51 protein-coding genes and 1 tRNA gene (1 of these 52 running past the window's edge) are annotated in these 55,553 nt (G+C 68.5%); 22 read left to right on the forward strand and 30 right to left on the reverse strand.

Annotated elements, in window-relative coordinates:
- Nucleotides 1-130: 130 nt before the first annotated feature.
- Nucleotides 131-511, reverse strand: a complete 381-nt coding sequence (locus tag DQ353_RS12735) for a hypothetical protein (RefSeq protein ID WP_113763125.1) — start codon at nt 509-511, stop codon at nt 131-133.
- 196 nt (nt 512-707) lie between these two features.
- On the opposite strand from DQ353_RS12735, the gene DQ353_RS12740 reads away from it, so the two are divergent.
- Entirely contained in the window at nt 708-2,003 is a 1,296-nt protein-coding gene (locus DQ353_RS12740) for a glycoside hydrolase family 3 N-terminal domain-containing protein (protein ID WP_113763126.1), read from the forward strand.
- 6 nt (nt 2,004-2,009) lie between these two features.
- Here DQ353_RS12740 and DQ353_RS12745 read toward each other — a convergent pair whose 3' ends face one another.
- The 5 genes from DQ353_RS12745 to DQ353_RS12765 all read right to left on the reverse strand — a co-directional run bounded on the left by DQ353_RS12745 (nt 2,010) and on the right by DQ353_RS12765 (nt 9,235).
- Nucleotides 2,010-2,924 carry a serine hydrolase domain-containing protein gene (locus DQ353_RS12745; RefSeq protein WP_181578379.1) on the reverse strand — a complete coding sequence of 305 codons (915 nt, stop codon included), beginning with the start codon at nt 2,922-2,924 and terminating at the stop codon, nt 2,010-2,012.
- Nucleotides 2,925-3,056: 132 nt separating this feature from the next.
- Entirely contained in the window at nt 3,057-6,344 is a 3,288-nt protein-coding gene (locus DQ353_RS12750; RefSeq protein ID WP_113763128.1) for a S8 family peptidase, read from the reverse strand.
- Between the two features lie 493 nt (nt 6,345-6,837).
- Nucleotides 6,838-7,662: a bifunctional hydroxymethylpyrimidine kinase/phosphomethylpyrimidine kinase gene (gene thiD, locus DQ353_RS12755; protein WP_113763129.1), complete on the reverse strand. Its 825-nt coding sequence runs from the start codon at nt 7,660-7,662 to the stop codon at nt 6,838-6,840.
- Nucleotides 7,663-7,747: 85 nt separating this feature from the next.
- The gene (locus DQ353_RS12760) at nt 7,748-8,404 is read right to left on the reverse strand and encodes a hypothetical protein (RefSeq protein ID WP_113763130.1); all 657 of its coding nucleotides are present in this window, start codon (nt 8,402-8,404) and stop codon (nt 7,748-7,750) included.
- 183 nt (nt 8,405-8,587) lie between these two features.
- The gene (locus DQ353_RS12765; RefSeq protein ID WP_181578380.1) at nt 8,588-9,235 is read right to left on the reverse strand and encodes a TetR/AcrR family transcriptional regulator; all 648 of its coding nucleotides are present in this window, start codon (nt 9,233-9,235) and stop codon (nt 8,588-8,590) included.
- A gap of 293 nt (nt 9,236-9,528) precedes the next feature.
- Here DQ353_RS12765 and DQ353_RS12770 point away from each other — a divergent pair, with 293 nt between their 5' ends.
- From DQ353_RS12770 to DQ353_RS12785, 5 genes are all read left to right on the forward strand, one after another.
- On the forward strand, nt 9,529-10,254 hold the full coding sequence (locus DQ353_RS12770; RefSeq protein ID WP_113763132.1) for a queuosine precursor transporter: 726 nt from the start codon (nt 9,529-9,531) through the stop codon (nt 10,252-10,254).
- Between the two features lie 161 nt (nt 10,255-10,415).
- Nucleotides 10,416-10,775, forward strand: a complete 360-nt coding sequence (locus DQ353_RS22315) for an ATP-binding cassette domain-containing protein (protein ID WP_286166802.1) — start codon at nt 10,416-10,418, stop codon at nt 10,773-10,775.
- A complete protein-coding gene (locus DQ353_RS22320) occupies nt 10,705-11,088 on the forward strand; it encodes an ABC transporter ATP-binding protein (RefSeq protein WP_286166803.1) in 384 nt (127 codons plus the stop codon). Before DQ353_RS22315 ends, DQ353_RS22320 begins: the two co-directional genes overlap by 71 nt.
- A gap of 612 nt (nt 11,089-11,700) precedes the next feature.
- Complete coding sequence (locus DQ353_RS12780) at nt 11,701-12,699, forward strand: hypothetical protein (RefSeq protein WP_113763133.1); 999 nt, start codon at nt 11,701-11,703, stop codon at nt 12,697-12,699.
- Between the two features lie 68 nt (nt 12,700-12,767).
- On the forward strand, nt 12,768-13,346 hold the full coding sequence (locus tag DQ353_RS12785) for a DUF4126 domain-containing protein (RefSeq protein ID WP_113763134.1): 579 nt from the start codon (nt 12,768-12,770) through the stop codon (nt 13,344-13,346).
- A gap of 28 nt (nt 13,347-13,374) precedes the next feature.
- On the opposite strand, the gene tgt is transcribed toward DQ353_RS12785, so the two are convergent.
- Nucleotides 13,375-14,676 (reverse strand): tRNA guanosine(34) transglycosylase Tgt, encoded by a 1,302-nt coding sequence (gene tgt, locus DQ353_RS12790; RefSeq protein ID WP_113763135.1) that lies wholly within the window; start codon nt 14,674-14,676, stop codon nt 13,375-13,377.
- 179 nt (nt 14,677-14,855) lie between these two features.
- On the opposite strand from tgt, the gene DQ353_RS12795 reads away from it, so the two are divergent.
- Both DQ353_RS12795 and DQ353_RS12800 read left to right on the forward strand, forming a co-directional pair.
- Complete coding sequence (locus DQ353_RS12795) at nt 14,856-15,926, forward strand: FUSC family protein (RefSeq protein ID WP_113763136.1); 1,071 nt, start codon at nt 14,856-14,858, stop codon at nt 15,924-15,926.
- A gap of 52 nt (nt 15,927-15,978) precedes the next feature.
- Nucleotides 15,979-16,599, forward strand: coding sequence for a maleylpyruvate isomerase family mycothiol-dependent enzyme (locus tag DQ353_RS12800; RefSeq protein WP_113763137.1), 621 nt, complete (start codon nt 15,979-15,981; stop codon nt 16,597-16,599).
- Nucleotides 16,600-16,615: 16 nt separating this feature from the next.
- On the opposite strand, the gene DQ353_RS12805 is transcribed toward DQ353_RS12800, so the two are convergent.
- Entirely contained in the window at nt 16,616-17,155 is a 540-nt protein-coding gene (locus DQ353_RS12805; protein ID WP_113763138.1) for an NUDIX hydrolase family protein, read from the reverse strand.
- Nucleotides 17,156-17,318: 163 nt separating this feature from the next.
- Here DQ353_RS12805 and DQ353_RS12810 point away from each other — a divergent pair, with 163 nt between their 5' ends.
- The gene (locus tag DQ353_RS12810; protein WP_113763207.1) at nt 17,319-18,758 is read left to right on the forward strand and encodes an MDR family MFS transporter; all 1,440 of its coding nucleotides are present in this window, start codon (nt 17,319-17,321) and stop codon (nt 18,756-18,758) included.
- Between the two features lie 27 nt (nt 18,759-18,785).
- On the opposite strand, the gene DQ353_RS12815 is transcribed toward DQ353_RS12810, so the two are convergent.
- Together DQ353_RS12815 and DQ353_RS12820 are read right to left on the reverse strand one after the other, a co-directional pair.
- The gene (locus tag DQ353_RS12815) at nt 18,786-19,406 is read right to left on the reverse strand and encodes a hypothetical protein (RefSeq protein ID WP_113763139.1); all 621 of its coding nucleotides are present in this window, start codon (nt 19,404-19,406) and stop codon (nt 18,786-18,788) included.
- Between the two features lie 124 nt (nt 19,407-19,530).
- Nucleotides 19,531-20,517 carry an AsnC family transcriptional regulator gene (locus DQ353_RS12820; RefSeq protein WP_113763140.1) on the reverse strand — a complete coding sequence of 329 codons (987 nt, stop codon included), beginning with the start codon at nt 20,515-20,517 and terminating at the stop codon, nt 19,531-19,533.
- Nucleotides 20,518-20,674: 157 nt separating this feature from the next.
- Here DQ353_RS12820 and DQ353_RS12825 point away from each other — a divergent pair, with 157 nt between their 5' ends.
- Complete coding sequence (locus tag DQ353_RS12825; RefSeq protein WP_113763141.1) at nt 20,675-21,910, forward strand: M20 metallopeptidase family protein; 1,236 nt, start codon at nt 20,675-20,677, stop codon at nt 21,908-21,910.
- 41 nt (nt 21,911-21,951) lie between these two features.
- Complete coding sequence (locus DQ353_RS12830) at nt 21,952-23,325, forward strand: MFS transporter (RefSeq protein ID WP_113763142.1); 1,374 nt, start codon at nt 21,952-21,954, stop codon at nt 23,323-23,325.
- A 383-nt stretch (nt 23,326-23,708) separates the two neighbouring features.
- Here the strand turns inward: DQ353_RS12830 and DQ353_RS12835 are convergent, their stop codons facing one another.
- The 3 genes from DQ353_RS12835 to DQ353_RS12845 form a co-directional block, all read right to left on the reverse strand.
- Nucleotides 23,709-24,818 (reverse strand): oxidoreductase, encoded by a 1,110-nt coding sequence (locus tag DQ353_RS12835; RefSeq protein WP_113763143.1) that lies wholly within the window; start codon nt 24,816-24,818, stop codon nt 23,709-23,711.
- 73 nt (nt 24,819-24,891) lie between these two features.
- A complete protein-coding gene (locus tag DQ353_RS12840) occupies nt 24,892-25,635 on the reverse strand; it encodes a hypothetical protein (protein ID WP_113763144.1) in 744 nt (247 codons plus the stop codon).
- The gene (locus DQ353_RS12845; RefSeq protein ID WP_113763145.1) at nt 25,635-25,793 is read right to left on the reverse strand and encodes a ribbon-helix-helix domain-containing protein; all 159 of its coding nucleotides are present in this window, start codon (nt 25,791-25,793) and stop codon (nt 25,635-25,637) included. Before DQ353_RS12845 ends, DQ353_RS12840 begins: the two co-directional genes overlap by 1 nt.
- A gap of 107 nt (nt 25,794-25,900) precedes the next feature.
- On the opposite strand from DQ353_RS12845, the gene DQ353_RS12850 reads away from it, so the two are divergent.
- On the forward strand, nt 25,901-26,473 hold the full coding sequence (locus tag DQ353_RS12850; protein ID WP_113763146.1) for a YdeI/OmpD-associated family protein: 573 nt from the start codon (nt 25,901-25,903) through the stop codon (nt 26,471-26,473).
- On the opposite strand, the gene DQ353_RS12855 is transcribed toward DQ353_RS12850, so the two are convergent.
- The gene (locus tag DQ353_RS12855) at nt 26,470-27,216 is read right to left on the reverse strand and encodes a glutamine amidotransferase (protein ID WP_113763147.1); all 747 of its coding nucleotides are present in this window, start codon (nt 27,214-27,216) and stop codon (nt 26,470-26,472) included. The genes DQ353_RS12850 and DQ353_RS12855 overlap by 4 nt on opposite strands.
- A 145-nt stretch (nt 27,217-27,361) precedes the next feature.
- Between DQ353_RS12855 and DQ353_RS12860 the strand changes: the two genes are divergently transcribed.
- Nucleotides 27,362-28,141: an SDR family NAD(P)-dependent oxidoreductase gene (locus DQ353_RS12860; protein WP_113763208.1), complete on the forward strand. Its 780-nt coding sequence runs from the start codon at nt 27,362-27,364 to the stop codon at nt 28,139-28,141.
- Between the two features lie 40 nt (nt 28,142-28,181).
- On the opposite strand, the gene DQ353_RS12865 is transcribed toward DQ353_RS12860, so the two are convergent.
- Nucleotides 28,182-28,958 (reverse strand): DUF1684 domain-containing protein, encoded by a 777-nt coding sequence (locus tag DQ353_RS12865; RefSeq protein WP_113763148.1) that lies wholly within the window; start codon nt 28,956-28,958, stop codon nt 28,182-28,184.
- Between the two features lie 86 nt (nt 28,959-29,044).
- Here DQ353_RS12865 and DQ353_RS12870 point away from each other — a divergent pair, with 86 nt between their 5' ends.
- Complete coding sequence (locus DQ353_RS12870; RefSeq protein ID WP_113763149.1) at nt 29,045-29,353, forward strand: hypothetical protein; 309 nt, start codon at nt 29,045-29,047, stop codon at nt 29,351-29,353.
- 16 nt (nt 29,354-29,369) lie between these two features.
- On the opposite strand, the gene DQ353_RS12875 is transcribed toward DQ353_RS12870, so the two are convergent.
- The 6 genes from DQ353_RS12875 to DQ353_RS12900 form a co-directional block, all read right to left on the reverse strand.
- Nucleotides 29,370-31,184: a TspO-related membrane protein gene (locus DQ353_RS12875; RefSeq protein WP_113763150.1), complete on the reverse strand. Its 1,815-nt coding sequence runs from the start codon at nt 31,182-31,184 to the stop codon at nt 29,370-29,372.
- Nucleotides 31,185-31,361: 177 nt separating this feature from the next.
- Nucleotides 31,362-32,435 (reverse strand): pseudouridine synthase, encoded by a 1,074-nt coding sequence (locus DQ353_RS12880; RefSeq protein ID WP_286166810.1) that lies wholly within the window; start codon nt 32,433-32,435, stop codon nt 31,362-31,364.
- A 64-nt stretch (nt 32,436-32,499) separates the two neighbouring features.
- Nucleotides 32,500-33,333, reverse strand: a complete 834-nt coding sequence (locus DQ353_RS12885) for a DNA-formamidopyrimidine glycosylase family protein (protein WP_181578381.1) — start codon at nt 33,331-33,333, stop codon at nt 32,500-32,502.
- Nucleotides 33,334-33,446: 113 nt separating this feature from the next.
- Nucleotides 33,447-38,321, reverse strand: coding sequence for an ATP-dependent helicase (locus DQ353_RS12890; protein WP_113763153.1), 4,875 nt, complete (start codon nt 38,319-38,321; stop codon nt 33,447-33,449).
- 55 nt (nt 38,322-38,376) lie between these two features.
- Entirely contained in the window at nt 38,377-38,853 is a 477-nt protein-coding gene (locus DQ353_RS12895; protein ID WP_113763154.1) for a hypothetical protein, read from the reverse strand.
- Nucleotides 38,846-39,304, reverse strand: a complete 459-nt coding sequence (locus DQ353_RS12900; protein WP_181578382.1) for a 23S rRNA (pseudouridine(1915)-N(3))-methyltransferase RlmH — start codon at nt 39,302-39,304, stop codon at nt 38,846-38,848. The genes DQ353_RS12895 and DQ353_RS12900 overlap by 8 nt, the downstream gene beginning before the upstream one ends.
- Before the next feature lie 56 nt (nt 39,305-39,360).
- On the opposite strand from DQ353_RS12900, the gene DQ353_RS12905 reads away from it, so the two are divergent.
- Complete coding sequence (locus DQ353_RS12905) at nt 39,361-40,065, forward strand: phosphatase PAP2 family protein (RefSeq protein WP_113763155.1); 705 nt, start codon at nt 39,361-39,363, stop codon at nt 40,063-40,065.
- A 91-nt stretch (nt 40,066-40,156) separates the two neighbouring features.
- Nucleotides 40,157-40,930, forward strand: a complete 774-nt coding sequence (locus tag DQ353_RS12910; RefSeq protein ID WP_113763156.1) for an SDR family oxidoreductase — start codon at nt 40,157-40,159, stop codon at nt 40,928-40,930.
- A gap of 135 nt (nt 40,931-41,065) precedes the next feature.
- On the opposite strand, the gene DQ353_RS22325 is transcribed toward DQ353_RS12910, so the two are convergent.
- The 3 genes from DQ353_RS22325 to DQ353_RS12920 all read right to left on the reverse strand — a co-directional run bounded on the left by DQ353_RS22325 (nt 41,066) and on the right by DQ353_RS12920 (nt 41,889).
- Entirely contained in the window at nt 41,066-41,323 is a 258-nt protein-coding gene (locus DQ353_RS22325) for a hypothetical protein (RefSeq protein ID WP_286166804.1), read from the reverse strand.
- Nucleotides 41,324-41,403: 80 nt separating this feature from the next.
- Entirely contained in the window at nt 41,404-41,748 is a 345-nt protein-coding gene (locus tag DQ353_RS22330) for a hypothetical protein (protein ID WP_286166805.1), read from the reverse strand.
- A gap of 50 nt (nt 41,749-41,798) precedes the next feature.
- Nucleotides 41,799-41,889: transfer RNA gene (locus tag DQ353_RS12920), tRNA-Ser, on the reverse strand.
- A gap of 70 nt (nt 41,890-41,959) precedes the next feature.
- Here DQ353_RS12920 and DQ353_RS12925 point away from each other — a divergent pair.
- Nucleotides 41,960-43,198, forward strand: a complete 1,239-nt coding sequence (locus tag DQ353_RS12925) for a DNA glycosylase AlkZ-like family protein (RefSeq protein WP_113763157.1) — start codon at nt 41,960-41,962, stop codon at nt 43,196-43,198.
- Between the two features lie 16 nt (nt 43,199-43,214).
- Here DQ353_RS12925 and tadA read toward each other — a convergent pair whose 3' ends face one another.
- A complete protein-coding gene (tadA, locus tag DQ353_RS12930; RefSeq protein ID WP_113763158.1) occupies nt 43,215-43,697 on the reverse strand; it encodes a tRNA adenosine(34) deaminase TadA in 483 nt (160 codons plus the stop codon).
- A gap of 133 nt (nt 43,698-43,830) precedes the next feature.
- On the opposite strand from tadA, the gene upp reads away from it, so the two are divergent.
- Nucleotides 43,831-44,469: a uracil phosphoribosyltransferase gene (upp, locus tag DQ353_RS12935; protein ID WP_113763159.1), complete on the forward strand. Its 639-nt coding sequence runs from the start codon at nt 43,831-43,833 to the stop codon at nt 44,467-44,469.
- A gap of 81 nt (nt 44,470-44,550) precedes the next feature.
- Here the strand turns inward: upp and DQ353_RS12940 are convergent, their stop codons facing one another.
- Complete coding sequence (locus DQ353_RS12940) at nt 44,551-46,203, reverse strand: sensor histidine kinase (protein ID WP_113763160.1); 1,653 nt, start codon at nt 46,201-46,203, stop codon at nt 44,551-44,553.
- Nucleotides 46,200-46,940, reverse strand: coding sequence for a response regulator transcription factor (locus tag DQ353_RS12945; protein WP_113763161.1), 741 nt, complete (start codon nt 46,938-46,940; stop codon nt 46,200-46,202). Before DQ353_RS12945 ends, DQ353_RS12940 begins: the two co-directional genes overlap by 4 nt.
- 588 nt (nt 46,941-47,528) lie before the next feature.
- On the opposite strand from DQ353_RS12945, the gene DQ353_RS12950 reads away from it, so the two are divergent.
- From DQ353_RS12950 to DQ353_RS12965, 4 genes are all read left to right on the forward strand, one after another.
- On the forward strand, nt 47,529-48,326 hold the full coding sequence (locus DQ353_RS12950; RefSeq protein ID WP_113763162.1) for a winged helix-turn-helix domain-containing protein: 798 nt from the start codon (nt 47,529-47,531) through the stop codon (nt 48,324-48,326).
- A gap of 104 nt (nt 48,327-48,430) precedes the next feature.
- The gene (locus DQ353_RS12955; protein WP_113763163.1) at nt 48,431-48,952 is read left to right on the forward strand and encodes a SixA phosphatase family protein; all 522 of its coding nucleotides are present in this window, start codon (nt 48,431-48,433) and stop codon (nt 48,950-48,952) included.
- 237 nt (nt 48,953-49,189) lie between these two features.
- Nucleotides 49,190-50,344: a DUF1611 domain-containing protein gene (locus tag DQ353_RS12960; RefSeq protein ID WP_113763164.1), complete on the forward strand. Its 1,155-nt coding sequence runs from the start codon at nt 49,190-49,192 to the stop codon at nt 50,342-50,344.
- Nucleotides 50,341-52,056: an ABC transporter transmembrane domain-containing protein gene (locus tag DQ353_RS12965; protein ID WP_113763165.1), complete on the forward strand. Its 1,716-nt coding sequence runs from the start codon at nt 50,341-50,343 to the stop codon at nt 52,054-52,056. The genes DQ353_RS12960 and DQ353_RS12965 overlap by 4 nt, the downstream gene beginning before the upstream one ends.
- A 19-nt stretch (nt 52,057-52,075) precedes the next feature.
- Here the strand turns inward: DQ353_RS12965 and DQ353_RS12970 are convergent, their stop codons facing one another.
- The 3 genes in view from DQ353_RS12970 to DQ353_RS12980 are tightly spaced (each overlapping or abutting the next) and all read right to left on the reverse strand, a layout consistent with a single transcriptional unit that may run on beyond the window.
- A complete protein-coding gene (locus DQ353_RS12970; protein WP_113763166.1) occupies nt 52,076-52,684 on the reverse strand; it encodes a TetR/AcrR family transcriptional regulator in 609 nt (202 codons plus the stop codon).
- On the reverse strand, nt 52,681-54,999 hold the full coding sequence (locus DQ353_RS12975; protein ID WP_113763167.1) for a YhgE/Pip domain-containing protein: 2,319 nt from the start codon (nt 54,997-54,999) through the stop codon (nt 52,681-52,683). The genes DQ353_RS12970 and DQ353_RS12975 overlap by 4 nt, the downstream gene beginning before the upstream one ends.
- Nucleotides 54,996-55,553: the 3' portion of an ABC transporter ATP-binding protein gene (locus DQ353_RS12980; RefSeq protein ID WP_113763168.1), read on the reverse strand. Its footprint extends 342 nt past the window's final position; the window shows 558 of its 900 coding nt (coding positions 343-900); its start codon lies beyond the right edge, outside the window; the stop codon is at nt 54,996-54,998. The genes DQ353_RS12975 and DQ353_RS12980 overlap by 4 nt, the downstream gene beginning before the upstream one ends.

A 55,553-nucleotide genomic window follows, 5' to 3' on the forward strand; every position in this document is an offset into this window, starting at 1 on the left:
GCGCCTCCACGGCGAAATCGGATACATCCCACCCGTGGAAGCAGAAACCAATTACTACTCAAACCTGCCCGCCATCAAAACGATGGAACGGGTCTAATAAACCCTCCACCAAACCCGGGGCTTGACAGGCCTAGTCCTCGCGGTCGCGCGACGGGGAACAGATTTCCTCCGGGCACCCCTGCCAGGTCTTGGAAAAGTACGCCACGATTTCCATGCCGCATTCAAAGCCGTACCGGGGTGCCGGCCCGCCGTTCACGGCGCTCGCCGAGCGCCGGATGGCCAGCAGGAAGAACTCGCAAACAGACACGTAGTTCCACAGGTCCATGGCGGTGTCGATGACCTCGTCGTGCGTCATCCAGTCCGGGTCTTCAACCAGGTCCTGGGCAAAACCGAGCACGATGTCCCGGTCCAGCAGATGGTGTCGCCCGCAGTCGCACCACTCGATGCCGCGCGAGGGCATGGTCCAGACCCCGGGAACCATTTCGGTGCCAAAAGGACCTTCCGATGCCATGGGAGCCTCCTTCAATAGTCCTGGGTCCAGCTTAGGCGCGCCCGCCGACAGATTCCGCGGGTCTTGTGACCACGCGGTCCAAGGCACCATGCAACGACGGGCAACAAATACACAGCTCGCGATTTTGGTTCCGTTGGCTTCCGGAGGGGCAAATCTCTGGCACGCTGGATAGGGTGGAGAAAAGAGGCTGTGGACCATGAACAAATCGCGAGCAAGGATTTTTGGGCATCGGGTGGTCCTTCCCCTGTTGGTTCTACCCGGCATGGTCCTGGCCGGCTGCGCTCCGACCCCGGCACCCGCCCCGACCCAAACCTCGGGCACCCCTGCACCATCGGTTTCCCCGGCACCGCCCTCGATCCCGTCGTCCGCAAGCCAGTCGCCGTCGATGACACCGAGCCATGAACCCAGCGCAACGACGACGCACAGCGCAAAGCCCGCCCCGACCGCGCAGCAAGGCCCGGCCGAAAAGACGCTGGCCGCCATGAACCTGAAGGAACGAATCGGGCAGGTCTTGATGGTGGGTGTCCCGGCAACGGGCAGCAGCGCTGCCGACAGGTCCACCATTGCCACCCACGAGCTGGGGAACTTCTTCCTGAAGGGCCGCAGCAGCGCCGGGACGGCTGGCACATCCAGCGCGGTCCAGCGGGTCGAGTCAACCATCTCGAAGGCGTTGTCGGTGGACGTCGACGCGTTCGTGGCCACTGACCAGGAGGGCGGCTACGTCCAGGTCCTGAAGGGCAGCGGCTTCTCCACCCTGCCCACGGCGCTGGTCCAGGGCGGCTGGGCCACCGCGACGCTGCGCGAGCGTGCCGAAGGTTGGGGCAGGCAACTGGCCACCGCCGGGATCAACGTCAACCTCGCCCCGGTGGCCGACACCGTTCCCTCGGCGTCCTTCGCTCCCTCGAATGCGCCCATCGGCTACTGGAAGCGCGAATACGGGTACGACCCGGCAATGGTTTCGGCGGCAACGCGGGCCTTCTCCTCCGGGATGCTGGCCGCGGGCGTGGACCCGGTCATCAAGCACTTCCCGGGTCTCGGACGTGTCACCAAGAACACCGACATCTCCCGAAACGTCACCGACACCAAGACCACCCGGCATGATGCCTACCTCAAGCCCTTCAACGACGGCATTGCCGCGGGCACCGACTGGGTCATGGTTTCCAACGCCTACTACTCCAGGATCGATGCGAAAAACATCGCCCCGTTCTCCTCAACCATCATGCGTTCGATGCTCCGCGAGGACCTGGGGTTCAACGGCATCATCGTCTCGGACGACATGTGTGACGCCGAGCAGCTGGCGCCCTGGGGCCTGGGCGCCCGGGCGCTGCGCTTCTTCGAGGCCGGCGGGACCATGATGCTCTGCGTGGACGCGCCGAAGACGCCGGCGATCGCCAATGCCCTGTACGCCAAGGCCAGCAATGACCCCGCCTTCGCCCGTCTCATCGATGCCGCGGCGCTGCACGTGCTGAAGGTCAAGGAAGAACGGCGCTGAGCGGAGTCAGCCCTTGGGCCCCAGCAGCGACACCAGGGCCTCTTCGGGGCTGAATCCGCTGGTCTCGGGGGCAATCGCCGCGGCCGCGATCCCGGTGGCCCCGGAGGTGAAGACCGCGGCGCGGTACCCGGGCCCGGCACCGCCGTGCCCCCACAGCTGCAGGTCCGTATCGATCATGACCCCGGCCCCGTAGCGCGGCGCACGCCAGGGAGCGGTCGCAGCCACGGGCACCGAATCCATGAACGCGGCGCGCATGGCCGGGGACAGGGACGAGGGAAAGAGCGGATTGCGCTCCGTCACCAGGTCGCCAAATCGCAGCAGGTCGGCCGGCGTGGAGAATGCGGCCCCGGCGGGCCCCGCCCACAGCGTCGAGTAGCCCGAATCCGTCAGTGCGGTTTCCGGATCCGGATAGCGTGTCGAGGCCATGTCGGCCGGTTCGAAGACTTCCCGATGCAAATACTGGCCCAGCGACATCCCGGCGACCTCCTCGAGCAGCGCACCCAGGTACCAGTAGCCGGTGTTGCTGTAGGCGAAGGGCCCGGGCACGGAGAATGCGCCGGCGGCGGCAATGTCCTCCAACGACCACGGGTCCGCCGGCCGTTGGCGGACGGCGGCCAGGTAGCCGGGGCTTGAGGCGTAGTTTCCCATCCCCGCGGTGTGCGTGAGTACCTGGGAAATCGTGCGGCCGGCCGGGGCGCCGGGCAGACGCGAGGCCAGCGGATCGGCGAGGGTGAAGCGGCCCGCATCGACGGCGCGCAGGACGCCGGCGGCTATGAACATCTTGGTCACGCTGAAGACCGGCAGGGGCTCGGATGAACCGAAAACCTGCACGGCGCCCTCGCTTCCGGGCCCGCGACAGGCAGCCGCGGCACCCGGGGGCAGCATCCGGCCCAGCGAAGCGGGGATCGTCTTTCCATCCATGGTTTCGAGCCTAAGCCCGCCGGCTGCCCGCATGCGGAAACGGCGCGGCCCGCCGGATGTGCAGTGGAATCCACTGAACCGCCATCCGGCGGGCCGCGCCGTCGGTGCCCGTTGCGGCACCAATCCACAGTGCTACTTGCGCACCTCCACATCCACCACCTGGGCGCGGTTGCCCGAGGCGTTGTGCATATGCAGGAACAGGGCCTTGGCGTGGGTGCTGTTCGAGGCGATGGTCGCGGTCAGCTTGGCCTTGTCCAGGTCGGCAAACGCGGTTCCGCCGCCAACGAAGGACAATTCCGGGGCGATCGCATCGAAGTCGATCCAATCGGTCTCATCCACCGGGGCCAGGGCCCCGGTGTCGTCGGCGTTGTAGACGGAGTACGTGCTCACGCGGTAGGCGATCGGTGCACTGGAGCCGCCCAGGCCCAGTGCAGCGAGCGACACGGGGAGGGATGCCACGTTCGTGTCGAAGGTGTTGGTGTCGACATCGCCGCCCAGCCCGTTGAGGAACTGCAGGTCAACTTGCGAACCGTTGCGCAGGTCGTAGGTCGCTGCCAGATCGGCATCGAGCTCGTCGAAGTAGCTGTTGAAGGTAACGAAGTCCGCCACCCCGTCGCCGTTGGTGTCGATTTCGACGTCGATCTCCGTGGCACCGGCCAGGTGGGCCCAGTTGCCCCAGGTGCTCACGCCGAAGTTCAGCAGACCGTCGGCCACGCCCGTGGTGCGGGCGGTGGATGCGGCACCGACGTGCTGCAGGTCCATGGAACGTGCGCCTGGAATCGCGTCGGTGCCGGCGGGCAGCTTGCCCGAGGATGCCCCGAGCTCGAACGCGGAGAGCAACGACACCACCTGGGTGTCGCCGGAACCGGCCCGGACGTCCTTGCCGGCCAGGTCGACGGTGCCGGAGGTGGCGCCGGCGGCGAGCTTGATCTTCTTGGCGCCCATGTCGGCAACCAGCTTCGGTGCCGCCTGGACCGGGACGCGCAGCGTCGGTGCGGTGGAACTGCTCAGTTCCACGCGGCCCGAGACATCGGCGACCCAGGCGCGCGGCAGGCCAAGCTGCGTGCGGTCCATGGTCGGATCGATGGTCTTGGCGTACTTGCGGGCATCCACGTCAAGGGTGACCTTGATCTGGGTGCTTGCCCCGGCCGCGAGCGTCACGGTGCTCTTGTCCAGGGAATAGCCCGCACCCGGGATCTTGGTGGATGGCAGGTACTTCACCTTGTAGGTCTGGGTCTTGTCGGACTTGTTGACCACGGTGATGGACTTGGCGGCCTTGTACTTGGTCTTGTCGACCTCGATGACGCCGAAGGTCACGGAAACCAGCTCCGGGTCCGCGGTGGCGAAGGCGTAGGCGGGGGAATTGATGGCCGCATCGGCAATGACGCGCCCGGAACCCACGCGGTTTGGCCCGTAGGCCTCGCCGTTGGCGGCCAGGATGTCCACCGTGGCGGTGTTCATCACCAGGGACTTGACCTGCAATGCGGTGTAGTTGCCGCTGCCTGCCACCAGTGCGGCAATGCCCGCGGTGTGCGGGGTTGCCATGGAGGTGCCGGACATGACGGCCGGCCCGTTGCCCGTGCCCACGCCCACCGAGCCGATGAGCGTGCCCGGTGCGGCCACGTCTGGCTTGACGATGCCCTCCGAGCCATGCACGCCGCGCGAGGACGAGGAATTCAGGGTGTTGCCGATTCCCGACTCGGCCGAGGCGGTGCCGACCAGCTTCGGATCCAGGGTGACGTTCAGCGTGCCGTCCTGGGCGGCGGGACGCAGCGTATCGGAGAAGGCCTTGGTGAACTGGGCGCCGGGGATCGTGGCGTTGCCGGCGATGCCGGCCTCGAAGACCGCTACCTCGGAGTCCAGGATGACACCGGTTGCGCCGGCCTTCTCGGCGTTGTTGAAGCGGGTCGCCGAACCGCAGGGGAATTCGAGGTTCTCGCTCCACTGCAGCCAGACCCACTTGCCGGCCAGCGAGCCGGCCTCAAACGGGGAGCAGCCGAAGGCGTTGGCAGCCGGTGCCATGACGACATCCCCGGTCAGCGTGGCCGGGTCGGCGGTGGTGTAGTTGAAGTTGGCCGAGTACTGGCCTGCCGCGGTTCCCGCGACGTCCGCCGGTGCGTTGACCTTGATGCCGTCGAGGGTGACCTTGGTGCCCACGGAGTTGGCCACGGTCAGCGAGGAGCGGGCATTGCCCGGCGAGCCGCCCACGTCGGTGACGTCCCCGGCGTTGCCGGAGGCCACGACCGAGAGGATTCCCAGGCCCGTGAGGGTGTTGACGATGTCGTTCTCAGGGTCTTCGACCGGTGAGTGGTCCGAGCCCAGGGACATGTTCACGATCTGGGCGCGGTCGGAGAAGTCGCCGTCGTTGTTCGGGTCCAGGACGTAGTCCAGTGCCTGGCCGACCACCGAGGAGGAACCTTCGCAGCCAAAGACGCGGATGCCGACCAGCGATGCCTCCGGGGCGGAGCCCGGGCCGATGAGCATGGAGCCCACCTCGTCTGCGGTGAGCTTGGTGTAGTCGCCGGTGAAGGTGGTGCCGTCGGCCTGCACTCCGTATCCGGCAGCGGTGCCCGAGACGTGGGAACCGTGTCCGGCCGAGGCGCAGTCAAGCGGGTTTGAGTCCGGCTTGGGAACCGGCTGGTAGCTCGGCGCGCTCGGGTCGGCGTTGTAGTCGTCGCCCACCAGGTCCCAGCCGCCGATGAACTTCTCGGGGTCGTACAGCCCGGAGGTCGTTGACGGCAGGTCCTTGGATGCCTGGGCGGTTGCATACGCCTCGCGGGTGCCAGGGCCGCCGAAGCCGGCGTGCGTGTAGTCGATGCCGGTGTCCAGCACGGCGATGGTGATGCCCTTGCCGGTTTCCTGCAGGGTGTTCCACGCCTCGAGGGCGCGCGTGTCGATGTCCGAGCCCTTGTTCTCCGGGGTCTTGGGGACTATCGCGGTGATCTTCTTGACGTCTGGACGCGAGGCCAGTGCGCGCAAGGCGTCGGCGTCTCCGCGCAGGGCCACGCCCGGCAGCGAGTTGGTGGTCGTGTAGATGACCTCGGCCTTGGCTGCCTTGGCGGCCGACTTGCCCTTGGCCTTGATGCCGTCGCGGATCTTCTTGACCTTGTCGGTGTTCTTGACCGACTTGCCGTGTGGCGTCTTGGCGCTCTCCGGTTGGGTGGCTTCGAAGGCTCCTTCGCCTTCGAACTGGACGAAGACGGAGACATCGCCCTTGGCCGCCGCCAGCGGGCCGGAGACCTTCAGGTTTTTCAGCGTCTTGGGGGCAGCCCCGCCGAGGGACGGTGAGTCGGCACCCGGTGCCGGGTCGATCGTCGGCGGTGCCGCAAGGGAAGGGACGGACATGGTGACGGCCAGGGCGAGCCCCGAGGCCGACGCCAAGATCGTCCGCGCAAGTCTGTGACGACGCGGGTTGGACATGGTTCTCCTTGAATCCGGTGGGAGTGACTGGGAGTGATGAGGACGGATTCCCGCGAGCGGATAGTGGGCTCCGTCCCACGCCACATACTATGTGAGACGCTGCACATATCAAGGGGTTGTTTGAGGTTTATTGAAAAATGTCTCGGAGCGTGGCTGGACGCGGGGAGGGGAATCCGGACCCGCCGAACCCTTTCGTCCTGATACAAGGGGGCGCTGGAGGGAAGAAAAGGACCCGGGCCCGGCAAAGTGTCGGAGGCCCTCGATAGTCTTTGGGCAGTCGGTGGTCCTCTTGGGGAGGAGCCACCGACCGCACCGCCGGGGCGGGACGGACGGGGAAGCGACGGTTGGCATCGGGCAAGGACGCCGCTGCCGCGAACCTGTTTGTCCGTGCGCCGGTGAAGCGGCGGCGTTTCTGGGGGGAGACGCAAAAACGCTGGTCCCATGCATGCATGGGACCAGCGTTTTCTTGGACGGCGTTCGGGTTGCCGAAGCCCTAGCGTGTTCCGCCTTGCCACAGGGCATCGAACGGGGCGGCGGAGGCCACACGGTTCTTGATGCCCTCGGTGACAAAGACCTTGGCATTGCGTGCAGCCTGCAGCGGGCTCTCGCCCTTGGCCAGCTCGGCGGTGATGGCGGCGGCCAGCGAGCAACCGGCACCCGACACGGCAACTTCCCCGACCTTCGGCGCCGAGAGGATCTCAAGGGTTTCGCCATCGTAGAACACGTCCACGGCCTCGGTGCCGGCCAGGCGGACCCCGCCCTTGGCCAGCACGGCCGCGCCGGAGAGTGCGTGGATCTTCCTTGCGGCCTCGGTCAGGTCCTCGACGTTGTTGATGCTCATCCCGGACAGCGACTCGGCCTCGAAGTGGTTGGGGGTGACGAAGGTGGCCAGCGGCAGCAGGTTCGCCTTCAGCGCCTCGTCGGTGTCCAGGGCGTGGCCCGGTTCCTGGCCCTTGCAGATCAATACGGGGTCCAGGACGACATTGTCCCATTCCTGGTTCTTCAGCGCGGCGGCAACGGTATTGATGGTGGCCGGGGAGCCCATCATGCCGAGCTTGACGGTCTTCAGGTCCGCTGCGTAGCAGGTCTGGGCCGCCTCGAGCTGGTCGGCGATGACCTGCGGCGCAACCGGGACGAAGCGGTGGTTCCAGTTGTCCTTCGGGTCGAAGGAAACGATGCAGGTCAGGGCAACGATGCCGTAGGTGCCCAGTTCCTGGAAGGTCTTCAGGTCGGCCTGGGCGCCGGCTCCGCCGGTTGCTTCGGAACCGGCGATGGTCAAGGTGATGGCGGGACGGGTCCCGGTGGTGGCAGAAGTCATGCATCCATTTTAGGGTGGTTTTCATGCGCGCCGATTCCACCCGGGAGTGGCCCGGCGGTTCCGGTCGGGAACACGTGATCGGGAGTCAGGCCCGGGTGAAAGTGGTCAGCTGGGTGGCGTTGGACCAGCCGGCCGCGCGTTCGGCGCGTATTCCGGTGGCGGTGTCGGCGCTGGTGACCATGAACAGCACCGGCAGGCCCTGGCGTGCCGCAGCGGCGGCCAGATTGGCCAGAATCGCGGCGCGGAACTGTTCGATGTTCGAGGTTGCGGTGATGCTCGGGTCTCCGAGCAGTGCGAAGTCCTCGCCAAAACGGATCCGGCCGCGGCCCGCGGTAGCGTCGAAATCGGCGATTTCAACCACGTCGTAGTCGGCCATCGGGGCTTCGAACAGCGTGGCCGTTTCCGGCAGCGAGACCACCTGCTCAACGTCGTTGGCCAGCGCGGCCAGCAGCACGCGCCGGTCGCTGAGGCTCCAGCCCCGGGCAACCAGTTCACGGCCGGCGGACTCGTCCGGTGGGCCCAGGAACGTCAGCCTGGTTTGGCCTTGGTGGGATGAAATCTCGGTGTCGCCCAGCAGGGAGGCAAGGCCGCCGGTGCCGGGCCAGGCGCAGGTGATTTCGTAGCTGCTGCCGTCTTCGGCAACGCTGTGCAGCCGGCCGGGCTCGTCGCGGGTCACGGTGCGGTCGCGCAGCAGGGCAAAGGCATGGACCCAACGCGGAAGGCTTGAGCGTTCGAATGGCATCTGGCGGCTCCTGTTTCAAGGACGGGCAACGAAAAACCTGTTGGGGGCGCAAACGCTTGGCTGATCACCGATGATCGTTGTGCGTTGGCGTCCCTTGGGTGGTTCATTACCGACTCTACGCCTGCGCCGCCCGATTCCAAGTTGGGCGACAGCGCGATGCGCAGGATCCGTGGCCCGCCCGGCCTAGGATGCGGTGCGAACCAGCGAGAGCACGTCGTCGAGGATGCTGCGGACCACCGGCATGCGGGAGAGCACGACGAGGCGGGCCGTCACGGGGGCGACATTCTTGATGAGCCGGCGGCTGCGAGCGGCCCCTGGGGAGGAATCGTAGGCCCAAAAAAGGAAGATGCCGCGTTGGATCAGCCACAGCAGTTCCGGCAGGTCGTTGCGGATGGCCAGCGGGGGCAGCGGCCTGCTGGCGGCCACGACCTGGCGCCAGAGCCCGAATTCGAGGGCGCGGTGGACGTCGCGGGGCCCGGTGTGGGCACCGGCAAATGCGGTGCGGATAAACGCAGGTCCGAATTCGTGGAACGGCGCCATGATTTCGAGCGCCTGGTCCAAGGCAATGCGCAGGTTGGTCTCAAGGTTGTTTCCCGGCACCAACAGCGGCCAAGCGGCGGCCCGGTGCCGTTGGAGAAGGTTGCGGAAAAGTTCGTGGACGATGGCGTCCTTGGACTCGAAGTAGTAGTAGGCATTGCCCAGGGAAAGCCCGGTTTCCGTGGCAATCGCGCGCATCGTTGTCCCCGAGAAGCCCTTCGTGGCGAAGAGTTCCAGGGCCGTGTCCAGCAGCAATTGGCGCGTCTGGGTGCTTTTGGCGGTCGGCGTCGTCACGGCACTCCCTTCCATGCATGGCCGGGCCTCCATCATAGACCTTTTTGAACATGTTCAAAATTGAATACTCCCCGTCAGGAAGCGGCGGAACGGCCATTGCCGCGGTGCGAAACAGGCCGAGCGAGTGGCAAACCGCAAAATGGTTGGGAATGCGGCATGGGATACTTGAACCTCAAGTGCTAATACAGCGAGCGGTCCCACCCGCCTCGACCACCCCGTCCCCGCTTGGGACGGGTCCGGAATCGAAGGCCCGGGATCGGCTTGGCGAACCACTTCTTCGATTGGGAACCACCATGGGCGAAAAAACCGCCTCCACTTCAACACGTTCACAGGCTCCGCGCGCCATTTTCGCGTCCGCAGGAAGCCCCTACTTCTCCACCGTGCTCGCCCTGATGGCCGTCGTGGTCATCCTCTCCAACATCGGTGCCGCCAAGGGCGTCACCTTCGGCTCCATCGTCACCGACGGTGGATTCTTCCTCTTCCCGTTGGCCTACATCATCGGTGACGTCATTTCCGAGGTCTACGGTTTCAAGGTCGCCCGCCGGGCCATCATCACCACCTTCGCGCTGGCGGCCTTCTCCACGGCGTGCTTCTGGATCATGATCCACCTGCCCGCGGCCGAATGGTATGACGGGCAGGAAGCCCTCGAACGCACCCTGGGGCCGGTCTGGCTCATAGTCCTGGCCTCGCTGCTCGGCTTCCTGGTCGGGCAGACCCTGAACTCCTGGGTGCTGGTGAAGATGAAGGAACGCTTCGGCGAACGCGGCCTGGTGGGCCGCCTGATGGGCTCGACCGGGGTGGGCGAATTCGCCGACACGCTGATCTTCTGTTCCATTGCCGCCACGGTCATCGGCATCACCGACATGCCCACGTTCATCAACTACGTGCTGGTCGGTTTCGTCTACAAGACGGCCGTGGAATTCCTCTTCGTGCCGGTGACCACGCTGGTCATCCGCTGGTTCAAGCGTCGCGAACCCAGCTACGCCCTCGAGCCGCAGGCTGCGGGCACCGCCTTGTAGCGGCAGCCGCGAAACATCCCGTCGGCGGTGGCCGGCTTCGTGGGCACTTGACGAAGCCGGCCACCGCTTTCCTGTTCCCAATCTCCGTTCATCAGTTGCGGGAGCGATGTCATCCGCAATGCTGAGGCCAGGCCGCGGCGCACATTGGCAACGTCAAAACCATGGACACCATGAACCGCGAACTGCTCAGGGCCACGGGACTTGTCGCCGGCTACGGCGGCCAGGACGTGTGCGGGCCGCTGGACCTGTTGCTTGAACCGGGCCAATCGCTGGGGATCGTTGGCTTCAATGCCGCCGGAAAGTCCACGCTTCTGCGCACGCTTGTCGGCTACCAGGAACCCGTGGCGGGGGAATCGGTGATCCTGGGATCCTTCACCGACGACTCGAGCTTCATCTACCGCAAGGCCGTGTCCGTCGTCTTCGACGAGGACGCCTTTTCCCTCGCTGGGTGTGGCGGAACACCTCCAGCTCATCGCCGGCGGGCACGGGATGCCCGAGCCGCAGGCCGCCGTCGAGCATGAGCTGGCCTTCTTCGAGCTGGATGCGGCCCGCACCGAATATCCGCACCGGCTCTCCTCCGGGCAGCGCCGCCGCCTGCTGCGTCCCTGCGCCCTGCTGGTCCTCGACGAACCCGAACAGCGCCTCGACCCGGTCATGCGGGTAGCCCTGGCCGCACGCCTGCGCTCACTGGCCACCGCGGGAACCGCACTGTTGGTGGCCACCCACGATCCGGTCTTCCTCGCGACCGTCGCGGATTTCGTGCTGCTGGTCGCCGACGGCCGGGTCATCCCGGCCAGCGTCGCGCAAGGGGCTGCGGCCATTGCCCGCGGTTGATCCACGCATGCCGTTTGACAACGGGCCCGTTGATTTTGATCCGTGGGCGCGAAACCGCGTCGTCGAGAAACGGGCGAAGCGCGAGGACTTCTGCGAACGCATGGGCGATGCCTACATCGGACGGCTGGCCGCCGGCATTGTCTTTGGCTATGCCGCGGGGCTTGCCCTGGCCTTCTTCGAGAACCTCCGGGGTGGCCCCGGCTCGGGCGTCGTGCGGGCCAATGTCGGCGTGGTTCCCGGCCAGTCGGCGGCCTCCGCCCTGGTGATGCTCGGAATGCTCGGGGCCCTGTTGCTGATTTCCAAGCTCGGGCCGACGGCGGTGGACCGGGCCCAGGGATTCTGGTGGCTCAGCCTGCCGGTGGCAAGATCCAGGCTTCCTGGCCCGCCTGCTGCGCCAACGCCTGGTGGGCACCTTTTTGTGCGGGGCGTTCCTGTGGCTGCCCATCGGCTACGGAACCGTGCTCGGCGGGTTGTCCCGGGGATCGTTCGCCGGGGTGCCGGCAGGTGCCGCGACCCTGGGATTGTTGTTCGTGGGGCTTTCGCTGCTGGCGGCCTGGTCCCAGGCCCGTCAGGCGGCAGGACGCTTCCGCACCGCCCTGAACGCCGCGGCCATTGGGGGTGCTGCCGTCGTCGCTGCCGTTCCTGGCCCAGGCCGGGGCCTGGTGGGTTCCGGCGGTTCTGGTGGTGCCCTGCGCCGGAGGATTTGCCGCTCTGGCGGGGCAGCTGCAAGGTATTCCCAGCAGGGAATTGATTTCCAGCGGGGCAGCGAGCGAACACGCCGGAGCGGCGCCGGCGCTGCTTGACGACAAGGCGCTGGGCAGCGCGCTGGATGCCGCTGGCTCCCGGGAAAGCAAGCGCGCCCGGGCCAAGCGGGAGCGGATCCGGGCCCGCGGACCGGATTCCTTCGCGCGCATGCTTCCGGCCCGATGGGTCCGCCGCCCCTATGTGGCGCTGGTGCGTGCCGAGTTGCCGGTGCTGCTGCGCACCGGCAAGTCCTGGCGGGGGATGCTGGCCGGCTGGTGCATCCCGGCGGCCGGGGTCTTCGCCGGGCCCGACGGGCAACCGCTGGTCCTGGCCGTCTTGGTGCTCGTCGGCTCGCTGCTGGCTGCGCGGGCGGCATCCCAGGCCGCCGCGCAGGCAGCGGACGTGCCGTCGCTGGATGCGATCATCCCGTTGGGCCGTGTGGGCGTGCGGCAAACCCACGCGTTGGTGGCGGCGTTGCTGCTGGTTCCGTGGGGCGTGTGCCTTGCCGGATTCCCGGGGTGGGCCGTTGGCCGCGATGCGGGGGAAATCCCGGTGCTGCTCGGCCTGGGTGCCATGGCCGGTGCGGGACTTGCCGCCGGCGCGGTGCGCATGGCGTTCCGGCCGGCGATCGACTGGGGATCGGTGATGCTCATGGCCGCCATGGGCCGGGCCACCGGCCCGATGGTCCTGCACTTCACCTACGGGTACGAGGTAATGGCCGTGTCGGTCATCGCGCTGGTTGCGGGCCTGCTGCTGGCACCGATCCCGCCGGTGCTGCTGGTCCTTGCCGCGGTGGTGGCCGCCGTGGCCTGGGGCGTGGGCACCTCGACCTCGACCCGGTCCAACGTCCACCGTGCGCAGCAGTAGCAGGTGTTCCGCGTGCGGAACCGTCACCAATGCGGTGATTGCGCCACCGCGGCACTTACGCTGAAGCCATGGAACTACTCACGGCCGCGGGGCTGAGTTCGGACGCTGGCCTGAACGCCTACATCCCCCTGCTGGTGCTGGGCCTGCTGAACCGCTTCTCCTCGTGGGTGGCGCTGCCCGAGGGCTGGGGCTGGCTCTCCAACGGCTGGGCACTGGGCATCCTTGCGGTGCTGCTGCTCATCGAGGTGGTGGCCGACAAGGTGCCGGTGCTCGATTCGGTCAACGATGCCCTGCAGACCGTGGTGCGCCCGGCCTCTGGTGGGCTCGTCTTTGCCTCCGGGGTGGGCTCCGAAACCCTTGCCGTGGCCGATCCCGGGAACACCTTTGGCACCGCGGAGTGGGTGCCGCTGCTCATCGGCGCGGGGATCGCCCTGGTCTTCCACCTGTTGAAGTCCGGTGCCAGGCCGCTGCTGAACCTGGGCACCGCCGGGGTCGCCGCCCCGGTGGTGAGCACCGCCGAGGACGGGACGGCGCTGGGCCTGAGCCTGCTGGCCATAGCCCTTCCGGTGCTGGTGCTCCTGGCCGCGGCTGCCCTGGCGGTGCTGCTGATCGTCGGCATGCGCAGGCTGTGGCCCCGGCGATCGTGAACCGCAACCTGGAACCTGCCGCCGCAGGTCAGACGGCGACGGCTGCCAGTCCCTGCGGATCAGGGGCCCCGGCGTAATAGCTGGACATGACCTTTTCCTTGAGCTCGAAGAACGTGCCGTCCTCGATGGCCAGGCGGGCGTCGTCGACCATCTTCACCACGAAGCGTTCGTTGTGGATCGAGATCAGCGTGTGGCTGACCAGTTCCTTGGACTTGAACAGGTGGTGGATGTAGGCCCGCGTGTAGTGCCCGCAGGTGTAGCAGTCGCAATCCTCGGACAGCGGGGTGAAGTCCCTCTTGTACCGGGTACCCGACAGGTTGAAGCGCCCGTGCGGGGTGTAGAACGCGGAGTTGCGGGCCACCCGGGTGGGGGAAACGCAGTCGAAGGTGTCTGCCCCGTTCTCGATGGCGGTGAAGATGTCGTCGGGTTCGGAGATGCCCAGCAGGTGGCGCGGCTTGTTCTCCGGCAGCTCCTGCGCGCACCAGCCCACGATGGTGCCGAGGTTTTCCTTCTCCAGCGCCCCGCCGATGCCGAAGCCGTCAAAGGCCATGGCCCCGAGGTCCTGGCAGGCCTTGCGGCGCAGGTCCTCGTACTGGGCGCCCTGGATGACGCCGAAGAGCGCCTGGTATTCCTTGCCGACGCGATCGTCGGTGAGGCTGAAGTGCTCGGCCACGCAGCGTTCGGCCCAGAGCCGGGTGCGCTCCAGGGATTCGACCTGGTAGCCGCGGGAGTTCTGCAGCGTGGTCAGCTCGTCGAACGCGAACATGATGTCGGCACCGATCTCGTGCTGGACCCTCATGGAGATCTCGGGGGAGAAGCGGTGCTTGGTGCCGTCGATGTGGCTCTTGAACCAGACGCCGTCGTCATCCACGTTGGCCAGGCGCTCCTTGCCCGGTGCCACCGCGTCGTCCGGACCGGACTGGTCCACTGACTTCATGTCGATGACCTTCTTGAATCCCGAGCCCAGGCTCATGACCTGGAATCCGCCCGAATCGGTGAAGGTGGGCCCGGACCAGTTCATGAACCGGCCCAGCCCGCCGGCGGCGTCCAGGATGTCGGAGCCCGGTTGCAGGTACAGGTGGTAGGCGTTGGCCAGCACCGCCTGGGCCCCGAGCTGTTCCACGGATTCGGGCAGGATGGCCTTGACGGTGGCCTTGGTGCCCACGGCAATGAACGCCGGGGTCTTGATCTGCCCGTGCGGGGTGCTGATCACGCCGGTGCGTCCATTGGACACCGAACCGTCGGGGTTGCTCAGGCGGGTGCCGACGTCAAATGAAAAGTCGGACTGGCGGGGATGGGACGCTGTGGGGTCAAAAGATTCGTGGGGCACCTATCCAGTGTGCCGCATGCACCCGTGGCCCCGGCAAAATGCCCGCGTGGGATGGCTCATAGGACCGGGTTCCGAGGGGAATGCAGGCGTAGCGTAAATGCGGGGGGACGTGCCGCGCCGCGGGCCCGCCGCATAGCCGCAAGGAAACACCGACCCATGCCCCAGGAGCCACGGAACACATGGACAAGAAGTTTGGGAGCCTGCTGACCCTGGGCCCGTCGACCAACGACCATTGGGTGGCGCTGCGCACGGCCGTGGGCATCTTTGTCCCGCTCTTCACCCTGCTGGCCATCGACCGCCTGGACCTGATGGTTTTCGTGATCTTCGGTGCCTTCACCGGGGTCTACGGCCGGGTGCCGGGATATGCGAACCGTTTGGCGGCCCAGGCCAAGGCAGGGGGCCTGTTCCTGGTCGTGATCCTGGCCGCGGCACTTGCCTCGCACTACCTCGTCAACCACGACGACCTGGCGGCGAGCGCGTGGATGGTCGTGGGACTCACCACCGTGGTTTCGGGGATCTGCTCGGTCGCCACCGGGTACCTGCAATTGCGTCCCGGCGGTTCGCTCTTCCACATCTTCGCTTTTGCGGCCATTGCCTCGATGCCGCACCAGCCGCCGCCGGCCGAGTCGATGGCGGCTGCCCTGGCCGCGGTGCTGCTGGCGATCGTGCTCGGCTTTTCCGGGATGCTCCTTGCCAAGGGCGCCCAGTGGGGCCCCTACCTCAAGCCGGCCCCGCTTTCGCGGCCGGTGCGCCTGGCCATCTGGATCGAGGCGCTCATGTATGTGCTCGCCGCCGGACTGGCCGGTTCCCTCGCGAACCTCTTGGCCCCGGCGCTGTCCACCGGACACAGCTACTGGGCCATGGTGGCCGCGGTGGTCCCACTGGTGGGGCACACCACCCGGCACCGCGTGCGCCGCGGTGTCCACCGTATCCTCGGGACCCTGACCGGGCTGGTGTTGATGGCCGCTGTCATCGCCTTCGCGCCGCCGATCTGGGTGTTGCTGGCGATGATCGGGCTGCTGCAGTTCGCGGCCGAGATGTTCATTGCCCGGAACTACTTCCTGGCCCAGATCTTCGTCACCCCGCTGGCCCTGGTGGGTGTCTCCATCGGAACGGGGCTGAGCGCCACGCTGCTCTACGACCGGATGCTCGAGACCATCATCGGGGCCCTGGTCGGGATGCTCGTGGTGCTCCTCGGTGCGCTCTACGGCTCCCGGCTGCGGCGCAGGCTGGTGCCGGAGAAGACCTGAGGGCTTCCTGCCCGGTCCTCGCTGCCAACCGGCGGCATGGCAGGATTGCCCCATGAACGACATGGGCCTGGCCCAGGCGGAAAGAATCGACCTCGCTGATTTCCTGGAGGGCCTTACCCCCGGGCAATGGGAAGCGCCGAGCTTGTGCGCCCAGTGGCGGGTGCGCGACGTGGTGGCACACGTGGTTTCCTACGACGACCTCGGTGCCAAGGACCTGCTGCGGCGCTTCGCCAAGGGACGCGTGGTGCATGCCAACCAGGTCGGAGTCGACGCCATGAAGGACGCCACAGCCGCCCAGCTGCTGGACAACCTCCGCGCCCATGCCCGTCCGAGCGGTTTGGCCGCCGGCCTGGGCGGGAAGATCGGACTGGCCGACGGCATGATCCACCACCAGGACATCAGGCGCCCGCTGGGGATGCCGCGGCAGATCCCCGTGGACCGGCTGCTGCGGGTGCTCGCCATGACCCCGGGCAACCCGCGGCTCGCGCCCTGGCGATGGATCCGCGGCTTGCGCCTCGTGGCGACCGACATGGATTTCGCCCATGGCAAGGGCCCCGAGGCGGCGGGCACCGGCGAGGCACTGCTCATGGCGATGGCCGGTCGCCGAGGGATCGCCGCGGAGCTGCGCGGGCCGGGCCAGCCGATCCTGGCCGGCCGGCTCGAGCGCCGTTAGAGACGCTCGAGCCGCTTTAGCCGATGTACCCGACGTGGGCGAGGGCCTGGCGGACCAGGTTCTCCCGGCCCCCGGCGAACTCTTCCTGGATGTTCGGGCTCAGTGCCTCCTCGGGCGTCAGCCAGGTCAGCTCCAGGGCGTCCTGGCGCGGTGAGCATTCCCCGCGCACCGGCACGATGTAGGCCAGCGCCACGGCGTGCTGCCGTTCGTCGGTCAACCCGGTCTCCGAGGGTGAGGGGAAGTACTCGGCCACGGTGAAAGGGGCCGGGCTGGGCGGCAGCTGCGGCATCGCCATCGGACCCAGGTCCTTCTCGATGTGGCGGGTCAGTGCCGCGCGGATGGTCTCGCGGTACATCACCCGGCCCGAGACGAAGGTGCGCAGCATCCTGCCCTCGGGATCGGCGGTCAGCAGCAGGCCGATTTCCGTGACATAGCCGAGCGGATCCAGGCGCACCGGGATGGCTTCGATGTACAGCATGGGCAGCCGGGCGCGGGCCTCGTAGAGGTCTTCATCGGACAACCAGCCAGGATAGGGATCCGGAGTGCGAACGTTCATGCTCCCATCTTGGCCCATTGACGGGCCTGCGGGCCACGTCGACGGCCGTGTTGTGTAATCCCGGACATGTTTTCGCTTTCCGGGAATCATCTGGTGTCCCCTGACGCTAGAATGAAATGTTCTGCAGAATACCAACCCGACACCCATGGAAGAGGCCACACCCGTGACCGAGACCAGCACCAAACTCAACCCCAAGGATTTGGCCACCATCACGGTGCTGATCGTTTCCGCGTTCGTCGTGATCCTGAACGAAACCATCATGAACGTGGCACTGCCGGTGCTGATGCACGAGTTCAAGGTCAGCGAGGAAGCCATCCAGTGGCTTTCGACGATCTTCATGCTCACCATGGCCGTGGTCATCCCGGCCACCGGCTTCCTGCTCCAGCGTTTCAGCACCCGCGGGGTGTTCATGCTGGCCATGGGCCTGTTCTCCCTGGGCACGCTCCTTGCCGCCGCGGCACCGGGTTTCTCCCTGCTGCTCGCCGCCCGCGTGATCCAGGCCTCCGGCACCGCGATCATGATGCCGTTGCTGATGACCACGGTCCTTGACCTGGTGCCGCCGGCACGACGCGGGGTCATCATGGGCAACGTGTCGATCGTGATTTCCGTGGCCCCGGCCATCGGCCCGACCATCTCCGGGCTGATCCTGCACTCGCTGTCGTGGCGCTTCATGTTCCTGATCGTCGCCCCCATCGCGCTGGCCGCCCTGTTCATCGGCGCACCGCGTTTGAACAAGGTCGCCGAGGCGTCCAGGATGCCGCTGTCGATCCCCTCGGTGATCCTCTCGATTCCCGGCTTCGGCGGGCTCGTCTTCGGGCTCAGCAGGCTCTCGGCCAACGGGCTGGATGCCGAGACGCTGGTCGTCCTCGTGGTTGCGGTGATGGCATTGGTGGTCTTCACAATGCTGCAGCTGCGCCTGCAAAAGAAGGACCACGCGCTGCTTGACCTGCGCACCTTCACCTACAGGCCATTCACGCTTTCGCTGTCGCTGATGGTGCTCGCGATGGTGGCGCTGTTCGGGGTCATCATCCTGTTGCCGATGTACCTGCAGAACGTGCGTGGGCTCGACACCCTGGCCACCGGGTTGATGCTGCTGCCCGGCGGGCTGCTCATGGGCCTGCTGGCACCGTTCGTGGGCCGGATCTTCGACAAGGTGGGCCCGCGCCCGCTGATGATCCCCGGTGCCGTGATCCTGACAGTGGTGCTCTTCGGCTATTCGCGCCTGCTGGGCGCCGAGACCGCCATCGGCGTGATCATCGGATTGCACCTGACCATGTCGCTGGCGCTGGCGCTGATCTTCACCCCGGCCTTCACCACCGCACTGAACCCGCTGCCGCATTCGCTGCACTCCCACGGCTCGGCCGTGCTCTCCACCCTGCAGCAGCTCGGCGGCGCAGCAGGCACCGCCCTGTTGGTTGGTGTCTTGGCCTCGCGCATCGGTGCCGGAGCGGCGGCCGGGATCGATCCGATCCAGGCCCAGATCAACGGATTCTCCGCCGGATTCACGGTGGCCGCGATCTGCGCCGCGGGCATGGTCGTCATTGCCTTCTTCCTGTCCAAGGCCGAAGAGCCTGCCGAGGCCCAGGTGCACGCGCACCAGTAAATCGCGGCTTCGGGCTTCTGGCCGCGGTTACGCCCTGCAGGGTGCTGCTGCGACCAGGAGCCCTGCGGCAACCGCAGGAACCGGCAGCCGCGCCCACCCTCCGGGGCGGCGAACCCATGCTTCGGGTGGGGAAGTCCCCGCGTCCCGCGACGCCGGTGGGGTCGTCATGGCGCGGATGAAACCAAGGGCCAGCAGCAGCGCCGTGGCGATGGCGGCCCCGTAGAGCGCATCGCCAACGGCTTGGCCACCCCGCCCCCCTCGAGCGCGCCCGAGGCGAAGGCCCGGTAGGCTCCCCTCGGTGCCTCGAAAATGATGCTGTTGGCCAGCCAGCCCACGGCAAGGAACGCCAGCGACACGATGCCCGAGAAAGGCCCCCAGGTAAAAACCGGCGGTGCGCCTGCCCGCGATTCCCTCCGGCTCCGCCAGCCTCAGCCACAACGCATAAGCCGTGGCCGGAAGCGCGGTGAATGCCAGCATGCCGGCGGCAAGGCGCAGGAACCCGGCGGTGGACAACCCGCTGCCCTCGGAAGCCTCGGGGCCCACGATCGCCGACACCAGGCCCATGTCCGGGGCTTGGAACAGCCCGTACCAGGCAATGGCGAATGCACCGGCGAGCACCACCGCGACAAAGCGATTCCGGGCAAACAACCAGAACGGATTATTCAGGGACGGTGGTTGGTTACCTTGCCGGTAGCGCTGCCGGGACCTGCCCAGCATAATGTGCGCAGGCCATCCCCGGCGAGGTCCGACGCCGGGGGAAACCGGCCGGGGATCAGATCACGACCACCCCGGTTGGCCTGCCGTCCGGATCCAGCATCCAGCCCATGCGCTTGAAGGAATGCACGCCCACGCTTGCCTCCAGGATATCGACTCCCGGGACCCGTGCCGCCAGCCGGGCCTCGAGGTCGGCAATGTCCGCAGGGGTGCGCAGCTGCATCATGAACGTCATGTTCGCCGCCCCCGTGGTTGAGGCGCAAAGGCGCAGCGTCCGGTGCTCCATCAAGAAGGCTGCAACGAGGTCCGCCGAGCCGGCCGGAACCTTTGCGAACCACTGCACCGTCAGCGGGTAGCCCGTGTAGTGGCCAGCCAATTCGCAGCGCAGGGTCACCATCCCGGTCTCCAGCGCGGTCTTCAGGGCCCGGCCCGTGGTGGACGGGTGCTGTCCCGTGGCCTGGGCAATCTCCGCGGCGGTGGCACGCCCATCGCGCATCAGCACCCGCAGCATGGGCCAGAACGAGTCGGGAATCAGGGTTGGCTGCGCCACCGGCGGGTGGGCCAGCCGCTGGATGCGGGCCTGTTGTACGGGGGAGAGCACATCCAGGCGCCACGCGTTCCCCGTGGCATAGAGCTTGGTGCACAGCGAGACCTTGGTGCGCTGTACGCCGCGGGCGGCCTTGATGCTCGGCAACACCTCGCGTGCCATGGTCAACCAGTCAGCGGCCAGGCACGTCAGCCGGAAGTCGGCACTGCTGGTCGCATCGTCAACCGTCAACACTTCGGAGATCGCGCACAAATCCACGCGCGCCTCCTCGATGAGCGCCGGGTCGGCCACCACCTCGATGAATGCGGTGCAATGCTGGTCCGGATAGCCACCCAAATGCCCCAGGATCCAGACCATGCGATCCTCGCGCAACCGGGTCCAACGGGCGGAGAGCGTCGCGGGGTGCCTTCCGAGGATTGCCCCCAGTTCGGACCAGCTGGCGCGCGGCGCGATTTGCAGTGCGTGGACCAGTTGCAGGTCCTCGACCGGCAGTTCCATGGAACCCCTTTGCATCCGTGCACATATTCGCGGTTTAAAGGCCGCCTTGCGCAATTATCTGTGAATCTTCCTCCATTATCCTGCCCGTGCCCCACGATCGATAGTGACACGGCTCACCAATTGGTGGGCGGGCAGACCCAGGAAGAGACCACACGGCATGAGCACCGCCACCACAGCAATCCTGCAGGACGCACGCGAACTCGAACCAGAGATCATGAACCTGCGCCATGCGCTGCACCGCGAGCCCGAAACGGGGCTGCAACTGCCGCGCACCCAGGAACGTGTGTTGCAGTGGCTCGAACCCCTGGGGTACGAGATTTCGCTGGGCACCGACCTCACCTCGGTGACCGCGGTGCTGCGCGGCGGGGCATCGAGCACCGCCGTCGGCGAGCGCCCGGCGGTGCTGCTGCGCGGGGACATGGACGGGCTGCCGCTGACCGAGAAGTCGGGTGTCGAGTTCGCCTCACGGACCGGGGACACCATGCACGCCTGCGGCCACGACCTGCACACCGCGATGCTCGCCGGTGCCGCCACGCTGCTGGCAGAGCGCCGCGAGTCCCTGCCCGGCGATGTGGTGCTGATGTTCCAGCCCGGCGAGGAAGGCTGGGACGGGGCGAGCCACATGGTGCGCGAGGGCGTGCTGGAGGCCAGCGGCAGGAAGGTCGACGCGGCCTTCGGCCTGCACGTGATGAGCACGATGGGGCACAGCGGGGTCTTCACCGCGAAGCCCGGAGCCATGATGAGTGCGTCGGACGGGCTCTTCGTGACGGTGCGCGGCACCGGCGGGCACGGCTCGGCACCCTTTGCCGCCAAGGACCCGGTCACCGCGGCCGCGGAAATGGTCACGGCACTGCAGGTCATGGTCACCCGCCAGTTCGACATCTTTGATCCGGTGGTCATCTCCGTGGGCGTGCTGCGGGCCGGGACGGTGCGCAACATCATCCCCGAAACCGCCTACTTCGAGGCGACCATCCGCTCCTTCAGCAATGCCGCGCACGAGAAGTTGCAGGCGACGGTCCCCACGTTGCTGCAGGGGATCGCCCTGGCCCATGGGCTGGAAGTCGAGGTCCAGTACCGCACCGAGTACCCCACCACGATCAACACCGAGGCCGAGACCCATTTTGCCGCCGATGCGGTGCGCGAGCTCTTCGGCGAGGATTCCTTCACCACCATGGCCAGCCCGCTGGCCGGGTCCGAGGATTTCTCCCGGGTGCTCAACGAGGTTCCCGGTGCCTTTGTTTTCCTGTCCGCGCTGACCCCCGGCGTGGATGTGGGCGCGGCCGAGTACAACCACTCCCCGTATGCACGTTTCGATGATTCGGTGTTGGGCCGCGGCACCGCGCTCTACACGCAGCTGGCCACCGCCAAGCTCGCTTCGCTGGCAACACGCTAATCCCCGTTCCCCTCCCATCACAGAATCCAGGAACCATCCCCATGAGCATCAAGGAACAGCTGGCCCCGGCCGGCAGCCCCCAGGCCACCGTCCAGCCCCGGAACCCAGCGGCACCGTCCCCGCACGGGACCCCGGGCCAGTCCACCTTCAAGACCCTGCTGGGCATCGGCGCGGGCAACGCCGTGGAGTGGTTCGACTGGGCCATCTACGCCACGTTCGCCTCGTTCATCTCCGGCCAGCTCTTCTCCAAGGCCGACCCGACATCCGCGTTCCTGGCGACCATGGCGATCTTCGCCGTCGGCTTCGTCGCCCGCCCCTTCGGCGGGGCCTTCTTCGGCCTGATCGGTGACAAGGTCGGGCGCAAGGCCGCCATGACCATGGCCGTGGGCCTGGCCTCGGTCGGTTCGCTGATCATCGCGATCACCCCGACCTACTCCAGCATCGGCGCCGGCGCCTCGCTGATCCTGCTGGTCGCCCGGCTGCTGCAGGGCCTGGCCCACGGCGGCGAGATGCCCAGCGCGCAGACCTACCTCGCCGAGGTGGCACCTGCCCCGAAGCGCGGGTTCTACTCCACGCTGATGTACTTCTCCGGCACCGCCGGAATCGTTGCCGGCACGCTGCTCGGCGCGATCCTGACCGTGACCCTGAGCAAGGAGCAGATGGGCGCCTTCGGCTGGCGCATCCCCTTCGCCGTCGGTGCGCTGATGGGCATGTACACCCTGGTCATGCGTTCGCGCCTGAAGGAGACCAGGCAGTTCGAGGAGCAGAAGTCGGCCAAGGCCGCGCACGGCACGCAGGGCCCCTCGGTCATTTCCCAGATCCTGGCCAACTGGCGCCAGGCGCTGCAGGTCATCGGCCTGACCGTCGGGCTGACCGTGGTCTACTACATTTGGAGTGTTTCGACTCCCGCCTACGCCATCTCCGCGCTGAAGATGGATCCGGCCACGGCGCTGTGGACCGGCGTCGCCGCCAACCTGGTGTTCATGGCCGTGCTGCCGTTCTGGGGCAGGCTTTCGGACCGCATCGGCCGGCGGCCGGTCCTGCTGATCTCGGCACTGGGTGCCGCGGCGCTGCAGTTCCCGATGTCCTCCCTGGTCCGCGGCGAGGCCTGGCAGCTGTTCATCGCCATGTCGGTGATGCTCATCTTCATCGCTGCGTCCGCCTCGATCGTCCCGGCCGTCTACGCCGAGCTGTTCCCCACCGCCATCCGCACCATCGGCGTGGCCATCCCGTACGCCATCTGCGTGGCGGCCTTCGGTGGCACCGCGGCGTTCCTGCAGGCCGGCTTCAATGCCTGGTTCGGCCTGGCCACCGGCGCCACGGTGTTCTCGGCCTACGCGATCGTGTTGCTGCTGATCACGGCGGTCACCACCTACAAGCTCCCCGAGTCCAAGGGCAAGGACCTGCGCGGGTAGGGGCAGGACCAACAACCCTTCCCCCGGGGTGAAAGGTGCGGGCCATCGAGGAATTCCTCGATGGCCCGCACCTTTTGCGTGGTCGGGTCGTCGGAACGGGGCAATGCGCCGGGAGGGGATGCCTGGCCGTCCGCGGGCTTGCGCACGATCCGGAAGCCCGGGAGCTCCCGGAGCCCGGGGTGGGCACGCTTGTTCCGGCGGCCCCTCAGGGGAATGAAGGCGGCAAAAATGCCATGACCAGGAGTCCGCCCATCAGGGCAATGGCAATTCCGGTTGCGGTGTCCATGGTGTTCTCCCTCTGCGCGTCCCGATCGGTGGTGTTGCCCGAAGCCCGCCCCCGAACCCATGCATCCGCGGTACCCGGGGAGGCGGCGGCCAGGCACCTACCAGTGGGCGCGCCAGTATTGCGGGGCGAAGGGCACCGCGTCGCGGGCCGCGCCCAGTGCTGCGGCGGCAACCGCCGGCCAGTTCGGGTTCTTCAGTGCCGCACGGCCGATCGAGACCCCGTCGGCGGAACCCGCCACCAACACCTGCTCGGCCTGCGAGGGGTCGTTGATCATGCCCACGGCGGTCACGAAGGCCCCGGGGACCGCCTGCTTCACGGCCGCGGCCAGCGGCACCTGGAAGCCCGGGCCGGAGGGCCCGTGGTACTTGCCGATCCCGGCGCTGGAGAGGTCGAAGGCGCCGACCCCAAGCTCGAAGGCCTCGGCGGCAAAACGCACGGTGTCGGCGATCCGCCACCCGCCCTCGACCCAGTCGTCCCCGGAGAAGCGTATTGCCAGCGGCTTGTGTGCCGGCCAGGCGGCACGCACCGCGATGATGACCTCGCGGGCGTACCGGGTGCGGTTTTCGTAGCTTCCGCCGTACTCGTCGGTGCGGGTGTTGGTCAGCGGGGAAAGGAACTCATGGACCAGGTACCCGTGGGCGGCGTGGATCTGGGCGACATCGAATCCGGCCGCGTCTGCGCGGGTTGCGGCCTCGGCCCAGTCCCGGACCGAGGCCGCGATCTGCCCGGTGGACATCGCGGTGGCCGGGGCCAGCCCGAAGGCGTCGGTGGCCGAGGGACCGACGGTTTCCCAGCCACGGCCGGGGACCGGCAGGTTCCCCGTCTCCCCGGCGGCAATGGGGCCCGGCAGCCAGGGGTGGGTGGAGGCCTTGGCGCCGGCGTGCGCCAGCTGGATGCCGGCGGCCGAGCCCTGGGCATGGATGAAGTCGACGATCGGTGCCCAGGCACGGGCCTGGTCGTCGTTCCAGATGCCGGTGTCCGCGTCGCTGATCCGCCCTGCGGCGGTCACTGCGGTGGCCTCGGTGAACACCAGCCCGAATCCACCGGCCGCCCGGGCGCCGAGGTGTGCCAGGTGCCAGGCGTGCGGCATACCGTCGTGCCTGGTGACGGAGTACTGGCACATGGGGGCCAGCACCGTGCGGTTGCGCAGGTCCAGGCCGGGGCCGGTCGGAGCGGCCAGGGTGACCGGCGTAAAGAGTTTGCTCATGTGTGGTGCCAACCGGTGCACGGCCCGGGCTATTCCCGCGGCACCCCGAAACCCGTTCCCCACCTCGGGTGCATCAGTGGCGCGAGTATCCGTGCAGGTCCTGCCGGCGTTCGTTGATCCACAGCTCGGCGCCGTCGGGATGCTCCACCCGCAGGATGCGCCCGTAGGCCTCGTCAGCCAGCTGCGTCCCGAAGCCGACGGCCGACAGCCGGTCCGCCAGTGCCTCCAGCTTCCCGGAATATTCGAGGGACAGTTCGACCCCGGGCGCCCGGCCGGCGTGTGCTGCGACGAAACCGCCGTGCTTGGCCCGGTATTGCGCCCGGGTGCCGCCGTCGGAGGTGGTGTCCGGCTTCGCCCCGATGTTGGCCAGCGTTGCCTGGGCACCGGGCACATCGGGGGTGTTCCAGAGCGCCAGGACCGCCAGCTGCTCCTCGACTCCGGTCGTGACCGGCGGTGTTCCCTCGGTGGCCAGCGGATCCACCGCGAGTGCGGTGAATTCCAGGCCGTCCGGGGCGATCACATGCGCCAGTGCTGTGCTGCCGTCGGCCGCGGTCCGCAGGTCCACCGGGGTCCCGTCATCGAGGGTCCACTGCGCGAACTTTTCCAGGTCGCGGACCTCGAATACCAGCTCGGTGTGGAACGCGGCGGATTGCTGCAGCAAGATGCGGCCCGCATCGGCGGCAAAGCAGCGCTGCGCGGTGCCGGGCGAGGCACAGGTGGCCGGCAGCACCGGCATTTCCTCCAATCCCAGCGCGGTGAGCAGCCGTGCCCACTGGGATACGTGCGGGGTGTGCAGGGTGGGGCGGATACGCAGCATCAGTGGTCCTCCAGGTAGTTTTCAAGCGCCTTTTCGACGAATGCGGACAGGCTTGCCTGGTCGTCGATGGCCGCGTGCTTCACCCTCCGCACCAGGGCGGCGGGCAAATAGATGTTGAACTGGATTTTGGGACTGGTTGCGTCCTCGTTCGTTGCCATGCAAAGGATGCTAGCAAAGTAGCATGAAGGTGTGCAGCGGTCCAGGCCATGGCTCACTGCGGGTTGGCAGTGGTGCGGACCAGGCTTTGCGTGGTGGGATTGGTGCCATGGCAATCCTTCTGGAAGAACTCCTGGTCCCCGACGCCGCGGCCTGGCGCCAATGGCTCACCGAGCACCACCGGGACCATCCCGGGGTCCGCCTGGTGCTGCACAAGAAGGGCGGAACCACCACGAGCCTCAGCTACGCCCAGGCGCTGGACGAGGCACTGTGCTTCGGCTGGATCGACGGCCAGCGCAACGGGCGCGACGAGCACAGCTTTACCAATAGGTTCACCCCGCGCACCGCGCGCAGCAAGTGGTCTGCCAGGAACGTGGAACACATTCAACGGCTGGAGGCCGCCGGCCTGATGGAACCGGCGGGAACCGCCGCGGTGGACGCGGCCAAGGCCGACGGGAGGTGGGACGACGCCTATGCGGGGCAGGCATCGGCGCAGCTTCCCGCCGATTTCCTCGAGGCGGTGTCCGGATCTCCCCGGGCAGGTGAAACGCTGGCAACCCTCGGTGCCAGCGAGCGCTTCGCCATTTACTACAGGTTGCACACCGTCAAGGGGGTCGAGACCCGGCGGAAAAAGATCGCCGAGTACGTGGCCCGGCTCGATGCCGGGCAGGGGATCTTCTAGTTTTCGGCCCCGTAGCGCTGCACGAAGTTGCGCAGGATCAGTGCGGGCCACTCCACGCGCGAGCCCAGGGCCGCATCGTGCAAGCGCTGGGCCTCGTGCGGCGGGAAGTATCCGGCATCCCGGTAGATCAGGATGCGCTGGGCCAACCCCATCGGGTCAAGCTCGGGATGGAACTGCGTGGCATACAAGTTGGTCTTGATGCGGAACATCTGCACGGGGCAGGCCGCCGAGTCCGCCAGCAGGACCGCCGCGGCCGGGAGCACGGAGACCGCTTCCTTGTGGCCCACGAAGGCGTCGAATTCCTCGGGAAGCCCCGCCAGCAACGGGTCGTTCCGCCCCTCGTGGGTGAGCCGGATGCGGGAGGTGCCCACCGGCTCGCCGTAGTGGGTGTCGATCGTCCCGCCCTGGTGGGTTCCCAGCGTGCCGACTCCGTAGCAGGCGCCCAGGAACGGGAAGTCCTCGGCCACCAGCACATCGAGCAGCCTGGACAGATCCGCCTCGCAGCGCTTCTGCGTCGCGGATTTCACCGAGGGGTGGTCCGAGGCGTTGAACGGGCTGCCGCCCAGCATGATGCCCGGGCAGTCTTCCAACCCCAGCCCGTCGATCGGACCCAGCGGCTCGCGGTCGAGCCGAATGACCCGCAGGGCATCGGCAGCCAGCCCGCTGGCGCCCAGCACCCCGCGCACCTCGTCGGAGGTGGCCAGGTCGTGTTCCCGTGTGGAAATCAAGATGAAGCGCCCCATTCCAGCAGTCTACGGCCCTGTCCCGGCAGCAATCCCCTTCGCACCACCCCTTCTGTCTGGGGGCCCGCTCGCCTACGCTGGAGTGGGTTAATGGCCACTAACCCAATTGGTGGCCGCCGGCAACACCGATGAAGGGAATCCCAGCATGCTCATCACCGACTCAGTCGCACTGGTCACCGGGGGCGCCTCGGGCCTCGGGGCCGCCACCGCCCGGGTGCTCTACGACGCAGGGGCCTTTGTGGTGCTGGTGGACCTGCCTTCCTCAAAGGGCGACGCAGCCGCGGCCGCGCTGGGGGAGCGGGCCAGGTTCGTGGCCGCCGATGTCACCGACGAATCCCAGGTCAAGGCGGCCATTGCCGCTGCCGGGGACCTGGGGAGCCTGCACATCGTGGTCAACTGCGCCGGGGTCGCCACCCCGGGCAAGGTGCTGGGACGCGAGGGCGTGCTGCCGCTGTCCACCTTCGAGAAGGTCATTGCCATCAACCTCACCGGCACCTTCAACGTGGTGCGCCTGGCGGCCGAAGCCATGGCGGCCACCGAACCGCTCGTGGACCCGGCCACCGGCACGCAAGAACGCGGGGTCATCATCAACACCGCCTCGGTCGCCGCCTTCGACGGGCAGATCGGCCAGCCCGCCTACGCCGCGTCCAAGGGCGCGGTGGCCGCGATGACGCTGCCGCTGGCCCGGGAACTGGCCCGCCACTACATCCGGGTCGTGACCATCGCACCGGGCATCTTCGAGACCCCGATGATGGCCTCGCTCTCCGCCGAGGCACAGGCCTCGCTGGGCGCGCAGGTGCCGCACCCGGCCCGGCTGGGCAAGCCGGCGGAATACGCGGCCCTGGTGGAACACATCGTGGCCAACCAGATGCTCAACGGGGAAACCATCCGCCTGGACGGTGCCATCCGCATGGGACCGAAGTAGGAAGCACCTTTGGCAACGCCCAAGACGTTGCCACGCAGGTCTAGTGCGGCTGCTTTTCCCCGGCGCGCACCGCGAACCCGAGCCGGTTGCCCGGCACCGGGGCGGGGCACACCGCGAAGGGCGAGAATGCCAGGGGGTAGTTCAGTGTGCGGTTGAAATCGATGGTGACCGACCCGTCGGCACCGGGGGCCGGGACCGTGACGAAGCGCCAGGGCGCGGTCTGCTCCCCGTTGGTCGTGTCCCGGAAGGCCAGGGTCAGCGCGCCGTCGGCGTTCTGGGTCGCGGCCAGGGAGGCGGCGTGTCCGGCGAGTGTGAACTCGACCTCGCCGACCAGCTCGGCCTTCAGCGTGGTGTCGGCCCGAAAGCTGTCGATCGGCACCACCTTCGGGGCGTGGAAGGGCGTGAAGTGCCCGGCCACGACGAAATGCGCATCGTGGTCGAAGACCGGAACCCCGGAGAAGGCCTTCAGCCGCGGGTGGGTGCGCTCGCGGGTGCGGATCATGTAGCGTCCGCCGCGCACCCCCAGCTCCACCAGGGTGTCGCCGTGGCGGACGAAGTGCATCGACTCGTCCTCGTGCATGGACTTGGACAGGGCCCCGGACACCGGCTCGCCGTCCGGGGTGGTGACCATGTCGGCTGCCGCGAAGCTGGCCCTCGCCCCGGACGCATCGGCGCTCCAGGTGCCGGGAACCAGGTCCAGGGGGCCGGGATCCGCGGGGAGCCATTGGTAGCTGCTCAGCGAGAGCCACCCGAAGGGGATGGCCAGGCCTTCATTGCGCATCCGGCGCCACTGCGTGAATTCTTCTGCTGCACTCATGGTTTCAGTGTCCCACCTTTGCGCCCGCCGGAGCCGGGCCCGCGGCGCGGCGACGGCACCCGGATCCCGCAGCTAGGCTTGATCCCATGCCTTCCTATCGCGCGCAATTGAACATCATGGGGCTGCGGCCCGGGCACGTGCCCGAAGCGGTCATGGACACCGCGGTGGCCTCGCTGGAAATCGGCCACCACGTGGACGCGAACCAGCTCGATGTGGTGGCCGGGGTCCCGCGCATCACCTTGCGCTACACCGTGGAAGAGGACGGGAACCCGGATGCGCGTGCCGTTTCCTCGGCGGCGGCCATGCGCGCCGCGGTGGAAAACGTGGCGGTGACCGAAAAGCTGGTGGTGCTGCGCCGCACCAAGGGACGCTGGATCGCGCTGCGGCGCCCCTGACCCAGGGCCCGAAAGGTCAGGAGAAGTCGGTGGACTTGCCGCGGGCAGCCCGGTGCTCGGCATGGTGGATCTGGTAGCGCCGGTTCTCGGTGGCCAGCAGGACCACGAACCCGGCCATGCCGGAGAGGATGGCGACCCAGATGGAGTTGCTGGTCCCCAGCACCCGGGGCACCAGGACCCAGAACAGGCCCCAGCCAAAGCCGATGGCCAGGATGATGCGCCCGCGTTCGGTCATCGACAGCACCATGGCCGCGTAGCCCGCCGCGGGCACCAGCAGCGTGGCGATCCAGATGCCCACCCCGCCGCCGACACCCCAGGACGCCAGCATGCTGGTGAAGGTGGATGCCAGCACGACCAGGCTGAAGCCGGTCATCAGGCTGACGGGGGCGTCGGTGAGCATGCGTTCGCGCCGGGTGCGGGCGGTCTTGGCGTTCAATCCGCGCACCGCGGTGAACAGGAACCAGCAGCTGGCCGCGGCGCACACGAGGGCCGGGAACAGCCAATCGTTCAGGGCGCTGAGCATCCACAGCCCGGAGGCCGTGCAGGCCAGCGCAAACGGATAGCCGACCACGCGCTGGCGCACCGCAGAACGTTGCGAGGGAGCCCATGAGTAGGCGGCACCCAGCAGGGCCCAGATGAAGATGACGGGCCAGATCAAATGTGCGGTGGGGGCCAGGGACAGCATCGAGTAATTGGAACCCAGCGACTCGACCGTTCCGGAAGACAGCGTATCCAAGGTGGCCAGCGACAGGGCCGCTGCCGCCAGTGCGGCGGCGCTGCCGGCGACCCTGCGGCGCAGGTCGGTCGGTTCCTCGGCCGGGTTGGGTTCAAAGTCGGGCAGGGCGTAGGGAGCCACGTACACCGGCTCGGCGGTGGCCCGCTGGTGGTCGATCGCGGCCTTGGCGCTGGCGACCAGTGCGGCCAACTGCTCCGGATCCACCTGCGGGGCCGGAACCCAGGCCACCGGGGTCCCCGCGCCGGCAACCGCCACCTCGGCTTCCGGCGACTGGTCAACCTCGGGCGCCTCGGGCGCCGAAAGCACTGCGGGGGGCGGAGCCATTGGCTTGTTCCGGGCGGCTTCGGCGGCCCGGGTGCGGGCCTCGGCCTGCGCCTGGGCATGGATCCGCGCCTCGGCGGCCTGGTGTGCTGCGGCATCCAGCTTGGCCTGGTGGGCCAGGCGCACGGCCTCGCGCTTGGCGGCCTCGGCCTTCGCCTCGGCGCGGGCGACCTCAAGCAACCGGTTTTGTTCCTTGAGTTCGGCGGCCTTGGCCCGTTCAACGCGCCGTTGCTGCCAACGGGCCTTGAAGGTCTTGGGAGCCGCATAGATCTTGTCGCCCAGGGCTTCCCAATCGGGTTCGGGCATCGAATCGAGCCAGTTGTTGATTCCGGAGAAACCGCCGGAAACCGCTCGTACGGGCTTGTCGCCCGGGGCCCTGGCCGCCGGTGCATGCTTGTCGGTCAGGTGGCGCAGCGGGGACTCGGCAGCGACCGGTGCCTCGGGGGCCTTGAGCACCTCGTCGACGGAGCCGGGTTCGGGAACGATGTGGTGGGGAACCGGGTGGGCGATGCGCTCGGAGACCCGGTCGGTGCCGGCATTCGGCGAGGATTCCCCGGTGGCGCGGACCAGGTCGGTCGGGCCGGACGGGGCAGTGTCCGTGGGCTTGGAGCCTTCGGATTCGGGAGCCGAGGGGCTCTTCGCCGGTGCGGTTCCGGCCGGGGCGGGATCCTTGCCCGACTCCTTGCGCGGTGCCGGGGCTTTGGCAGGTTGCGCCGGGGCCGCGTTGGGTGGTTTCTTTGACCCGGCGGAGGTCCTGGTATCGGAATTGCTCATGTTCAGTCCCTTCTTCGCCGCGCTGCCCGTGGTGCACCGGCCCATCGGATGGCTACCAGCGTACCGAACATCCCCGATAGGATGCCCGATTCCCACGCCCGCAGCCCCGCGCCCGCAGGGTGAGTTGCGCCATGAATGCCGCCCCGGAAGAGGGAAACAGGAGCGGCATTCATGGCCTCAGGCGGGGGCTTCGGCCAGATCCAGCTTCGAGGTGTAGCTCACCGGCAACCCGGTGATCGGGTCGTTGAAGGAAATGCTGCGGGCCAGCAGCTGCAGCGGGCGCGCATAGTCGTCGGGAGCCAGATCCAGCAGCGTGGGGTAGAACGGGTCGTTGAGGATCCCCAGGCCCAGGGCCGCCAGGTGCACGCGCAGCTGGTGGGTCTTGCCCGAGTGCGGGCTCAGCCTGAACCTGGCCACCTTCACCCCGGCAAAGTGCCCGGTAGAGTTGCCGGTGCCCAGCAGCTCGAGCAGGGATTCGGCGTTGGGCTCGCCCTCCTCGACCAGCGAGCGCAGCTGCCCCTTGATCTTGCTCATCCGGTTCCGGTACACCAGCGGTTCGGCGGTCAGGGCATCGATCCGACCCCTCAGCTCGTCGGGGGCCAGCAGGTGGTTTCCCGGCCCGGCCGTCCCGTCGACCGCGTTGCCGCTGCGCTCCTCGGCGCTTCCGCCCAGTCCTCCGAGTCCCAGCACCTCGCCGGCCGGGCGTCCTGCCACCGGCTCGAGCGCGGATACTGCCTCGTAGGTCTTGGAGATCTCGCGGCGCTCGAACAGCGTCTGGTAGGCGCCGCGCGTGGCGGGGTTGGTGGAAAAGAGCAGGATCCCCGCGGTGGCCCGATCCAGCCGGTGCATGGGGACCAGCTCCGGGTTGCCGGTCCGGTTGCGCAGCCGCACCAGTGCCGATTCCTGGATGAAGCGCCCGCCCGGGGTGGTGGGCAGGAAGTGCGGCTTGTCGATCACCAGCAGGTGCTCGTCGTGGTGCAGGATCGTCTCCGTGAAGGGAATGGGCTCCTCGGCCGGCAGGTTGCGGTAGTACCAGATGAACTCGTGGCCGCCCAGCGGGGTGTGCTCGTCCAGCACGACCCCGTCGATGCCGACCACCTCGCCGTTGCGGAAACGCCGGGTGATGCCCGCCGCGTCGACGTGCCCGAAGCGGTGCAGCATGTAGTCGCACACCGTGGCCCACTGGCCGCCGGAGGGCACACGCAGGCGGGTTGCATTGACGCCGTTGCGCACGGGCAGGGGAGAGATCATGGCCATGCACACCAGTCTTTCACGCGTGCATGGCCTCGCCGGCCGCCCTGTCCCGTTCGGGTTGCTAGCGCGCCCCTTCCCCGGAGGGCACGTAGGAGCCCTGGCAGGAGGCGCAGAAAAACACGTCGCGTTCGGCGCTGCGCGTGGATTCGGCCAGCGATTCCTTCTGCAGGGGTTCCCCGCAGCGCAGGCAGGCCTGTCCGGCCCGGCCGTAGACCCAGTACGGGTTCATCCCGTCGGCCCCGGTGGTCACCCGCCGGGCCCGGTCCTTGTTGGCGTTCAGCAGCCGGTGCGCCAGATCCACCAGGTGGCCCAGGTCCTCGACCTCGCCCACCGGGGTGCGCGGGTGCACGCGCGCCACAAAGAGCAGCTCGGAGCGGTACACGTTGCCCAGCCCGCAGATCAGCCGCTGGTCAAGCAGCGCCAGGCCGATGGGGCGTTCGGGGGCAGCAAGCAACCGGCGCACCGCCTCGGCCGGATCCCAGGAGTGCCCCAGCGGGTCGGGGCCCAGGTGCCCGATGACCTCCACCTCGTCGGTGGTGCGCAGCACGTGCAGGAACCCGAGCTCGAAGCCCACCGCGGTGAAGGCCGGGTTGCCCAGCACGGCCCGGGCCTTGAATGCCGGGGACCGCCAGCGCTCGCCGGTCGCGTAGACGTCCCAGTGGCCCTCCATGAGCAGGTGCGAGTGGATGCTCAGCGGAGGGGCGGAGACCCGCGACGGCGGGCGGGTGCGGATCAGCAGGTGCTTGCCCCGCGAGACGACGGATTCGACCATCCAATCCACCAACGACAACGTCGCGTGGGCGGGCACCCTGAAGTCGCTCAGGCTCAACGCCTTGCCACCCAATGCCGCCTCCAGCCGCCGGGCCGTGCGAAAAACTGTGTCCCCTTCGGGCATCGCCAAAACCACCTAACTCGCTAGACGAGGCTCACCTGCCCAAGTATTCAGGTGACCCTGATCACCCAGCCTAGCCGGTGCCGGGTAACGGCGGGCGAAAATGACCCAAACTCCTAGCTTCTAAACCGCAGTCCACTAGGGGTCGAATAGAACCCGGCGCGGCGCAGCGACGCACCCAGCGGCGAATCGTTGACGGGGGAGCCGTTGATCTTCTCGATCCCCAGCTTCACCGTCCCGGCCCGGCGCAGCACCGCCACCAATTCCACGGCCACCGCGTCGAGCACCTCCGTTGCGGCACCGGCGGAATCGGTCTCCGGGGCCAGTGCGCCAAAGCCCAGCACCGTCTTGCCGCCGCGTTCCACATACAGGGCCAGCGCCCCGTCCAGCAGCACCACCAGGGCCCCGGCCTTGCGCCCGGGCCGGTGCCCTCCGGCGGACTCGGGCCAGCCCAGCGCCGCCCCGTACGGGTTGGCCGGGTCGGTGGCGGCCAGCCCCAGGGCGGTGGGCAATTGCCCGTGCCCCGGCTCCCGCACCAGGGTGCGCAGCCGGTCGATGGTCGCGGAGGTGGAGAACTGGGCGGCGCCCAACCGCTCGACGAAGTAGCCGCGGCGGGTGTGCCCGGCCTCCTCGAGCTTCCCGAGCACCCGGTAGAGCTGCCCGAAGCCCCCGGGTACCGCCTCGGCGGCGACCGAACCGCGGGTCACCACCCCGTAGCGCTCCAGCAGGAACTCCGCGGCCGCGTGCGCCCGGATGGCGGGGTCATCCAGCGGCGCCGGCAGCGCCGCCCAGCGTCCGGTGACCGACTCCGGCACCGGACGTCGTCCCGTCAGCTCGACGCCGGCCCCGGGGCTCGAGGCACGCAGCATGGCCATGCGCCCCAGCCTGGCGGTGCGCGCCCGCGGGGCCGGTGCGGGAAGGCGGTGCGCGCTCTTGCCCCCGGAGACCAGCTGGCGGATCGGTGCCAGCGTGTCGGGAGAAACGGCCGAGGCCCAGAACAGTTCCCACAGGGCCTCGAGCACCGCGGAACCCGCGGGCTCCGGCCCCGGTTCGGAGGAATCGCGGGCCAGCAGCCCGGCCAGCTGCGGCACGAAGTAGGCGCCGGAGGAACCCAGCACCGCATGCAGCCGGGAGGCCAGCGGGCCCAGCGCGGAAGTGTCGGGCAGCGGCAGGCTCAACGGCGCGTTTTCGGCCGTGTGCAGGGCGATCCACCCGTCGGTACCGGCCAGCGCCCCGGCCCCGGAGACCAGCACCTCCCCGGCACTCATGAGCTCGTCGAGCATCCACGGGGTGTAGTCCCGCACGCGGGCCGGCAGCACGTAGGACTCCAGCGCGGAGGCCGGGACCGGAACCCCGGCCAGCTGCTCAACCACGGCCAGCACCCCGTCGATGCCGCGCAGTCCCGCACCGATGCCCTGCCAGCCGGGCAGGAAGCGGGCGAAGGCCTGTTGGTCCACGGGCTCGACCTCGGCGCGCAGCGCCGCCAGCGACCGGGTGCGGATCATCCGCAGCACACCGGCGTCGCAATACTCGGTGGCGCTCGCCCCGGCCACCGGGAGCCCGGCGAGCATTTCGGCGGGCCGGAACGCCCCTGCCATCACCCGCGAATCGGCCACCAGGCGTTCCAGCACCGAGAGCACCACCGCGACGCCCAGGCCCAGGGCTGCCGCGACGTCGGGCGCGGTGAAGGGACCGTGGGTGCGGGCGAAACGGGAGACCAGGTCCCCCACCGGGTCGGCGACCGGTTCGATGAAGGCCAGCGGCACCCCGTGCGGCAGCGGCACCCCGAGCCCGTCACGCAGCCGCGGGGCGTCCTCGATGGCAGCGAACAATTCCCGGCCGCCCAGACGCACGGCGAGCACCCGGTTGGCGTGCACCAGCGCGGCCAGGTGCCCGGCCGCGGCCTGGAGGGCGTCGGCCTCGGTTTCGTTCTCGGATTCGGGGCGCAGCCTCGCCGCAACTCCGGCTGCATCCAGCGGGCCGAGCATCCGCAGCAAATCGGCGGCGCCCTCGAGCCCCGCCAGCCTGCGGTCCTCGGCGGTGCGCTGCAGCTGCTCCTGCGTGCGGGCGATGACCTGCGCGTCGAGCAGCTCGCGCAGCTCGGTGCGGCCCAGCAACTCGTTGAGCAGGGCCGGGTCCAGGGACAGGGCGGCGGCGCGGCGTTCGGCCAGCGGCGAGTCGCCCTCGTAGAGGAACTGGGCGACATAGCCGAAGAGCAGGGACTGGGCGAAGGGGGAAGGCGTGCGGGTGGCGACCTCGCGCACCGCGATGGCCCGGGAGGTGATGCCGGCCAGCAGGGACTTGAGTGCGGGCAGGTCGTAGACGTCGTTGAGGCATTCGCGCACGGTTTCCAGGATGATCGGGAAATCCGGGTACTTCCGTGCCACGTCCAGCAGCTGTTTGCTGCGTTGGCGCTGCTGCCACAGCGGGGTGCGCTTGGACGGGGCGGTGCGCGGCAGCAGCAGGGCGCGGGCCGCGCATTCGCGGAAGCGCGAGGCAAAGAGGGCCGAGTTGCCCACCTGGGCGGTGACCAGGTCCTCGATCTCCTCGGGCTCGAAGGCGAACAACTCGGCCCCGGGAGGTTCGTCGTCCATCGCCGGGACACGCAGCACGATCCCGTCGTCGGCGGCCATCGCGGACCCGTCCAGCCCGTAGCGTTCGTGCAGCCGGGCACCGACTGCAAGCGCCCAGGGCGCGTGCACCGGCAGCCCGAAGGGCGAATGCAGGATGACCCGCCAGTCCCCGAGCTCGTCCACGAAGCGTTCGATGAGCAGGGTCTTGTCGCTGGGCACCACGGAGGTGGCCTGGGCCTGCGCGCCGAGGTAGTTGCGCAGGTTCCCCGCGGCAAAGGCATCCAGGCCGATGCCTTCAAGCTCCGCGCGGGCCGCTTCATCGGTGGCGTTGGCCAGCCGGGCGGTGAAGGCCCCCAGCGCCTCGCCGAGTTCCACGGGCCGGCCCTGGGTGTCGCCCTTCCAGAAGGGCAGCTTGCCCGGCTGGCCAAACGCGGGGGAGACGAGCACCCGGTCGTGGGTGATGTCCTCGATCTTCCAGCTGGTGGCACCGAGGGCAAAGACGTCCCCGACCCGGGACTCGTAGACCATTTCCTCGTCGAGCTCCCCGACCCGGCGCCCGCCCTTGGCCCCGGAATCGTCGCCGGACCCGGCCAGGTACACGCCGAAGAGCCCGCGGTCCGGGATGGTTCCGCCGCTGATCACTGCCAGGCGCTGGGCACCGGGCCGGCCGGTGAGCACCCCGGCGTCCCGGTCCCAGACCAGGCGCGGGCGCAGCTGGGCAAACTCGTCCGAGGGGTACTTGCCGGCCAGCATTTCCAGGGTCGCGGTGAACGCGGCGCGCGGCAGCGAGGCATAGGGGGCCGAACGCCGCACGGTCTCGAACCAGGCCTCCACCCCCAGATCCTGAAGCGCGCAGGCGGCCAGGGTCTGCTGCGCCAGGACATCCAGCGGGTTCGCCGGGATGTGCAGCTTCTCGATCTTCCCCTCACGCATCCGCGAGACGGTCAGCGCGGTGGACAGCAGGTCGGCCCGGTGCTTGGGGAAGAAGGCTCCGATGGAGGTTTCCCCGACCTGGTGCCCGGCCCGGCCCACGCGCTGCAGGCCCGAGGCCACCGAGGGCGGGGACTCGACCTGGATCACCAAGTCCACCAGGCCCATGTCGATGCCCAGTTCCAGGGAACTGGTGGCGACCACGGCGCGCAGCACCCCGGTCTTGAGGTCGTCCTCGATGCTGGCCCGGGTCTCCTTGGACACCGAACCGTGGTGGGCGCGGGCCAGCGGTGCCACGGCCCCGTCCCCGGGATCGGGGGTGCCCGTGGCGGTGGTGCCGGCCTGGGCCATCATCGCCGCGGGCATCCCGGTTCCCGGCTGCACCCGGGCCACGGGCGTCCCTGCGGTCATCTCCGCGCCGGTGGACCCGATCCCGTTGGGGGCGAAACCTGCCCCGGCGGCGGACCCGGTGAGGCGGGTTTCGTGGATCTCGTTGAGGCGCCCGGTCAGCCGCTCGGCCAGCCGGCGGGAGTTGGCAAAGACGATGGTGGAGCGGTTCGCCTCGATCAGATCGACGATCTGTTCCTCGACGTGCGGCCAGATGCTGGCCTGCGGGGCCAGCCCGGAACCCGGCCCCAGGTCGTGTGCGGCAGCGGCGGCGGGCAGGTCGGTCATGTCCTCGACCGGCACCCGCACGCTCAGTTCCCAGGTCTTGGTGATGGGCGGGGCGATGATGCGCACCGGGGCGGTGCCGCCCAGGAAACGGGCCACCTCGTCGCGCGGCTCGACGGTCGCCGAGAGCCCGATGCGCTGGGCCGGGGAAGGCAGCAGGGCGTCCAGGCGTTCCAGGGACAGCGCCAGGTGGGCGCCGCGCTTGGTTCCTGCCACCGCGTGCACCTCGTCGATGATCACGGTGTGCACGCCCGCCAAGGACTCGCGGGCCCGGGAGGTGAGCATCAGGTAGAGCGATTCGGGGGTGGTGATGAGGATGTCCGGCGGGTTGGCCACCAGCTTGCGGCGCTCGTTGGCCGGGGTGTCCCCGGAGCGCACGCCCACCGAGACCTGCGGGACCGCCAGGCCCAGGTGCGCGGCGGTGGCCTTGATGCCGACCAGCGGGGCGCGCAGGTTCCGCTCCACGTCAACACCCAGGGCCTTGAGCGGGGATATGTAGAGCACCTTGGTGCCGCCGGGCGCGGCAGCGGCCTTCTTGGCCGTGGACCCGGGCGAGCCCGTGGTTTCCAGGCCCGGGAGCGCCGGGTCCAGGATCCCGGTGGCGGTGCGGGCAAAGGAGTCCAGCGCCCAGAGGAACGCCGAGAGCGTCTTGCCGGAACCGGTGGGTGCAACGACCAGGGCATGTTGGCCGGTGGAGATCGCGTCCCAGGCCCCGAGCTGGGCGGGGGTCGGCGCGGCAAAGGCTCCCTCGAACCAGGCCCGCGTCGCGGGGGTGAACCGCTCAAGGACGTGCGCCGCATCAACATTCTTAGCCATCGATCCCAGCCTAAACGCTCGAAGCGTCAATTCGGGTTCGGCCGCGGGAACACCCTCAGGCGGCACCGAGGCGGCGTGCGGCGCGCACGGTGTGCCTGAGGCCCAGCCCGATCAACAGGGCCGGCAACGCGGCGCCAGCCAGTGCGGGCACGGCCGTTGACAGCCGCAGCGATCCCGAGTCCGGGAACACGTCGTGCAGCAGCAGGGTCCAGATCAAGGCGGGGATGATCCCGGAGGCAAGCGAGAGAAGCGACATCAGGACGATCGCCGTTCGCGACCCCGTGGTGAAGCCGACCAGCACCGCCAGTGCCGAGCAGATGAACCATGGCGCCAAGGGAAGTGCCAGCGCCACCCAAAGCCCTTCCTCATCCAGTTCCCACCATGGTGCCCCGGCCATGGCCGGGTCCACCACGCCGACCACCAGGAGCATGGAGGCAGCACAGGCCACCGGCACATACCGCCACATTCGATTCACCACCGGCTGCAGGTTCTCCCTGGTGGGCCGCGTGGTGCCGTATGGCGCCTCAGGCATGGTGGTACTTCCCGCCGCCGGAGATTTCCTGGGCGCGGTAGAGCTGCTCGGTGATGATCAACCGCACCAGCTGGTGCGGGAAGACCAGCTTGGACAGGCTCCAGGTGAAATCCGCGCGGGAGTGCACCGAGGCGTCGACGCCGTAGGCACCGCCGATCACCACGGTGATGTTCCGCGAGGTGTCGAAGGGCCGCTGCAGGGTCTTGGCCAGCGCGGGGGAATCGATGTTCTTTCCGCGCTCGTCCAGCAGCACCAGGAAGTCCCGCGCCTCGACCTTGGCCAGGATCCGCTCGGATTCCTCGGTGCGGGCCGCATCGCCCTCGCGCGAGGAATGGGGGAGCAGCTGCCACTTGATGTCGAAGGGCTTCTTCATGCGCTTTTCGTAGCGTTCGATGCCCTCGGACACCCAGGACTCGTGTTTCTTGCCGATGGCCAGCACGCGGATTGTCATGCTTCCATCCTCCCGCATGCCCGCGGGGACAGTGTCGCGGGGATAGGCTTTCAGGCATGAGTTCACCGCGCCATCCCGGCAAGAGCGGGCAACGCGCCGGTTCGATCCTGGTCTTTGCCCTTGCCATCGTGATGGGTCTTCTTGCCGTGGCACGCCGCCTCTGGGTGTCGGTCCGGGTCGGGGGAGTCCCCGATGCCTGGGACATCCCGGTGCTCGAGTGGATGGTGGGCCACCGGAGCCCGGCCGCCACGACGGTCGCCTGGTTCTTCACCGTCGCGGGGGACACCCTGGGCATGAGCATCATTTCACTGTGCTTCATCGCCTTGTTCTCCTGGCGCAGCAGAAGCGCGTGGCCCGGTGCGCTGATTGCGCTGACGGCCGCCGGCTCGGTGGCGTTGACGATCGTCCTGAAGAGCACCCTGGGCCGGGCCCGGCCGCCGCTGGCGGAAGCCTTGGCACCGGTGCCTGCGTCTTTCTCGTTCCCCAGCGGGCACACGCTCAATGCCGTCGCGATCCTGTCGGTCGTTGGCTACCTGGCGTTCCTGGTCCTGCGGACGCGGCTTGCCCGGATCCTGGCGCTGTGTGCTCTGGGGTGCTTTGTCCTCGGGGTGGGCTGGAGCCGGATCTACCTGGGGCACCACTGGCTCGGCGACGTGGCCGGAGGGCTGCTCATTGGCGGCTGCTGGGCCACGGTGGTGATCGTGCTGCACCACTTCGTGGTTCTCAAGAACCGGCGTTGGCACAGCTGGCTGAACGTTTAGGCGCTTCCCGCGGGCACGGAACCGGGCGGCGGCGGCCAATGCCTGCCGGTCCCCTCGAACCAACCCAAGTATCAGGCGTACGCTGAATTGCATGAAGGTGATTGTTCTCGGTGGCAACGGAAACATGGGCAAGCGGGTCGTGCACCTGCTGCAGGAAGCCGGCCACGGGGCGGTGGCGGCCGGCCGGAGAACCGGGGTCGACGCCTACACGGGCTTTGGCCTGGCGGCGGCGATGCGCGGCGCCGACGGGGTGGTGGATTGCCTGAACGTGTCCACGACCAATGCCACCACGGCCATTGATTTCTACGAAACCACGGCCAGGAACATCATCCGCACCGCCGAGCAGGAACAAGTCAAGCACTTGGTGTGTGTCTCGATCATCAATGCCCGAAAACCAGAGGTCAACAGGCACATGGGCTACTACCGCGGCAAGGCGGCGCAAGAGGCGCGCTACCAAAACGCGAAGGTACCCACGACGATCGTGCGCTCCACGCAATGGTTCGAGCTGGCCGAAACCATGATCGAGCAGCTCACGATCGGTCCGGTTGCGGTGGTGCCCCACATGGACAGCCAGCCGGTGGCCGCCGATGCCGTGGCCAGGCTGGTGCTCTCCGCGGTCGAAGCGGGAAGGGACGCACCGGCCGGCCTCGAGCTTGCCGGGCCCGAACCGCGGAACATGGCGAGCCTGGCGCGCCTGGTCTCCCGGAACAACGCCGCCTCCCGCAATGGCGGGCCGCACGCCACGGTCATCGGGGTGCCGGTGCCGGGTATGAAGGTGATGAACGGCGGGTTGTTGCCCGCGGCGGGGGTTCCCCGCGATTCGACGACCTTTGAGCAGTGGCTGGCCGGGGGCCGGAAGGCCTGAACCGGAACGAACGCCGGTCGTAAACGTCCCAGCCGCGCGCGCCGCCCGGAGCCCGGCAAGAGTTCCGCGCCGTGGAGGCATTTGCCGTCTCGGGAGCTGGAATCTTCGACGCTCTCGTTGCCCACGGCGACTCCGCTACGCAAGCCGAAGGGTCCGGCGGCCCGGCTCGACGCTGATTTCCTGCCCCCACGAGGCGGTGAGGCGGTCCTGCTCCATGTCATCGCCAAACACCACCAGCTGGTCCGACGCCACGGTGAGGCGAAGTGGTTCGCCCGCCTCCAGCACGCCTTCGGCCAGGGAGGTGCAGGCGGCGGGGGAGGGACCTGCCTCGCGGACAAACCCTGCCAGGGCAGGGTGCGTCCCCCGCGGTCCCGGGCGATGGAGGCGCACCATCCGGTGGCGCCCGTCCCGGTGGAAACGATGAGGCAGGAAGAGGACTGATGCCCGGTCCGGCCGTCGGGTGTCGCGAGCCGTTAGCGGGCCGACTGGTGGGTCCGCTGCCCGATGAAAACTTCGTTGGGCACCGACAATTCCTGGCCGTCGTCGAGCCTTGCTCCCACCATGGACAGTTCCCGGCAGTGCAGCGGCCGCAGGCTTCCACCGCCCGGGGCGAGGCCCCGCAGCAGCAGCGCGGCATCCGCGGCGGTGTGGCGGACGAATGCGCCCGGATTCGTTCCCGGTTCCGGGTCGATCCCGATGACGGGCTGGCCTGCGAGGTACCTGGCTGCATTGGCCACGAGCCCGTCCTGGCCCACGACGGCGATGATGTCCTCGGGCGTGAGCCCGAAGCGGGCCCCAAACCGCTGGTTCCCGGGCATGAAAAAGGCCTCAGGTCCCTTTGTTCATAAGGGATCTGAGGCCTTCGATCTGGCGGAGACGGAGGGATTTGAACCCTCGGTACGGGGTTACCGTACACAACATTTCGAGTGTTGCACCTTCGGCCGCTCGGACACGTCTCCAGACCTGAATACTCTATCGGAAGAATGGTCCACAGCAAAAACGTGGGATCCTTGACGGCACAATGTACCCATGACGACGCTGAATGAAATGATGCGGATCCCGCCGGAGAGACTGGCTCCGCGGTTGTTGCGCGCGTGGTCCTGGCACCGCCAGGGCCTTGACGGATCGCTGGCGGCCAAGGGCGCGGCAGAGATCCTGGACCGGGTGGGCTGGGCCCGGTCGATCGGCGGGGCCAACATCTACCTGACGCTTTTCTCCCGGGCCGGCATGCCCCGGGCCGATGTCGACGCGGCGGCGGCCGCCCGCGAAATCCACGAGCTGCCGACGGCCCGGGGCTGCACCTATGTGCTGCCCGCCGCGGACTACGCCTGGGGGTTGCAGCTGGGCCACGCCTCGGCCGAGGCCTCCGTGAAGGTGCTCGAACGCCTGGGCGTGAAGCGGGCGGACATCGAAACCCTGGCCCAGGACATCCTGCAGGTCCTGTCCGATGCCCGGGGAACAGACGAAGCCGCCCTGGACCCGCAGGGCCTCAAGAAGGCACTGGGCGGCAAGGTCCGCAACATGGGCGAGGAAGGCAAGAGGAAAGGCGTCTCCAACACGCTGCCGGCCGCGCTCGGGCTGCTGCAGGCGGACGGACGGATCCGCCGCGTGCCGGTGAACGGACGGCTTGACCAGCAGCGCTACTCCTATGCGGCCTGGGAACTGGACGGCAGCGGGGAAGACGACGAAGCGGTCAGGACCCGGATGCTCGAGCGGTTCCTCGGCTGGACCGGAGGGGCCACCCTCGGGCAGGTCCGCTGGTTCACGGCATTCACCGTGGCCCAGTCCAAGAAGGCACTGGCGGCAACCGGGGCCGTCGAAGTCCCCACCGCTGCCGGCGAGGTGCTGTGGATGCTGCCGCATGACGTGAACGAGCTGGCCGGATTCGAGGTGCCCGAGGGCGAAGACATCCAGCTGCTCTCGGGCTCCGACTCGTTGGTGCTGTTGCGCCGCAACTCGGCCGACCTGTTCGACGAGGCCGGGGCCAAGGCCGTGGAGGGGATGAGCGGCTCGGCGCTGGCCGCCGACCTCTCGGACCACCCGATCCTGGATCGCGGGCGGATCATCGGGCTGTGGCAGTACGATCCGGACAACGCCCGGGTCGCATGGTGGACGTTCGCTCCGGCGAGCGCCGCGGTGCTTGAACGCATCGCGCTCACCGGGGACTGGATCACCGAGGACCTCGGTGATTTCAGGTCGTTTTCCCTGGATTCGCCGAAGTCGCGGGCCAAGAACATTGCCAGGCTTGACGCGCTGCGGGCCGGGTAGGGGTGCGGGCGTCCGCTCAGTCGCGGCGCCGGGCGCGGAAGAAATCGCTGAGCAGTGCGGCACATTCCTTCTCGCGGACCCCGGGGTAGACCTCGACCCAGTGGTTCAGCCGCGGTTCGCGCAGGATGTCGAACACCGAGCCGACGGCGCCGGCCTTCTCGTCCCAGGCGCCGAAGATGACCTTCGGGATGCGCGAGAGCACGATCGCCCCGGCGCACATGGCGCAGGGTTCAAGGGTCACCACCAGGGTGCAGTCCTCCAGCCGCCATCCGTCGCCGTTCCCGGCATCGCGCAGCGCCTGGGCCGCGGCGCGGATCGCCACCAGTTCCGCGTGGGCCGTGGGGTCCCCGTGTGCCTCGCGCTCGTTGCGGCCGGTGGCCAGCACATTTCCGTCGGGCCCGAGGACCACCGCGCCGATGGGGACGTCGTCGGTGGCCAGTGCGGCCCGGGCCTCGGCGAGGGCAAGGTCCATGAGCGGCAGGTGGGAAGAATCAATCATCGTGCATCCCATGCTAGTTTGTCCGCGCACCTTCCGGCCGTCTGGCCGCTGCACGGCGCCCATGGTGGGAATCACCCGGGGACGGAATGTGAAAACCGGGCCAAGGGCACGATCGGCTGGTAGATTTTGGTGCATGCGCGTACAGGTAATTGACCACCCGTTGGTGGCCCACAAGGTATCGGTCCTTCGAGACAAGAACACCCCGTCGCCGGTCTTCCGGCAGCTGACCGATGAGTTGGTGACCCTGCTGGCCTATGAGGCAACGCGCGAGGTCAAGACCGTCCAGGTCCAGGTCGAGACCCCGGTGGCAACGACCACCGGCATCGCCTTCGCCAAGCCGACCCCGCTGGTGGTGCCGATCCTGCGCGCCGGCCTGGGCATGCTCGAGGGCATGACCCGCCTGGTCCCGACCGCCGAGGTCGGCTTCCTGGGCATGGCCCGCAACGAGGAAACCCTGGACATCATCACCTACGCCGAGCGGCTTCCCTCCGACCTGACCGGTCGCCAGGTCTTCGTGCTGGACCCGATGCTTGCAACCGGCGGCACGCTGATCGAATCGATCAAGTTCCTCTTCGACCGCGGCGCAGCCGACGTCACCTGCATCTGCCTGATCGCCGCCCCCGAGGGCCTGGCCCGGCTGGAGCAGGCCTACGGGGACAACGAGAAGGTCCACCTGGTCCTGGGCGCCCTGGACGAGAAACTGGACGAGAACGCCTACATCGTTCCGGGCCTGGGCGATGCCGGGGACCGCCTCTACGGCGTGGCCCACTAGCAACAACACTTTCTTGCGGCGCCGCCGCGGAGGGGATCAAAGGTCCCGATCCGCGGCGGCGTTTGTGTTGGGAGGCCGGGCTCAGGCAGGCTTCGGCGGGGTCGAGGGCTTGGGCGGGACCGCCAGCGGAAGCGGCAGGCGCACCTCGAAGACCGTGTTCCCCGGGGCCGAGGCGACATCGATGGTTCCTCCGTGCGACTCCACGATGGCCTTGGCGATCGGCAGGCCCAGCCCGGTGGTGCCGTCCGCGCCGGAGCGCGCCGCATCGGCGCGGGTGAAACGCTTGAACACCAGCGGCAGGAAATCCGGTGCGATGCCTTCCCCGGTGTCAGCAACCCGCAGCACCGCCTGGTGCGTGGCCGCATCGCGGGTGACCGAGACCGTGACGGTGTTGCCCTCGGAGGTGTGCTTGCGGGCGTTGGCCAGCAGGTTGGTGATGACCCGGCGCAGCGCGGAAGCGTCGCCCGAGACCGTCAACGGGGTGTCCGGGACCTTGGGGATCCAGTGGTGGGACGGGGCGGTGATGGCAAAGTCCTCGGTGATTTCGGCCGCCAATTTCCCCAGGTCCACCGGGACCTTTTTGACGTGGTGCTTCTCGTCGAGCCGGGCCAGCAGCAGCAGGTTCTCCACCAGGGAGCTCATCCGGGTGCTCTGTTCCAGCACGCGGTTCAGCGAGCGTTGCCCGTCGTCGGAAAAATGCTCGGTGGCGCTGATCAGTTCGGTGTAGCCGCGGATGGCCGAGAGCGGGGTGCGCAGCTCGTGCGACGCGTCGGCAACGAATTGGCGCATCTGCGCCTCCGAGGCCTCGCGCACCGCGAAGGCCGAGCCCACGTTGTCCAGCAGGGCGTTCAACGCCCTGCCCACTTCCCCGGATTCGGTGCCGGGGATCGAATCGCGGGGGGCCACCCGTGCCTCCAGCGCGGCGGTGCCGGATTCGAGTTCGGCGTTGGCCACCGAGGAGGCCACGGCGGAGACCCGCTGCAGCGGGGCCAGCGAGCGGCGGATGAGCATCGAGCCGACCAGGCCGATGGCGATCACCCCGGCCAGCGAAATGGTCAGCGTCAGGATGCCCAACGCGGCCAGGGTCCGCTCATTGGGTGCCAGCGGCAGCCCGGTGATCAGGACGCCGCCGGATCCTGGGTCCTTCTGGGCCGAGAGCAGGTAGTCGCCGATGCTCAGGTGCTTGACCACGGGCGGGGCATCGACCTTGACGGAGGACAACGGCAACACGTCCGCGTCGGTGATGTCCTTGCGGTCCCCGGTCTTGGAGTCGAGCACGGCCCCGGAGATCAGGTAGCCGGGGACGAGCCGGGCGTTGAGCGTGCCCGAGGCCTGGCCGGGGGCGAAAAGCGGGCCGGATGACGCGTCGCGTCCGTTTTGTGCGGAGTAGGTTGCTGCGCGCTCGGAAGCGAAGTCCAGCTGCTCGTGCAGCTGCGACGCCATGGCCTGGCGCATGCCGGCATTCAGCAGCAGCCCGATGACGGCGCAGATCAATGCGAGTGACCCGATGAGGGCCAGCAGCAGCTTGCGTTGCAGGGTGAGCCGGCCGAAGCGCTGCCTCAGTCGTGCGCTGAGCGGAACCTGTGGGGGCTCCTGCCCGGGCCCTGCTGGTTCGGGCGAGGCCGCCCCGAGGGTCGAGGCAGCCTCTGCGTCCTCGGCATCGGGCCGGGCCGCTTCGGCCGGCCGCGGTTCCGGTGCGTCGTGGGGGAGCAACGGGCGTGCGGGTTGGCTCATGACGCGGGCTTGAGCATGTACCCGGCCCCGCGCACGGTGTGGATCATGGCCGGGCCGTCGGCCTCGATCTTCTTGCGCAGGTAGGAAATGTAGAGCTCGACGATGTTGGCCTGGCCGCCGAAATCGTAGTGCCAGACGTTGTCCAGGATCTGGGTCTTGGAGACCACTCGGCGTGCGTTGACCATCAGGTAGGAGAGCAGGTCGAACTCGGTGGCGGTGAGGTTGATGGGAACCCCGGCGCGGGTGACGTCGTGGGAGTCGGAGTTCAGCACCAGGTCGCCGACCACCAGTTCGGCGCTGTCGGCGGCGGTGGCGCCGGAGCGTTCCACGAGCTTGTGCAGTCGCAGAAGCACCTCTTCGAGGCTGAAGGGCTTGGCGACGTAGTCGTCGGCGCCGATGCCCAGTCCCTCGATCCTGTCCTCCACGGCGTCCTTGGCGGTCAGGAAGAGCACCGGGACCTCGGGGAGGAAGGTGCGGACCTTGCGCAGGACCTCCGGCCCCTCGAAGCCCGGCAGCATCCAGTCGAGCACCAGGACGTCGGGCGTCGACTTGCGGGCGGCTTCCACCGCGGAGGGCCCGTCATGCGCCACGGTGGCTTCCCAACCCAGCATGCGGGTGCCCATCGAGACCAGTTCGGCCAGCGAGGGTTCGTCGTCGACGACCAGCACCTTGATGGCGGTGCCGTCCGGGTGGGTCAGTCGGGGCAGTTGCGTGGGAGAAAATCGGGAGCTTGGCATGTTTCTAACTTTCCCTCCGTGGTGTAGGCCGGCCCTGTGGCCCGGCTGTGCACGGCCTGTGAGGCGTGGTGCATCCAGCCTACGGCCTGTGGTCGCCGTGGGTCAGGTCCCTGTGGAGCCACTGCTTGGCGGGGTCGTTGCTTGGAGCCCGCTTCGGGTGTAAGTCTGGTCGCATCGACGCTGGGGATCGGGGCCATTGATCAGATTGCTTGCCCGATGCGAAATGACAGGGCATACCGCATTGCCCGCGGCCATCACATCACACATCTGCGCAATGTGATGATCGTCACTTTAAGCGCTTGATGTCTCACATGGTGGACACTATCGAAGTTTGTTACTTGCGGGTTCCTTATATTACGAGGAAACTAGTGTTTGTGAATAGCGCAGCAATGACACCTCGGAGCCTTTTTGAAGGCGTGGCGATGACTCATCGCCAGTGTCATTGTCGAATGCCCAGCTGAGCGTCGGAACCCTTTCGACGCTCAGTGACACTCGCATCGCTCCCGCCCCTCGCACCGGCGAGGCAAGCGGAGCACCTAGGCATTCGCGCCATTCCGTGGCATTCACACGAGTTAGAGGTAAAGAAGCATGTCGGTAACGTCCGGATACGTCCATGTCTCAATCCGCAACGCCCAGTCCCGCGCCGCGGCAGCGCAGCGCAACACTGCTCCAGGCGGCTACACCCCTGCCGGCTATCGCCAGCTCCATGCGGTCCCGGCGGCCCACGAGACTCGACCGATGACTGCTCCGACCCCCATTGTGGCTCCCAGCGGAATCTCCGGCCCGCAGCCGGTGGCAGGTGACACCACCGCACGCGGTTTCGTGCTTTATGTAGGTCTTGACGAGTCGGTGGCCCAGGCCCAGGGAACCTCGCTGGGCAAGCTGGCAACCCAGGTCCGTGCCTTCCTGGCCACGCTTTCCCCCGAAGCACAGACCCATGCCGCCGTCGCACTGGCCCCGGCCAGCGCCCAGGGCGAAAACATCGACGTCGTGCGCCAGGCACTGGGGGACCCCACGGTCAACCGCCGCCCGCGCGTCGATGCCCGCCCCACGGCACCGCGCCCCTCCGGTGTGCTGATCGACCTGTCCCGCCGCGAGGTGCACCTTGACGGCGAGACCCTGAACCTCACGTTCAAGGAATTCGAGCTGCTGAACTACCTGGTGGAGAACGGCACCCGCACCGTGGGCCGCGACGAGCTGCTCACCAATCTGTGGCGCAACGCCGAAGAGGTCCCGAACGAGCGCACCATCGACGTGCACATCCGTCGCCTGCGCTCGAAGCTTGGCCGCCTGGCCAACACCGTGCGCACCGTGCGCGGCCAGGGCTACCGCTTCTACGAGCACCCCGAGGTCGTCGTCTGGGCCGCCCCGGAATACACCATCTAGTTTTGCCTTCACGCGCTGCGGGGCCCGCATCCACGGATGCGGGCCCCGCAGGCGCTTAAGCCCGCGGGTGACCGGAGGCCCCCGCGAGCCTTAGGCTTGGAGGCATGAGCGAACATCATCTGAAGCGACTCGTGTTGCTGCGCCATGCCAAGAGCGACTACCCGCTGGGTGTGTCCGACCACGACCGGCCGCTGGCCGCCCGCGGCAACCGCGAGGCGCCTGCCGCCGGTGCCTGGCTGCGCGAGCACGACGTGGTCCCCGACTACATCGTGCTCTCCGATGCCCAGCGGACCCGTGCCACCTGCGCGTGGGTCATCAGCGAGCTCGGCGAAAAGGCCCCCACTCCCTACATGGACTCGCGCATCTACGGCGCCTCGAGCACCAGGTTGTGCGCCATCATCAACGAGACACCCGACACCGTCACCACGCTGATGGTCATCGGGCACCAGCCTGTGCTGCAGGAACTGGCCATGCGCCTCGCTTCGGCGGACTCGGACGAGGAAGCGGTCTACGAGCTGGCGATGAACTACCCGACGCTGGGACTCACCGTGCTGCAGACCGAGAAGTCGTGGGCGGAAATCGACGGACGCGACATGCGTGTCACCGATTTCGTGGTCCCGCGCTGAGGCACCGCACAGGTACCACAAGTAGTTCGATGAGAGTTTGGGGAGGGTCCAAACCCCGGGTTTCCGCACCGTTCCACCGCGAACATGAGAGCGGATGGACCGATTATGAGAACGCCCTCATGGACTGTTCATCCTTTGCTAACTTTGGGGCCTTTGACTAGGAGCAACGCAAGCACCCAAGGCTTGCGGCCGCGGCAGTGCGGCACCTGATTCCCGGCCTTGAAAAGGATTGTCCCCATGAGCATCAGCCCCAGCCTTGAAACCCGCACCATCGACGCAGCCCCGGCCACCGAAGGCCAATTACGCCACCTGCAGCTCGGGGCCCGGCGGGCGCTGGAGATCCGGGCCGCCTACACGACCCGCTTCGTGGCCACCGAGTTCTCCAAGCGACCCGGGGACTTCCACCTGATCGCCGGTGCGGATGTGCACCCGCAGCCCGGGGACGTGGTCATCGCCCGCGTCGCCGAAATCGGCAAGCATACCCGCCTCGAATCCCCGGTCTCCCGGCGCCAGCTGATGTTCGTCGGCCAGGAGATCATGGTCGCCTACGGCAACCGCTACGCCCCGGACCAGTTCCTGGCCCACGTTCCGGAGACCCTGGAGCCGTGCCATCTGGTGGCCGGCGGCGGCCTGGCCGGATACGTCACCGAAATGCACGCCTCGATCGACGCGGCCACCGCGATCGAACCGGTCGGCCTGTTGGCCACCAAGGACGGCGTGGTGAACCTGCGCGACTTCGCCCCGCTGCAGGTCGGCACCCCGTCGCTGGCGGTGGTCCGCGCCGTGGGCGCCCCGCGCCCGCCGGTCATTGCGGTGCTGGGCACCTCGATGAACTCGGGCAAGTCCACCACCCTGGGCTGCCTGGTCAACGGGCTGGCCAACGCCGGGCTGCACGTGGCGGCGGGCAAGGCCACCGGAACCGGGGCCGGCAACGACCCGAACCTGTTCATCGACGCCGGCGCGTTCCCGGTCTGCGACTTCACCGACTTCGGCTATCCCACCACCTTCAAGCTCGCCTACGAGCAGGTCCGTGACCTGCTGGCCGCGATGATCGACGAGCAGGCCGCTTCCGGCGCGGACGTGGTCGTCATCGAGATCGCCGACGGCCTGTACCAGGGCGAGACCTCCCGGCTGCTGCGTGACCCGCTCTTCGCCGCATGCGTGGACACCGTGGTGTTCTCCGCCCAGGACGCCCTCGGTGCCCGCGCAGGACTGGACGTGCTGCAGGATGCCGGGGTGCCGGTAGCCGCTGTCTCCGGCCTGCTCACGGCCTCCCCGCTGGCCACTGCCGAGGCCGCGGCCCGGCTCGAGGTGCCCGTCATCGACACCTACTCCCTGTGCAACCCCGCGGTCGCCACCGCCCTGGTCCCGGTGCGCGCCGAATCGCTGTGAGCGGCCTCGACGCGCTGATGCAGGACCGCCGGGCCCCGGCCATGGCGCCGCTGGGCATCGTGCCGACCCCCGCGGACCGGGGACCGGCCCCGCGCCTGCCGAAGCTGGTCACCGGCAAGCGCCGCGGGCTGTTCCTTGCGCTGCTGGCCCTGGCCACCGGCTGCGGAGGCCTCGGGGTGGCCATTGCGCTGCTGGTCGGCGCGCTGGTGACCGGGGCAGCGGTGCTGCCGCTGGCCGTGGGCATCGGGGCGCTGATCCTGCTGCTGGGCGCTGGCCGCTACTTGGAACGCGTGCTGGCCGAAAAGCTGGGGCAGCACTACGTGGCGCAGCTGCGCCTGTCGCTGATCTCCCACTCCCTGCTGGCCCCCAAGGTGCCCTCGGTGGGCATCACCGTGGCGCGGGCCAGCAACGACCTCTCCTCGGTGCGCAATTGGGTCGCCCAGGGCATCGCCCCGCTGCTGGCGGGCATCCCGCTGGTACTCATCTCCATGGCCGGGCTCTTTGCTCTCCACCCGGCCCTGGCCCTGGCCCTGGGGGCTCCGGTGCTGGTGCTGACCGGCATGCTGCTGCTCCTGGCCCGCCCCGCCTACGAGCGGGCCAGGACCCTGCGCCGGCACCGCGGGAACCTGGCCGCGCGCATTGCCGACACCGTGGCCGCCTCCTCGGCCGTGGTCGCCGCCGGCGGGGTGGCCCGGGAACTTTCGCGGGTCGAAGCCAGCGGCAAAAAGGTCGTGGACGCCGCGGTGGCACGGGCCCGGCTGGCCGCGGTGCTGCGCGCCTGTTCGCTGGGCATGCCGCTGCTGGCCACCGCCGTGGTGGTGCTGGTCTCGCGGACCGCGGCACTGGGCCCCGGGCACATCGCCACGGCCCTGACGCTGCTGGGGCTGTGCGCTGCCCCGGTGGGCGAATGGGGGCGCATCGTGGAGTACCGGCAGAACCACCGGGCTGCTTCCCGGATCATTGCCCCGCTGCTGGCAGAAGAAGGCACGCTGTCGGCCGACCCCCGGCTGCGCCCGGGAGCGACTCGGGCCGCCGCCGAGATCCAGGCCTCGCGCATCTCCGGGGTGTGGCTGCGCGGGGTGGAACTCTACGGCAGGCCCGTCCCGGAGCTGGACGCCAAACCCGGGGACCGGATCCGGGTGGTTGGTGCTGACGCCCGAGCCCGCGGGGAACTGTTCGGCATACTGGCCACGGCCCGCACCGCCGGAGGCCCGATCCTCGGGGACCTGGGGGAAGACGCTGCAGGACGGGGTGCCGGCTACGTGGTGGCAGGGGTGGTGCCCGCGGCCGTGGGGGAGAAGAAGCGCCGCCGGCTCATTGGCGCGGCCTTCGCCTCGATGGTGCCCGAACGCGGAACCGTCCTGCGGGCCCTGCGCTACCGCCGCCCCGCCGCCGATCCGGGCAAGGCGCTGGCGCTGGCTGCGCGGCTGGGGCTTGACGCAGCTTCGCTGGAACAGGGGGAAAACACGCTTTTGCGCCGTGGCGGGATGCCGCTGGATGCCGCCCAACGCGCCGGGCTCATGGTCGCCCGCGCGATGCTCGGCTCCCCGGGCCTGCTGCTGCTCAACGAGATCGACTCCCACCTCGACGCCGCGGCCCGGCGCGAGCTGGAGGCCATGCTGCAGTCCTACCGCGGCGTGGTGATCGTCGGCTCCGATGCCGCATGGTGCTCCGGCTACCGGGAATGGGACCTGGACGGGCCGGTGGCCTGAAGGGAAACCGCTTGGGGGCTCAGCGCAGCGGCGCGGTGAAGGCCATGACCGCCTCCACGCAGCTTTCGACGCTGCGTTCGGGGTGGAACACCAACCGGTCCCGTCCCAGGATCAGTGCCGCACCGAAGATCGCTGTGGCCAGGGTGTCCAGGTCCGCCGCCGGTGCGAGGCGGGCCGGCGCGCCGTCCGCGGCCATCCGGGCCAGGGCATTGCGCACCAAGGCGATCACCTCGTGGCGCAGCGTGGCCAGCGCGGTGGCCCAGTCGCTGTCGGCCTGCCATTGCTCGGAGATCCACAGCTGCGCAAACGACGGGTATTCGGCAATGAATTCCAGGGCGTCGGCGATCATCAGCCGCAAGCCGTCGGCGGCGTCGGGGACCTCGGCGGCCCGCTCGAAGCGCTCAAAGAGGATCGCGGCCCCGTAGTTCAGCAGCTCGCCGATCAGCTCGGACTTGGAACCGAAATTGTAGTAGACCGTGCCCTTGGAGACCCCGGCGGCCTTGGCGATCTCATCGACGCTCACCTCGTGGTGCCCGCGCGCACCGATCAGCTCCATGGAGGCGGTGAACAGGCGGTGCTTCGAATCGGTGGCCCGCACGCGGGTGCGCGGGGCGCTGGGTTCACTCATGCGCTCAGCTCCGGATGCAGGGTTTTCAGGGACCAGGTCTTGTGCAATCGTACCGCCACGGTGCTGGCCACCAGGCCCAGCACGGTGTAGCCGATGAGGCCCGCCACGATGGGTCCGAGCACCGAAAGGTCGGCCCCGTACATCAGGTGGCGCAGGCCCGTGACCACGTGTCCCATGGGCAGCCAGCGGTGCGCCACGTGCAGCGCCTCGGGGGTGGTTTCCCAGGGGAAGGTGCCGCCGGAGGAGACCAGCTGCAGCACCATCAGCACCAGCACCACCATCTTTCCCGGGGTCCCGGCCAGCGCACAGATGCCCTGGATGATCGCGGTGAACGCCATGGAGGCCAGCAGGAACAGCCCCCAGGTCATCCACGGGTGGGCGGTGTCCAGGCCCAGCCCGTAGAGCACCACGGCGTAGAGGATGGTGCCCTGGAGCATCGAGATGCCCAGGAACGGCAGCCAGCCGCCGACGGCGATCTTCCAGTTCGCGGCGTTGGAGGCCAGCGCGCGCTTGGTGATGGGGCGCATGATCTGCACCAGGATGAAGGCACCGATCCAGATGGCCAGGGTCATGAAGAACGGGGCCAGTCCCTCGCCGTACACCCCGGCCTTGGCCTGGTCGGTGCGGGCAATGTCCACCGGGTCCCCGATGACCGAGGAGACCTGTTCGCGGGCCGCGGCATCCGGGTTGGGCACCTCGTCGGTGCCGTCCGCCAGCTTGGTGGACAGTTCCCCGGAGCCGTCACGCAATTCGGTGGCGCCGTCGCCCAGCTCGCCCACGCCGTCGCGCAGCTCGCCGACCCCGGAAACCAACGAGGACGTGCCCGCGTGCAGGGTGTCGGCACCCTCGGCCAGCGATCCGGCGCCGGAATCGAGCTTCCCGGCCCCGGCCAGTGCGTCGTGCTGCCCGTCGGCCAGGGTGCCCGCACCGGTGGCCAGGGTGTGGGCGCCGCCGTTGAGCTTGGACGCGCCGGCAGCGGCATCCCAGATGCCCGTCTTGAGTGCGGGCATGGCCCCGGCCAGCTGGTGGGTTCCGTCTGCGAGGGTCCTCAGCCCGCCGGAGAGTTCCTTGGCGCCCGCGGCGACCTGGGCCGACCCGTCGGCGAGCGCGGAGATCTGCGATCGGGCGGTGGTTAGCTGCTTCCTGGTGTCGGCTACCTGGTTGGCCACTCCACTGGAGGCGGCGGCGTCCTTGACGTCGCTGCGGAGCTGCTGTGCCTGGTCCCGGGTGAGGATCCCGTCCTTCACCAAGGTGTCCAGCCGGGCATCCAACGTGTCGGTGGCCGAATCAATGCGGCTCTCGGCATCCTTCTCCAAGGCCGTGAGCGTGTCGGCCGCCTGCGTGACCTTGTCATCAAGGGCCTTGTTGCCGGCAGCGACCTGGGCTGCACCGGAGGAAAGCTTCTTGGAGGCGTCGGCGGCTTCTTGCGCCCCGCCATCGAGCTGCGCCGTCTTGGCCGGAAGCGAGGAGGTCTTGGACTTCAGTTCGCCCAGCCCCGTGTTCAGCCCGGAGGTGCCCGCGGCCAGGGTGTCGGCGCCGTCGGCGAGCTTGTCGGCGCCGGAAACCAGTTTCTTCTGCCCGTCCACCAGGGAACCGGTGCCGTCGTGCAGGGTGTCGGCGCCGTCGGCGAGCTTGTCGGCGCCGGTGTTGAGCTTGGCGGCCCCGTCCTGCAGGCTCCCCACGCCGTCGGCCAGCGTGGTGACCCCGTCGGAGAGCTTGACGGTTCCGGTGTGCAGGTCCCCGGCGCCATCGGCGGCCTTGGCCATGGACGTGTGGATTTCGGAGAAACCGGACAGCAGGGCGTCCGCGGTCTGCGTGCCGACCTCCTTGGCCACGGTGTTGTGGACCTGCCCGGCGAGCTTGTCGGCGAAGGTGCCGACCATGTAGTTGTTGGCGTCGTTGGTGGTGATCTTCAAGATGGCCTGCTTGGCCTTCTCGAAGTCGCCCGGGGAGGCGAGGTTCGCCGAGAAGTCCTTCGGGATGGTCATGGAGAATGCATAGTCGCCGGAGGCAACCCCCGCGTTGGCCGCGTCCTCGGAAGCAACCACCGTCCAGCCGAAGGTGCCGTCCTGCAGCAATTCCTTGGTGACGTCGTCGCCGACCGCCAGTTCCTTGCCGTCCTTGGAGGATCCCGTATCGAGGTTCACGATGGCGGCCTTGACGTTGTTCAGGTGCGCGTAGGGATCCCAGTTCGCGTAGAGGTACAGGGCTCCGTAGAGCAGCGGAACCAGGCACATGGCGATGATCGCGATCCGCGGCAGGGCCCCGGAGGTCATGCGCTTGAGTTCGGACAGGGCGAGGCGCAACGTGGTCATGAATTTTCCTTCGGTGCTCTCAAGGACAAGGTGGGTTCGGCCGAAACGACCTCGGTTGCGGGCTCGTCGGGCTCCCGCGAATCGGGTTCTTCCGCGGGCTCGATTTCGGGCTCATGCGGTGAAGGCGAAGCCTCGGGAAACGGGGTTTCCGCGGTGAGGGACAAGGCCGGGGCCAAGGCGTTCCCTGCGACCTCGACGGGCGCAGCCGCCGTTGCGGAGCGCGGCCCGGATTCGGTCGCGTGTGCGCATGGCTGTTCCTGGGCCAACTCCAGTTTCTCCTGCACCTGGCCCGCGTGCGCCCTGGAGCCTTCCCATTTTTCAGGAATGCGTTGGACCACGGCGACCACTGCCGGTGCACGACGGGAGGTGGCCACGGAATGAAGGTAGCGGGTCCAATCGTCCTCGGGGATGCCGTGGCGGTCGGGGGAGTCGAAGACCAGCAGCTCGATGGAGCGGTCCTCGAGGGCCAGGTGGGTGAGCAGCGTGAGTCGCTCGAGCGGGTCAATGGCGTCCAGCCATTGGTTGGCCAGCGAATCCATGCCGTGCTTCTTCAT

Origin of the sequence: Arthrobacter sp. AQ5-05, assembly GCF_003287975.1 — a bacterium.
Classification (GTDB): domain Bacteria; phylum Actinomycetota; class Actinomycetes; order Actinomycetales; family Micrococcaceae; genus Paeniglutamicibacter.

Excerpts from the sequence above, each read along its gene's own strand:
- DQ353_RS12735 (WP_113763125.1), bottom strand. The coding sequence starts at position 511 with ATGGCATCGGAAGGTCCTTTTGGCACCGAAATGGTTCCCGGGGTCTGG.
- DQ353_RS12740 (WP_113763126.1), top strand. The coding sequence starts at position 708 with ATGAACAAATCGCGAGCAAGGATTTTTGGGCATCGGGTGGTCCTTCCC.
- DQ353_RS12745 (WP_181578379.1), bottom strand. The coding sequence starts at position 2,924 with ATGGATGGAAAGACGATCCCCGCTTCGCTGGGCCGGATGCTGCCCCCG.
- DQ353_RS12750 (WP_113763128.1), bottom strand. The coding sequence starts at position 6,344 with ATGTCCAACCCGCGTCGTCACAGACTTGCGCGGACGATCTTGGCGTCG.
- thiD (WP_113763129.1), bottom strand. The coding sequence starts at position 7,662 with ATGACTTCTGCCACCACCGGGACCCGTCCCGCCATCACCTTGACCATC.
- DQ353_RS12760 (WP_113763130.1), bottom strand. The coding sequence starts at position 8,404 with ATGCCATTCGAACGCTCAAGCCTTCCGCGTTGGGTCCATGCCTTTGCC.
- DQ353_RS12770 (WP_113763132.1), top strand. The coding sequence starts at position 9,529 with ATGGGCGAAAAAACCGCCTCCACTTCAACACGTTCACAGGCTCCGCGC.
- DQ353_RS22315 (WP_286166802.1), top strand. The coding sequence starts at position 10,416 with ATGGACACCATGAACCGCGAACTGCTCAGGGCCACGGGACTTGTCGCC.
- DQ353_RS12785 (WP_113763134.1), top strand. The coding sequence starts at position 12,768 with ATGGAACTACTCACGGCCGCGGGGCTGAGTTCGGACGCTGGCCTGAAC.
- DQ353_RS12795 (WP_113763136.1), top strand. The coding sequence starts at position 14,856 with ATGGACAAGAAGTTTGGGAGCCTGCTGACCCTGGGCCCGTCGACCAAC.
- DQ353_RS12800 (WP_113763137.1), top strand. The coding sequence starts at position 15,979 with ATGAACGACATGGGCCTGGCCCAGGCGGAAAGAATCGACCTCGCTGAT.
- DQ353_RS12805 (WP_113763138.1), bottom strand. The coding sequence starts at position 17,155 with ATGAACGTTCGCACTCCGGATCCCTATCCTGGCTGGTTGTCCGATGAA.
- DQ353_RS12820 (WP_113763140.1), bottom strand. The coding sequence starts at position 20,517 with ATGGAACTGCCGGTCGAGGACCTGCAACTGGTCCACGCACTGCAAATC.
- DQ353_RS12825 (WP_113763141.1), top strand. The coding sequence starts at position 20,675 with ATGAGCACCGCCACCACAGCAATCCTGCAGGACGCACGCGAACTCGAA.
- DQ353_RS12830 (WP_113763142.1), top strand. The coding sequence starts at position 21,952 with ATGAGCATCAAGGAACAGCTGGCCCCGGCCGGCAGCCCCCAGGCCACC.
- DQ353_RS12835 (WP_113763143.1), bottom strand. The coding sequence starts at position 24,818 with ATGAGCAAACTCTTTACGCCGGTCACCCTGGCCGCTCCGACCGGCCCC.
- DQ353_RS12840 (WP_113763144.1), bottom strand. The coding sequence starts at position 25,635 with ATGCTGCGTATCCGCCCCACCCTGCACACCCCGCACGTATCCCAGTGG.
- DQ353_RS12845 (WP_113763145.1), bottom strand. The coding sequence starts at position 25,793 with ATGGCAACGAACGAGGACGCAACCAGTCCCAAAATCCAGTTCAACATC.
- DQ353_RS12850 (WP_113763146.1), top strand. The coding sequence starts at position 25,901 with ATGGCAATCCTTCTGGAAGAACTCCTGGTCCCCGACGCCGCGGCCTGG.
- DQ353_RS12855 (WP_113763147.1), bottom strand. The coding sequence starts at position 27,216 with ATGGGGCGCTTCATCTTGATTTCCACACGGGAACACGACCTGGCCACC.
- DQ353_RS12860 (WP_113763208.1), top strand. The coding sequence starts at position 27,362 with ATGCTCATCACCGACTCAGTCGCACTGGTCACCGGGGGCGCCTCGGGC.
- DQ353_RS12865 (WP_113763148.1), bottom strand. The coding sequence starts at position 28,958 with ATGAGTGCAGCAGAAGAATTCACGCAGTGGCGCCGGATGCGCAATGAA.
- DQ353_RS12870 (WP_113763149.1), top strand. The coding sequence starts at position 29,045 with ATGCCTTCCTATCGCGCGCAATTGAACATCATGGGGCTGCGGCCCGGG.
- DQ353_RS12875 (WP_113763150.1), bottom strand. The coding sequence starts at position 31,184 with ATGAGCAATTCCGATACCAGGACCTCCGCCGGGTCAAAGAAACCACCC.
- DQ353_RS12880 (WP_286166810.1), bottom strand. The coding sequence starts at position 32,435 with ATGATCTCTCCCCTGCCCGTGCGCAACGGCGTCAATGCAACCCGCCTG.
- DQ353_RS12885 (WP_181578381.1), bottom strand. The coding sequence starts at position 33,333 with ATGCCCGAAGGGGACACAGTTTTTCGCACGGCCCGGCGGCTGGAGGCG.
- DQ353_RS12890 (WP_113763153.1), bottom strand. The coding sequence starts at position 38,321 with ATGGCTAAGAATGTTGATGCGGCGCACGTCCTTGAGCGGTTCACCCCC.
- DQ353_RS12895 (WP_113763154.1), bottom strand. The coding sequence starts at position 38,853 with ATGCCTGAGGCGCCATACGGCACCACGCGGCCCACCAGGGAGAACCTG.
- DQ353_RS12900 (WP_181578382.1), bottom strand. The coding sequence starts at position 39,304 with ATGACAATCCGCGTGCTGGCCATCGGCAAGAAACACGAGTCCTGGGTG.
- DQ353_RS12905 (WP_113763155.1), top strand. The coding sequence starts at position 39,361 with ATGAGTTCACCGCGCCATCCCGGCAAGAGCGGGCAACGCGCCGGTTCG.
- DQ353_RS12910 (WP_113763156.1), top strand. The coding sequence starts at position 40,157 with ATGAAGGTGATTGTTCTCGGTGGCAACGGAAACATGGGCAAGCGGGTC.
- DQ353_RS22325 (WP_286166804.1), bottom strand. The coding sequence starts at position 41,323 with ATGGTGCGCCTCCATCGCCCGGGACCGCGGGGGACGCACCCTGCCCTG.
- DQ353_RS22330 (WP_286166805.1), bottom strand. The coding sequence starts at position 41,748 with ATGCCCGGGAACCAGCGGTTTGGGGCCCGCTTCGGGCTCACGCCCGAG.
- DQ353_RS12925 (WP_113763157.1), top strand. The coding sequence starts at position 41,960 with ATGACGACGCTGAATGAAATGATGCGGATCCCGCCGGAGAGACTGGCT.
- tadA (WP_113763158.1), bottom strand. The coding sequence starts at position 43,697 with ATGATTGATTCTTCCCACCTGCCGCTCATGGACCTTGCCCTCGCCGAG.
- upp (WP_113763159.1), top strand. The coding sequence starts at position 43,831 with ATGCGCGTACAGGTAATTGACCACCCGTTGGTGGCCCACAAGGTATCG.
- DQ353_RS12940 (WP_113763160.1), bottom strand. The coding sequence starts at position 46,203 with ATGAGCCAACCCGCACGCCCGTTGCTCCCCCACGACGCACCGGAACCG.
- DQ353_RS12945 (WP_113763161.1), bottom strand. The coding sequence starts at position 46,940 with ATGCCAAGCTCCCGATTTTCTCCCACGCAACTGCCCCGACTGACCCAC.
- DQ353_RS12950 (WP_113763162.1), top strand. The coding sequence starts at position 47,529 with ATGTCGGTAACGTCCGGATACGTCCATGTCTCAATCCGCAACGCCCAG.
- DQ353_RS12955 (WP_113763163.1), top strand. The coding sequence starts at position 48,431 with ATGAGCGAACATCATCTGAAGCGACTCGTGTTGCTGCGCCATGCCAAG.
- DQ353_RS12960 (WP_113763164.1), top strand. The coding sequence starts at position 49,190 with ATGAGCATCAGCCCCAGCCTTGAAACCCGCACCATCGACGCAGCCCCG.
- DQ353_RS12970 (WP_113763166.1), bottom strand. The coding sequence starts at position 52,684 with ATGAGTGAACCCAGCGCCCCGCGCACCCGCGTGCGGGCCACCGATTCG.
- DQ353_RS12975 (WP_113763167.1), bottom strand. The coding sequence starts at position 54,999 with ATGACCACGTTGCGCCTCGCCCTGTCCGAACTCAAGCGCATGACCTCC.